Annotated in this window: 50 protein-coding genes and 1 pseudogene (2 of these 51 cut by a window edge); 24 read left to right on the plus strand and 27 right to left on the minus strand. The window is 74.1% G+C overall.

The window, feature by feature from the left end:
* Window positions 1-460, minus strand: the 5' end (the start) of a protein-coding gene (locus ACH4N1_RS22100) for an expansin EXLX1 family cellulose-binding protein (protein WP_398099354.1). 503 nt of this gene lie to the left of the window's left edge; 460 of the gene's 963 nt are visible here — the first part of the coding sequence; it begins with the start codon at window positions 458-460; its stop codon lies beyond the left edge, outside the window.
* 200 nt (window positions 461-660) lie between these two features.
* On the opposite strand from ACH4N1_RS22100, the gene ACH4N1_RS22105 reads away from it, so the two are divergent.
* Window positions 661-1,083 (plus strand): ATP-binding protein, encoded by a 423-nt coding sequence (locus ACH4N1_RS22105; RefSeq protein WP_398099355.1) that lies wholly within the window; start codon window positions 661-663, stop codon window positions 1,081-1,083.
* A gap of 22 nt (window positions 1,084-1,105) precedes the next feature.
* Here ACH4N1_RS22105 and ACH4N1_RS22110 read toward each other — a convergent pair whose 3' ends face one another.
* From ACH4N1_RS22110 to ACH4N1_RS22120, 3 genes are all read right to left on the minus strand, one after another.
* Window positions 1,106-1,453, minus strand: a complete 348-nt coding sequence (locus ACH4N1_RS22110; RefSeq protein WP_398099357.1) for a DUF1330 domain-containing protein — start codon at window positions 1,451-1,453, stop codon at window positions 1,106-1,108.
* A 508-nt stretch (window positions 1,454-1,961) separates the two neighbouring features.
* Complete coding sequence (locus ACH4N1_RS22115; protein ID WP_398099358.1) at window positions 1,962-3,239, minus strand: ricin-type beta-trefoil lectin domain protein; 1,278 nt, start codon at window positions 3,237-3,239, stop codon at window positions 1,962-1,964.
* Between the two features lie 339 nt (window positions 3,240-3,578).
* Window positions 3,579-4,814: an MFS transporter gene (locus ACH4N1_RS22120; RefSeq protein ID WP_398099360.1), complete on the minus strand. Its 1,236-nt coding sequence runs from the start codon at window positions 4,812-4,814 to the stop codon at window positions 3,579-3,581.
* A 563-nt stretch (window positions 4,815-5,377) separates the two neighbouring features.
* Between ACH4N1_RS22120 and ACH4N1_RS22125 the strand changes: the two genes are divergently transcribed.
* The 3 genes from ACH4N1_RS22125 (at window position 5,378) to ACH4N1_RS22135 (ending at window position 9,803) form a co-directional block, all read left to right on the plus strand.
* Window positions 5,378-6,265 (plus strand): hypothetical protein, encoded by an 888-nt coding sequence (locus ACH4N1_RS22125; protein ID WP_398099361.1) that lies wholly within the window; start codon window positions 5,378-5,380, stop codon window positions 6,263-6,265.
* Window positions 6,266-6,393: 128 nt separating this feature from the next.
* Window positions 6,394-8,520 carry a polysaccharide deacetylase family protein gene (locus tag ACH4N1_RS22130; RefSeq protein ID WP_398099569.1) on the plus strand — a complete coding sequence of 709 codons (2,127 nt, stop codon included), beginning with the start codon at window positions 6,394-6,396 and terminating at the stop codon, window positions 8,518-8,520.
* Window positions 8,517-9,803: an acyltransferase gene (locus ACH4N1_RS22135; protein ID WP_398099363.1), complete on the plus strand. Its 1,287-nt coding sequence runs from the start codon at window positions 8,517-8,519 to the stop codon at window positions 9,801-9,803. The genes ACH4N1_RS22130 and ACH4N1_RS22135 overlap by 4 nt, the downstream gene beginning before the upstream one ends.
* 235 nt (window positions 9,804-10,038) lie before the next feature.
* Here ACH4N1_RS22135 and ACH4N1_RS22140 read toward each other — a convergent pair whose 3' ends face one another.
* Window positions 10,039-10,911, minus strand: coding sequence for an SGNH/GDSL hydrolase family protein (locus ACH4N1_RS22140; protein WP_398099364.1), 873 nt, complete (start codon window positions 10,909-10,911; stop codon window positions 10,039-10,041).
* 554 nt (window positions 10,912-11,465) lie between these two features.
* Between ACH4N1_RS22140 and ACH4N1_RS22145 the strand changes: the two genes are divergently transcribed.
* On the plus strand, window positions 11,466-12,467 hold the full coding sequence (locus ACH4N1_RS22145; protein ID WP_398099366.1) for an NAD-dependent epimerase/dehydratase family protein: 1,002 nt from the start codon (window positions 11,466-11,468) through the stop codon (window positions 12,465-12,467).
* Between the two features lie 37 nt (window positions 12,468-12,504).
* Here the strand turns inward: ACH4N1_RS22145 and ACH4N1_RS22150 are convergent, their stop codons facing one another.
* Both ACH4N1_RS22150 and ACH4N1_RS22155 read right to left on the minus strand, forming a co-directional pair.
* Window positions 12,505-13,614 carry a sensor histidine kinase gene (locus ACH4N1_RS22150; RefSeq protein WP_398099368.1) on the minus strand — a complete coding sequence of 370 codons (1,110 nt, stop codon included), beginning with the start codon at window positions 13,612-13,614 and terminating at the stop codon, window positions 12,505-12,507.
* Window positions 13,615-13,616: 2 nt separating this feature from the next.
* Window positions 13,617-14,366, minus strand: a complete 750-nt coding sequence (locus ACH4N1_RS22155) for a response regulator transcription factor (RefSeq protein WP_398099370.1) — start codon at window positions 14,364-14,366, stop codon at window positions 13,617-13,619.
* 115 nt (window positions 14,367-14,481) lie between these two features.
* Between ACH4N1_RS22155 and ACH4N1_RS22160 the strand changes: the two genes are divergently transcribed.
* Genes ACH4N1_RS22160 through ACH4N1_RS22170 form a run of 3 tightly spaced genes read left to right on the plus strand, consistent with a single transcriptional unit; the run spans window position 14,482 to window position 16,600 of the window.
* The gene (locus ACH4N1_RS22160; protein WP_398099372.1) at window positions 14,482-15,192 is read left to right on the plus strand and encodes a glycosyltransferase family 2 protein; all 711 of its coding nucleotides are present in this window, start codon (window positions 14,482-14,484) and stop codon (window positions 15,190-15,192) included.
* Window positions 15,193-15,224: 32 nt separating this feature from the next.
* Window positions 15,225-15,839 (plus strand): DUF2064 domain-containing protein, encoded by a 615-nt coding sequence (locus ACH4N1_RS22165; protein ID WP_398099373.1) that lies wholly within the window; start codon window positions 15,225-15,227, stop codon window positions 15,837-15,839.
* The gene (locus tag ACH4N1_RS22170) at window positions 15,836-16,600 is read left to right on the plus strand and encodes a class I SAM-dependent methyltransferase (RefSeq protein WP_398099375.1); all 765 of its coding nucleotides are present in this window, start codon (window positions 15,836-15,838) and stop codon (window positions 16,598-16,600) included. Before ACH4N1_RS22165 ends, ACH4N1_RS22170 begins: the two co-directional genes overlap by 4 nt.
* A 340-nt stretch (window positions 16,601-16,940) precedes the next feature.
* On the opposite strand, the gene ACH4N1_RS22175 is transcribed toward ACH4N1_RS22170, so the two are convergent.
* Window positions 16,941-18,209, minus strand: a complete 1,269-nt coding sequence (locus tag ACH4N1_RS22175; RefSeq protein ID WP_398099376.1) for a molybdopterin-dependent oxidoreductase — start codon at window positions 18,207-18,209, stop codon at window positions 16,941-16,943.
* 194 nt (window positions 18,210-18,403) lie between these two features.
* Here ACH4N1_RS22175 and ACH4N1_RS22180 point away from each other — a divergent pair, with 194 nt between their 5' ends.
* The gene (locus tag ACH4N1_RS22180; protein WP_398099571.1) at window positions 18,404-19,768 is read left to right on the plus strand and encodes a hypothetical protein; all 1,365 of its coding nucleotides are present in this window, start codon (window positions 18,404-18,406) and stop codon (window positions 19,766-19,768) included.
* Window positions 19,769-19,814: 46 nt separating this feature from the next.
* On the opposite strand, the gene gap is transcribed toward ACH4N1_RS22180, so the two are convergent.
* The 4 genes from gap to ACH4N1_RS22200 all read right to left on the minus strand — a co-directional run bounded on the left by gap (window position 19,815) and on the right by ACH4N1_RS22200 (window position 24,956).
* Window positions 19,815-20,816, minus strand: coding sequence for a type I glyceraldehyde-3-phosphate dehydrogenase (gene gap, locus ACH4N1_RS22185; protein WP_398099377.1), 1,002 nt, complete (start codon window positions 20,814-20,816; stop codon window positions 19,815-19,817).
* A gap of 118 nt (window positions 20,817-20,934) precedes the next feature.
* A complete protein-coding gene (locus ACH4N1_RS22190; protein WP_398099379.1) occupies window positions 20,935-21,891 on the minus strand; it encodes a GlxA family transcriptional regulator in 957 nt (318 codons plus the stop codon).
* 96 nt (window positions 21,892-21,987) lie between these two features.
* Window positions 21,988-22,479 carry a hypothetical protein gene (locus tag ACH4N1_RS22195; protein WP_398099381.1) on the minus strand — a complete coding sequence of 164 codons (492 nt, stop codon included), beginning with the start codon at window positions 22,477-22,479 and terminating at the stop codon, window positions 21,988-21,990.
* Window positions 22,476-24,956, minus strand: coding sequence for a molybdopterin oxidoreductase family protein (locus ACH4N1_RS22200; RefSeq protein ID WP_398099382.1), 2,481 nt, complete (start codon window positions 24,954-24,956; stop codon window positions 22,476-22,478). Before ACH4N1_RS22200 ends, ACH4N1_RS22195 begins: the two co-directional genes overlap by 4 nt.
* 311 nt (window positions 24,957-25,267) lie before the next feature.
* Between ACH4N1_RS22200 and ACH4N1_RS22205 the strand changes: the two genes are divergently transcribed.
* A complete protein-coding gene (locus tag ACH4N1_RS22205) occupies window positions 25,268-25,441 on the plus strand; it encodes a hypothetical protein (RefSeq protein ID WP_398099383.1) in 174 nt (57 codons plus the stop codon).
* A 93-nt stretch (window positions 25,442-25,534) separates the two neighbouring features.
* A complete protein-coding gene (argG, locus tag ACH4N1_RS22210; protein ID WP_398099384.1) occupies window positions 25,535-26,989 on the plus strand; it encodes an argininosuccinate synthase in 1,455 nt (484 codons plus the stop codon).
* 127 nt (window positions 26,990-27,116) lie between these two features.
* On the opposite strand, the gene ACH4N1_RS22215 is transcribed toward argG, so the two are convergent.
* The gene (locus tag ACH4N1_RS22215) at window positions 27,117-27,896 is read right to left on the minus strand and encodes an SDR family NAD(P)-dependent oxidoreductase (protein ID WP_398099385.1); all 780 of its coding nucleotides are present in this window, start codon (window positions 27,894-27,896) and stop codon (window positions 27,117-27,119) included.
* 105 nt (window positions 27,897-28,001) lie between these two features.
* Window positions 28,002-28,886, minus strand: coding sequence for an alpha/beta fold hydrolase (locus ACH4N1_RS22220; RefSeq protein ID WP_398099386.1), 885 nt, complete (start codon window positions 28,884-28,886; stop codon window positions 28,002-28,004).
* A gap of 244 nt (window positions 28,887-29,130) precedes the next feature.
* Between ACH4N1_RS22220 and ACH4N1_RS22225 the strand changes: the two genes are divergently transcribed.
* Window positions 29,131-29,538, plus strand: coding sequence for an ArsR/SmtB family transcription factor (locus tag ACH4N1_RS22225; protein WP_398099387.1), 408 nt, complete (start codon window positions 29,131-29,133; stop codon window positions 29,536-29,538).
* A complete protein-coding gene (locus ACH4N1_RS22230) occupies window positions 29,535-30,020 on the plus strand; it encodes an SRPBCC domain-containing protein (RefSeq protein WP_398099389.1) in 486 nt (161 codons plus the stop codon). The genes ACH4N1_RS22225 and ACH4N1_RS22230 overlap by 4 nt, the downstream gene beginning before the upstream one ends.
* Before the next feature lie 238 nt (window positions 30,021-30,258).
* On the opposite strand, the pseudogene ACH4N1_RS22235 reads toward ACH4N1_RS22230, so the two are convergent.
* Window positions 30,259-30,705: pseudogene (locus ACH4N1_RS22235) on the minus strand (3-hydroxybutyrate oligomer hydrolase family protein); the annotation flags it as partial.
* A gap of 173 nt (window positions 30,706-30,878) precedes the next feature.
* On the opposite strand from ACH4N1_RS22235, the gene ACH4N1_RS22240 reads away from it, so the two are divergent.
* On the plus strand, window positions 30,879-31,376 hold the full coding sequence (locus tag ACH4N1_RS22240) for a peptidylprolyl isomerase (RefSeq protein ID WP_363089603.1): 498 nt from the start codon (window positions 30,879-30,881) through the stop codon (window positions 31,374-31,376).
* A 161-nt stretch (window positions 31,377-31,537) separates the two neighbouring features.
* On the opposite strand, the gene ACH4N1_RS22245 is transcribed toward ACH4N1_RS22240, so the two are convergent.
* Together ACH4N1_RS22245 and ACH4N1_RS22250 are read right to left on the minus strand one after the other, a co-directional pair.
* On the minus strand, window positions 31,538-31,954 hold the full coding sequence (locus ACH4N1_RS22245) for a hypothetical protein (RefSeq protein WP_398099391.1): 417 nt from the start codon (window positions 31,952-31,954) through the stop codon (window positions 31,538-31,540).
* Complete coding sequence (locus tag ACH4N1_RS22250; protein ID WP_398099393.1) at window positions 31,914-33,665, minus strand: sigma-70 family RNA polymerase sigma factor; 1,752 nt, start codon at window positions 33,663-33,665, stop codon at window positions 31,914-31,916. The genes ACH4N1_RS22245 and ACH4N1_RS22250 overlap by 41 nt, the downstream gene beginning before the upstream one ends.
* A gap of 815 nt (window positions 33,666-34,480) precedes the next feature.
* Between ACH4N1_RS22250 and ACH4N1_RS22255 the strand changes: the two genes are divergently transcribed.
* Window positions 34,481-35,647 (plus strand): alpha-lytic protease prodomain-containing protein, encoded by a 1,167-nt coding sequence (locus tag ACH4N1_RS22255; protein WP_398099395.1) that lies wholly within the window; start codon window positions 34,481-34,483, stop codon window positions 35,645-35,647.
* Between the two features lie 115 nt (window positions 35,648-35,762).
* Here ACH4N1_RS22255 and ACH4N1_RS22260 read toward each other — a convergent pair whose 3' ends face one another.
* Window positions 35,763-36,284 carry a GNAT family N-acetyltransferase gene (locus ACH4N1_RS22260; RefSeq protein ID WP_398099397.1) on the minus strand — a complete coding sequence of 174 codons (522 nt, stop codon included), beginning with the start codon at window positions 36,282-36,284 and terminating at the stop codon, window positions 35,763-35,765.
* Here ACH4N1_RS22260 and ACH4N1_RS22265 point away from each other — a divergent pair.
* The 6 genes from ACH4N1_RS22265 to ACH4N1_RS22290 all read left to right on the plus strand — a co-directional run bounded on the left by ACH4N1_RS22265 (window position 36,283) and on the right by ACH4N1_RS22290 (window position 42,018).
* Window positions 36,283-36,873, plus strand: coding sequence for a helix-turn-helix domain-containing protein (locus ACH4N1_RS22265; protein ID WP_398099399.1), 591 nt, complete (start codon window positions 36,283-36,285; stop codon window positions 36,871-36,873). The two genes, ACH4N1_RS22260 and ACH4N1_RS22265, sit on opposite strands and share 2 nt — an antisense overlap.
* Entirely contained in the window at window positions 36,870-38,093 is a 1,224-nt protein-coding gene (locus ACH4N1_RS22270) for an MFS transporter (RefSeq protein WP_398099400.1), read from the plus strand. Before ACH4N1_RS22265 ends, ACH4N1_RS22270 begins: the two co-directional genes overlap by 4 nt.
* Window positions 38,094-38,252: 159 nt before the next feature.
* The gene (locus ACH4N1_RS22275; protein ID WP_398099402.1) at window positions 38,253-38,435 is read left to right on the plus strand and encodes a hypothetical protein; all 183 of its coding nucleotides are present in this window, start codon (window positions 38,253-38,255) and stop codon (window positions 38,433-38,435) included.
* A 231-nt stretch (window positions 38,436-38,666) separates the two neighbouring features.
* Window positions 38,667-40,310 (plus strand): protein kinase, encoded by a 1,644-nt coding sequence (locus tag ACH4N1_RS22280; RefSeq protein ID WP_398099404.1) that lies wholly within the window; start codon window positions 38,667-38,669, stop codon window positions 40,308-40,310.
* Window positions 40,307-40,996: a hypothetical protein gene (locus ACH4N1_RS22285; RefSeq protein ID WP_398099405.1), complete on the plus strand. Its 690-nt coding sequence runs from the start codon at window positions 40,307-40,309 to the stop codon at window positions 40,994-40,996. The genes ACH4N1_RS22280 and ACH4N1_RS22285 overlap by 4 nt, the downstream gene beginning before the upstream one ends.
* A gap of 134 nt (window positions 40,997-41,130) precedes the next feature.
* On the plus strand, window positions 41,131-42,018 hold the full coding sequence (locus ACH4N1_RS22290; RefSeq protein ID WP_398099406.1) for an oxygenase MpaB family protein: 888 nt from the start codon (window positions 41,131-41,133) through the stop codon (window positions 42,016-42,018).
* Between the two features lie 24 nt (window positions 42,019-42,042).
* Here the strand turns inward: ACH4N1_RS22290 and ACH4N1_RS22295 are convergent, their stop codons facing one another.
* The 3 genes from ACH4N1_RS22295 to ACH4N1_RS22305 form a co-directional block, all read right to left on the minus strand.
* Window positions 42,043-42,444 (minus strand): hypothetical protein, encoded by a 402-nt coding sequence (locus tag ACH4N1_RS22295; protein ID WP_398099408.1) that lies wholly within the window; start codon window positions 42,442-42,444, stop codon window positions 42,043-42,045.
* Window positions 42,445-42,596: 152 nt separating this feature from the next.
* Window positions 42,597-44,522, minus strand: coding sequence for a molecular chaperone HtpG (gene htpG / locus ACH4N1_RS22300; RefSeq protein WP_398099410.1), 1,926 nt, complete (start codon window positions 44,520-44,522; stop codon window positions 42,597-42,599).
* 89 nt (window positions 44,523-44,611) lie between these two features.
* The gene (locus tag ACH4N1_RS22305) at window positions 44,612-44,758 is read right to left on the minus strand and encodes a hypothetical protein (protein ID WP_366060574.1); all 147 of its coding nucleotides are present in this window, start codon (window positions 44,756-44,758) and stop codon (window positions 44,612-44,614) included.
* A gap of 246 nt (window positions 44,759-45,004) precedes the next feature.
* Between ACH4N1_RS22305 and ACH4N1_RS22310 the strand changes: the two genes are divergently transcribed.
* Window positions 45,005-45,409, plus strand: a complete 405-nt coding sequence (locus ACH4N1_RS22310; protein WP_398099412.1) for a DUF4190 domain-containing protein — start codon at window positions 45,005-45,007, stop codon at window positions 45,407-45,409.
* Between the two features lie 73 nt (window positions 45,410-45,482).
* Here ACH4N1_RS22310 and ACH4N1_RS22315 read toward each other — a convergent pair whose 3' ends face one another.
* The 5 genes from ACH4N1_RS22315 to ACH4N1_RS22335 form a co-directional block, all read right to left on the minus strand.
* Complete coding sequence (locus ACH4N1_RS22315; RefSeq protein ID WP_398099413.1) at window positions 45,483-45,950, minus strand: MSMEG_6728 family protein; 468 nt, start codon at window positions 45,948-45,950, stop codon at window positions 45,483-45,485.
* Window positions 45,951-46,147: 197 nt separating this feature from the next.
* Entirely contained in the window at window positions 46,148-48,412 is a 2,265-nt protein-coding gene (locus tag ACH4N1_RS22320; RefSeq protein ID WP_398099415.1) for a catalase, read from the minus strand.
* A gap of 305 nt (window positions 48,413-48,717) precedes the next feature.
* A complete protein-coding gene (locus ACH4N1_RS22325) occupies window positions 48,718-48,903 on the minus strand; it encodes a hypothetical protein (protein ID WP_398099416.1) in 186 nt (61 codons plus the stop codon).
* Between the two features lie 288 nt (window positions 48,904-49,191).
* Entirely contained in the window at window positions 49,192-49,518 is a 327-nt protein-coding gene (locus ACH4N1_RS22330; RefSeq protein WP_398099417.1) for an alpha-amylase, read from the minus strand.
* A gap of 205 nt (window positions 49,519-49,723) precedes the next feature.
* The gene (locus tag ACH4N1_RS22335; protein WP_363089620.1) at window positions 49,724-49,903 is read right to left on the minus strand and encodes a hypothetical protein; all 180 of its coding nucleotides are present in this window, start codon (window positions 49,901-49,903) and stop codon (window positions 49,724-49,726) included.
* A 479-nt stretch (window positions 49,904-50,382) separates the two neighbouring features.
* On the opposite strand from ACH4N1_RS22335, the gene ACH4N1_RS22340 reads away from it, so the two are divergent.
* Complete coding sequence (locus tag ACH4N1_RS22340) at window positions 50,383-50,646, plus strand: transglycosylase family protein (protein ID WP_366060637.1); 264 nt, start codon at window positions 50,383-50,385, stop codon at window positions 50,644-50,646.
* 32 nt (window positions 50,647-50,678) lie between these two features.
* On the opposite strand, the gene ACH4N1_RS22345 is transcribed toward ACH4N1_RS22340, so the two are convergent.
* Complete coding sequence (locus ACH4N1_RS22345; protein ID WP_398099419.1) at window positions 50,679-53,336, minus strand: SpoIIE family protein phosphatase; 2,658 nt, start codon at window positions 53,334-53,336, stop codon at window positions 50,679-50,681.
* A gap of 582 nt (window positions 53,337-53,918) precedes the next feature.
* On the opposite strand from ACH4N1_RS22345, the gene ACH4N1_RS22350 reads away from it, so the two are divergent.
* Window positions 53,919-55,527, plus strand: partial view of a SpoIIE family protein phosphatase gene (locus tag ACH4N1_RS22350; protein WP_398099420.1) — the 5' portion only. It continues 458 nt past the right edge of the window; only the first 1,609 of its 2,067 coding nucleotides appear in the window; the start codon lies at window positions 53,919-53,921; the stop codon falls past the right edge of the window.

Consider the following 55,527-nt stretch of genomic DNA (forward strand, 5'->3'; position numbering starts at 1 on the left):
CCGCGATCATGAGGTCGTCGCTCGGGCCGAGGAGGCAGGCGCCGTCGCCGTCCCCGGCGTCGTAGTGGGTGGCGAGTCCGCGGTAGGTGACGCCGGGGCGGATCCGGCCCGCCGGCGGCGGCTCGGCGGCGACCGCCCGCGCGGGGCTCGACGCCGACGCGCGCGCCCCCGGTGTCACCGCCGGGGTCTTCGACGGGCTCGCACCGGGGCTCACCGTGGGCGACGCGGAGGACGGGCGGGACGGGGAGGGGGACGGCGGGGCGGACGGCGGGCGCGTCACGGTGCCCGACGGGGCGGCGGCGGGTACCGCGACGGTGCGTCCGGGATCGACGTCGCCGTCGGGGCGCAGCGCCACCACCAGGCAGACGAGGACGCCCGTGGCGACCAGCGCCGCGGCCGTCGTCGTCCACCGTGCGCGCGTGCTCGGGCGGCGCCGCGCGGCGTGCCTCTTGGTCTTCATGTCCGTCCGTTCGGAAGAGCGGGTCGACTTCACGTCACCCGGTCGCCGCCCGGCGCGAAAAGGTTGCCGCCTCTTCCTCCCGCCCTTGCGCGCCCGGAGCGGGAACCGGCCCCGACCCGGCGTACGGTCGGGGCACGCCTCACCCCGTCGAACCGGGGTACACGCCCCTGCGTCAGGGCGTATCCAGGGAAGAGGTCACGATGGACAAGTCGGCGCTGCGGGCGGTCGGGTGGGCACGCACTCTGCCGATGGACAGTTCGGTGAAGGCCGCCCGCGACTGGGCGAGGGAACACCTCGACTCGCTGGGCTGGAGCACCGGGGCCCCGGAGACCGCGGACGCCGTTCTGCTGACGGTCTCCGAGCTGGTCACGAACGCCCATCGGCACGCCCACAGCAACGCCCAGCTCGTCATGGCGTGGGACAGCCGCTGTCTGCACATCGCGGTCCACGACCACTCGGGCGAGCTGCCCACTCCCCGGGAGCCCAGCACCGACCAGGTCGGAGGGCGGGGCATGTTCCTGGTCGACGCCCTGGCCGACAGCTGGGAGGCGCATCCCTGCCCGCACGGGAAGACGATCACGGCCTGTTTCAGTCCGCCCGCGGCCGAGGAACGGCGGAGCTGAACGCACGGGTGCCCGAGGTCCGTCAGCGAGCGGGCAGCGCCTCGCGCATCCTCTCCGCCGTACGGCCCGCGTCGTAGTCCGCGGGGACGCCCGCGACGAGAATGACGTCGCCCTCGATGTGCCGGGTGCGCAGGGGCGCGATCTCCCGGTAGGCGGCGGAGGACCACCAGGCCCGCGCCTCGGTGATCGAGGGGAAACCGATCATCACGACATGACCGGGCCAGGCGCCCTCCATCACCTCGTGCGGTGTGCCGTGCACCAGGAAGCGGCCGCCGTACGGCTCGAAGGTCGCGGTGACCCGCTCCATGTACTCGGCGATCTCCTCGTGCGGTGCCGCCTCCCGCAGGTGGGCGATCGCGTAGGCAGACATCATGGTGTCCTTCCGTCCGGTGGGGCGCTCTCGACGGCCACGATCCTGCCCCGCGGGAGGGCGGCGGTCGATTACCCGGGAGGTAAGGCACGGCGGCGGACCGCGCGCCGACCACGGGCTCGGGCGCGCAGCCGGGCCGCGGTGTCGGTGGGGGCTCTCCCGTCCGGGTCCATCGGGCCGCTGGTGAGGAGGACGGCCCGGCGGTCCGGCAGGACGGCCGGGGCGGCGGCGACGCCGGGGCCCATCGCACCCACGCGGAAGGCGTACGGGACTTCGCCGCCCGGCTCGCCGCCGACGACCGGGACGGCCTCGCCCGGCTGAGCACCATGGCCGGCGCCGTCGCCCCGGCCCGCGCGGTCGAGGACTCCCGGCCGTCCGACGAGATCCTCGCCGCGGCACGGGCGGCGCTGCCGCCGGCCCGTGCGGGGTGACGCGAGGAGAGCGGGTCAGGCACCGGCCGCGGTGAGGCCCGGCGCGGTCGCCGCGGGGCGGTGCGGCAGACGCGTGGTCAACGGGTCACCGTCCACTTCTGGTTGACCGCTCCGGTGCAGGTCCAGATCTGCAGCCGGGTCCCGTTGGCCGAGCTGCCGCCGGTCGCGTCCAGGCACTTGTCGGCCTGCGGGTTGACGACGTCCCGCGCGGCGGGGACGGCCCACTGCTGGGCGGCGGACCCGTTGCAGTCCCAGAGCTGCACGAGGGTGCCGTCGGCCGTGCCGCCGGAGGCCACGTCCAGGCACTTGCCGAGCGCGCGGATCGTGCCGTCGCCGCCGACCGTCCACCGCTGCGCGGCGGTGCCGTTGCAGTCGTAGAGCTGTACGGCCGTGCCGTTCGCGGCGTTGGCCCCGGCCACGTCGACGCACTTGCCGCCGACGCCGGTGATGGGGCCGCTGCCACCCGGCTGGGCGGTGTCGGTGCTGACGCGGACGTAGTCGACGAGGAGCTGCTGCGGGAAGACCGTGCTGCCGTCGGGGTCACCGGGCCAGTAACCGCCGACCGCGAGGTTGAGGATGAGGAAGAAGGGCTTGTCGAAGACCCACTGCCGGCCGCCGAGGTCGGCGGGGGTGCGCCGCTGGTAGACCGTGCCGTCGACGGACCAGGTGATCGCGTTCGGGCTCCAGTCGACGGCGAAGGTGTGGAAGGCGTCGGCGAAGACCTGCCCGCCGGGCAGGGTGTACCCGGCGCCGATGCCCCCGGACCCCGAGTAGCCGGGCCCGTGCAGGGTGCCGTGCACGGCGGACGGCTCGAAGCCCACGTTCTCCATGACGTCGATCTCGCCCGAGTTCGGCCAGCCGACCTGGCCGATGTCGTTGCCCAGCATCCAGAAGGCGGGCCACATGCCCTGGCCGCGCGGAATCTTCATCCGGGCCTCGACGTGGCCGTACGTGGTGGTGAACCGGCCTGCCGTGTTCAGCCGGGCGGAGGTGTACTCGCACCGCCCGTACCAGCACGGGTAGTCGCCGGGGTTCTCGCGGCGGGCGGTGATGACCAGATGGCCCTGGCCGTCCAGGGCGGCGTTGCGGTTGCCCGCCGTGTAGTACTGCCGCTCGTGGTTGTCGACGTTGTCGCCGGTCTCGGTCTGCCACTTGGCGCCGTCCACGGCGGCGCCCGCGGGCCCGTCGAACTCGTCGGAGAAGGTGACGGCGGCCGCCCGGGCCTCGGCGACGGCGGGCGTGGCGGCCTCCGGCGCGGGCGACGCGCCCTGCGCGAGCCCGGTGGACAGCGACGCGAAGGCGAGGAGCGGGGCGAGGGACCACAGGAGGCGGCGGGGAAAACGCGGGGAGTCCATGACTCTCCCTTCGTCGAGCATGACGCGGAGACCAGCGACTGCATGCACATGACATATATGCGTGCACGCGGACGGGATCGACTGGTCGGCGCAGCATGGGGCGGTGGGGGGGAAACACTTAGTTCACTATGTGATTTAAGGAGTGAGCAATAAGCCTGTCAAGAGTTTCGGTGTGGACCACCAGGCGGAGCTCATCCCGGCCGACCGACGGCCGACGCGTACGACGACCGACAGTCCGGGCCGGACCGTTCACCGGCGCCAGGTCCCGTCGCCGCCTTCCCGCCGTCCGGGAAGGCGGGAAGGCGAGAAGGCGGGAAGGCGGGAAGGCGGCGACGGAGTCTAGGCGCGACCCGTCTCGCCGGCCGTCGTCACCTCTCCGGCCGCCTCCGCCGGCACCCCCGCGCCCGAGGACGTGATCACCTCGGAGGTGCCGCTGCCGCGGTCCATGCGGCCGCCGGTGAAGGCGAGGCCGAGGCCCGCGGCGGCGAGGGCCGCGCCGACCAGGGCGGGCGAGGCCCAGCCCCAGCCGGCCGAGATGGCCAGGCCGCCGAGCCAGGCGCCGCCCGCGTTGGCCAGGTTGAAGGCGGAGTGGTTGGAGGCCGCCGCCATCGTCGGGGCGTCCTTCGCCTTGAGCATGAGCAGCATCTGCACCGGCGTGGTGACCAGGGCGCCCATCGCGCCCATGAAGACGAGCGTCACCAGGGCGAGTACGGTGCTGTGGACCGTGAAGTAGAACACCACGAGCGACGCGCCGAGCACGGCGAGCCCGCCGTACAGGGTGGGGCGCAGGGCGCGGTCGGTCAACGGGCCCGCGACCAGCGTGCCCAGGGTCATTCCGGCGCCGTAGAGGGCGAGGACCCAGGTGGTCGAGGACTCGGCGAGGCCCGTCAGGTGCGTCAGCATCGGGACGAGGTAGCTGTAGACGGCGAAGAAGCCGCCGAAGCCCACGACGGCGGTGGCCAGTCCGACGGCCACCTGCCGGTTCCCCATCGCCCGCAGTTCGCGGCGGATGCCCGCCTGATCGCTGCGCGGCTGGTGAGGGACGAAGGCGGCCAGCGCGGCGAGGGCGACGAGTCCGATGACGGCCACCGCGCAGTAGGCGTACCGCCAGCCCAACTGCTGCCCGAGGGCCGTGCCGGCCGGTACGCCGACGATGTTGGCGATGGTGAGTCCCAGGAACATCTTCGAGACGGCGCGCGCGGCACGGTCCGGGGCGACGAGCCGGGAGGCCACGACGGCTCCCACGCCGAAGAGCGCACCGTGCGGCAGGCCCGCCAGGAAGCGTGCGGCGAACAGCAGGCCGAAGTCGGGGGCGACGGCGGAGGCGAGGTTGCCGGCCACGAACAGCCCGGACAGCCAGAGCAGGAGCCGCTTGTGGGAGATGCGGGCGCCGATGCCGGTCAGTACGGGGGCACCGACGACGACGCCGAGCGCGTAGGCGGAGACGACGTTGCCGGCCTGGGGCACGGACACGCCGATCCCTTCGGCGATCTGGGGGAGCAGTCCCATGGTGGCGAACTCGGTCGTGCCGATGCCGAACGCGACGACAGCGAGGGACAGCAGAGCCAGGGGCATGGAGCGGGGACACCTTTCGCGGGCGATCCGGATGGGGCGGAGCGGACGGGGACCGTGGTCGTGCCGCTCCCGTGGCCAGTCGCGCCGGCCGCCGTCGCCCGGTGCGCCCCCGGAACGGAGAAGGCCCAAAGGGACTGAAGCGACGGCGGAGGCCCGCGCATTCCGAGATCGCACCTCGGATCTCCGTGTGCTGCGTCACACCCGGCAGGTCGAGCGGGTCGGCCGCGACCTGGGTGCGCACCGGTGGATCCATGTCCGACAAGCGTCTTATGAAAGGAACTACCGAGCAGTCACCTATGCACCACCCGTGAACATCGTCCCAGCCCGTGAGATCGACGTGCTTCCGCGGGGGGCCGACGTGCGAGGATCATTTTCAGTCACTCCCAGGAGAGCGTCACCTTCACATTTCCGACACGAACTTCACGTTTTCCTCACGTAAGTTATAGTCCCTGATCAAAGAATCAACTACCAAGGGGCGTGCTGACCAGGTGAGATCCCGGTTCGGTCGGCGTGTGCTGGGCCCGTCCACGCATCCCCGCAGCAGTCCCGTGGGGGGTGGGTAAGTGGAAAATTGGCTGGATGACACCCAACCGAAAGAAGCGGACGGCGCGTTCGCGACCGACGACTCCGTGTTCGGCGGGCGCGGCACCGGCACGCGGACGAGGAAGGCGCGAGCCCTGAGCTTCTGGGAGACCGGGGACGAACCCGAGTCCGCGCGCACCGAGGCGACGGCCACCCTGCCCGCCGGTGCCGCGCTCTTCCCGGACCTCACGGACGCCGGCACGGCCGGAGCCGTCGACGACCCGCACGAACCGACGGTTCAGCTCGCGGAGATATCCCCGGCGTCCCGCGACGGCGGGCCCGAGTCCCAGGACGGCGCCGGAAGGCCCGTCTTCGTCGACGAGTCGGGCCGCCGCAGCCGTCGGCTGCGCAGGCTGGGCGCGGCCGTCGGCATCACCTGCTCCGTGTACGCCCTCGTCATCGTGGCCACCCTCGTCTCCGGCAACTCCAGCGCACCGTGGCTGCCCCTGCCGGGGCAGGCCGACGACACGCCCGCCGAACAGGTCGAGACCTCCTCCGAGCCGTCGGCCACGGCGAGCCCCTCGGGCTCGGCCGGCGCCGCGCCGAGCGCGGGCCCGTCGGGCTCGGCCGCGTCGACCGCGGCCACGGCCGGCGCCACTGACACGTCCGGTGCGAGCACCGGCCCCGGTCGGCCGGCGGTGTCCGCGCCGCCCGAGGCGTCCACCGGGACGACGACCCGGAACCCCGCCGCCACGGCGACCGCCTCCAGCCCCACCACCCCGGCCTCGTCCGCGTCCGCCTCCCCGTCCGCGCCCGAGCCCGAGACGAGCCGGCCCGACAGCGGCGGCGCCCCCTCGCCGACCCCCGACGACGGCACCGGCACCGGCATCGACATCGGCGACATGGGCGTCCTGTCGTCCGCCCCCTGAACCCGCGCTCCGCGCAGTCCGCTCTCCCTCCCGTCCCTGGAGCACACCTTCCGATGGCATTTCCCGCTCGCCGTCGCCGGGCCGCCCCCGCGGCCCGTGACAGCGCCGTCCGACGCCGCCGCGTCCCGATGCGCCTGATGCTGCCCACCGCTGTCCTGGTGGCCGTGATGGCGATGCTGATGCTGCGCGGTTACGTGCACAGCGAGATCCTGGCCGACCACCGCATCCAGCCCGAGGCGTCCACCGACCGGGTGCCCGACGAGATCCTGGACGGCGGCCCGGTCATCGACACCCGCGGCGGCCGCACCGCCAGTCGGGAGGTGCCCGACCACCACCTGGTCCTCACCTTCGACGACGGCCCCGACCCGGAGTGGACGCCGAAGGTGCTGGACGTGCTCGCGAAGCACCACGCCCACGCGGTGTTCTTCGTCACCGGCACCATGGCCTCCCGCTACCCCGACCTGGTCCGGCGGATGGTCGACGAGGGCCACGAGATCGGCCTGCACACCTTCAACCACCCCGACCTGTCCTACCAGTCGAAGAAGCGCATCGACTGGGAGCTGTCGCAGAACCAGCTCGCCCTGACCGGCGCCGCGGGCATCCGCACCTCGCTGTTCCGGCCGCCGTACTCGTCCTTCGCCGACGCGATGGACGACAAGTCCTGGCCGGTCACCGAGTACATCGGCTCGCGCGGCTACCTCAGCGTCGTCAACGACACCGACAGCGAGGACTGGAAGAAGCCCGGCGTCGAGGAGATCATCCGGCGGGCCACGCCCGAGGGCGGCGAGGGCGCGATCGTCCTGATGCACGACTCCGGCGGCGACCGCCACCAGACCGTCGAGGCACTGGACCGGTTCCTGCCCGACCTCCAGTCCCGGGGTTACGCGTTCGACAACCTCACCGACGCCCTCGGCGCGCCCAGCGCGCACACCGAGGTCACCGGCCTCGACCTGTGGAAGGGAAAGGCCTGGATCTTCCTGGTCGGGGCCGCCGAGAACATCACCGGTGTACTGATGGTCGGCCTCGCGGCGATCGGTGTCCTGGTCATCAGCCGGTTCGTGCTGATGCTGTTGTTGTCCGCCCTGCACTCCCGCAGGGTGCGGGGGCCCGGGTTCAGCTGGGGCCCGCCGGTCACCGAACCGGTGTCGGTGCTGGTCCCGGCGTACAACGAGGCCAAGTGCATCGAGAACACGGTCCGCTCGCTGATGGCCGGTGAGCACCCCATCGAGGTCCTCGTCATCGACGACGGCTCCTCCGACGGCACCGCCCGCATCGTGGAGGACCTCGGCCTGCCCGGCGTACGCGTCGTCCGCCAGCTCAACGCGGGCAAGCCCGCCGCCCTCAACCGGGGCATCGCGGGCGCCCGGCACGACATCGTCGTGATGATGGACGGCGACACCGTCTTCGAGCCGTCCACCGTCCGCGAGCTGGTGCAGCCCTTCGGCGACCCGCGCGTCGGCGCCGTCGCCGGCAACGCCAAGGTCGGCAACAAGGACTCGCTGATCGGCGCCTGGCAGCACATCGAGTACGTGATGGGCTTCAACCTCGACCGCCGCATGTACGACGTCCTGGGCTGCATGCCCACCATCCCCGGCGCGGTGGGCGCGTTCCGCCGCACCGCCCTGGAGCGGGTCGGCGGCATGAGCGACGACACCCTCGCCGAGGACACCGACATCACCATGGCACTGCACCGCGACGGCTGGAAGGTGGTCTACGCGGAGAAGGCCCGCGCCTGGACCGAGGCCCCGGAGTCGGTGCAGCAGCTGTGGTCCCAGCGCTACCGCTGGTCGTACGGCACCATGCAGGCGATCTGGAAGCACCGCCGGGCGGTCGTCGAGCGCGGTGCGTCGGGCCGCTTCGGCCGGGTCGGGCTGCCGCTGGTCTCGCTCTTCATGGTGGTGGCCCCGCTGCTGGCGCCGCTCATCGACGTCTTCCTCCTCTACGGGGTGGTCTTCGGGCCCACGCAGAAGACGATCTTGGCCTGGCTGGGCGTGCTCGCCGTCCAGGCGGTGTGCGCGGCCTACGCCTTCCGGCTCGACCGCGAACGCATGACCCACCTGATCTCGCTGCCCCTCCAGCAGATCCTCTACCGCCAGCTGATGTACGTCGTCCTGCTCCAGTCCTGGATCACCGCCCTCACCGGCGGCCGGCTGCGCTGGCAGAAACTGCGCCGCACCGGTGTCGTCGAGGCGCCGGGCGGCCCGGTGCCGCGGCAGCACACCGGTGACACCACCGATCGGAGGCCCGTCGCATGAGCCGGGGTCACTCGACCGGGACGGACACGGGTGCCGAGCGGACGCCGGCGTTCGGCGTCCCCCGGCAGCGGATCGCGAGCGCCTTCCCGGAACCGTCCGCGGTGGCCGTGGCCGAGGCCACGGCCGCCGCGAAGAAGCCGGGCCGTGACCGCTACCTCGACCTGCTGCGGACGATCGCGCTGGTCCGTGTGGTCGTCTACCACCTGTTCGGCTGGGCCTGGCTGACCGTGCTGTTCCCGTCCATGGGCGTCATGTTCGCCCTGGCGGGTTCGTTGATGGCGCGTTCGCTGAAGCGTCCCGCGGCGGGCGTGATCCGGGGCCGGGTCCGGCGGCTCCTGCCCCCGCTGTGGGTGTTCGGCGCGGCCGTGCTGGCCCTGCTGTTCGCCGGGGGCTGGAACCCGCTGGAGGACCCGGACCACGGGGGCGCCCTGGGCGTCGTCGAACTGCTCAACTACGTCGTCCCGTTCGGTGCGCCGCCGTTCCCCTGGAGCATCGGTTCCAAGTCCGGCCTGCTGGAGAACACCTGGGCGGTGCAGGCGGCCGGTGTGCTGTGGTACCTGCGGGCCTACCTGTGGTTCGTGCTCGCCTCGCCGCTGCTGCTCCGGGCGTTCCGCAGGGCGCCCTGGGTCACGCTGTTCGCGCCGCTGGCGCTGACGGCGGTGGTGGGCACGGGGGTCGTGTCCATACCCGGCGAGACCGGCAACGCGGTCGGCGACTTCGCGGTCTACGGCGGCTGCTGGGTGCTGGGCTTCGCCCACCAGGACGGGCTGCTCGCACGGATCCCGCGCTATGTCGCGGTCTCCTGCTCCGCGCTCGTCATGGCCTTCGGCCTGTGGTGGGCCTCGGGGCACCTGGGGCCGGACGGCTGGGACCTCAACGACATCCCGCTGGCCCAGGCGACCTGGTCCTTCGGATTCGTGGTGATCCTGCTCCAGTACTCGCCCTCGTGGCAGGAACTCCCGCGCCGGCTGGCCCGCTGGGACCGGCTGATCACCCTGTCCAACAACCGCGCCGTCACGATCTACCTGTGGCACAACATGCTCATCATGGCCACCGTCCCGGTCATCGACACGCTGTACGGACTGCCCTTCATGGAGGGCGACGGCGCCACGGGCTTCCTCGACTCCACGTACATGCTGTGGATGTTCGTCCTGGTCTGGCCCCTCATCGGGGTGATGATCCTGGCGACCGGCTGGATCGAGGACATCGCGGCGAAGCGGAAGCCACGCCTGTGGCCCGACGGACGCAAGAGCCCGGCGCGCCGGGCACGCCAGGTGTCCTGACCCGCCGTGTCGCCGACCCGGCGGATCGGCCGCCGCGCGCCGGCCGCCGAGTGCGGTGTGCGGTGTGCGGTGTGGCAGCGACGGTGACTGCTCGGCCTCGCCACGGGTCTGCGGCGCGGACTGCCCGTGGTCACCAGGTGCCGTACGCCCCGGGACCGTTGCCCGGCGCGGGCGGAGGCCCGCGCCGGGGGCGGCGGTCCGGCGACGGGCCTCGCGGCCGCCGCCGGACGCTCCGTCAGCCGAGTCCCAGGACGTTCATGGTCTGTTCGGCCATGCGGCGCTCGCCGAGGGCGTTGGGGTGGACGGGAACGACGCTGTTGCCGAAGAGGAGGGGCTCGATCCACCGGGTGCCCACGGGCTTGCACGCGTCGTGGCCGTCGGACGCCTGGGCGAAGTCGACGTAGGTGGCCCCGTTCTCCTCGGCGGCGCGCCGGACGACGGCGTTGAGGTGGGCCTGGATGCCGCGCAGGTAGGGCACGTCGCCGGTGGCGATCGGCAGTTTCGCGAAGCAGGACGGGTCCGCGGTGGCGGGCGTGATCCAGGGGTAGCCCAGCACGGCCACCCGGGCGCCGGGGGCCTTGGCGCGGACGCTGCCGAGGGCTGCCCTGAGGGCGGGATAGGTGCTCGCGTCGATCTGGTCGTCGAAGCTCGTGCCGTTGGCGTCCTTGCAGGGACTGCCCTGGCCGCCGCTGAGGACGCCCGCGGCGGCGCACGCCGTCACGGCGTTGATGAAGGTCCCGTTGTCGTTGCCGCCGATGGTCAGCGTGACCAGGTCGGTCCCCGCGTCGAGGGCGTTCACCTGGGCGGCGACGCCCGGGTACTGGGCCTGGGTGAAGTCCTTGGTCTGGGCGGCGCCGCAGGTCACGTCCGTGAGGCGGGCGCCCGTCCGGGAGGCGATGACGTGGGGGTAGTTGGCCGTGGACCGCAGGCACAGCGGGCTGGAGAGGTCGACCGGGAGGACTCCCGAACCGGCGCTGTAACTGTCGCCGAGGGCGGCGTAGTCGAGGGGGGTGGCTGCCTGTGCGGGGGCCCCGGTGAGACTGAGGGCCAGCGCACCGACCGCCGCGAATGACGCGGTCATGACATTGCGGGAGGCGGGCTTCGGCATGTGCTCTCGATTCTCGGGAGTGCGGACGCGACGAAAGCGGGCACGGCGATGCCTACGGACGTACGGAACGCGAGGAATACAGCGGCTCGAGCGGGGCGGGAAGAGTGCCGACGGCTCCCCGTGCGCGAAGACGCACACCGACGATCGTCCGGTGCGGGTCGCATGGTTACCCGGTGGTTCTACCCGTAGGTAATGTGCAGGCGCCCGGCAGCCGAGTCAACACGGTCGACCGAACTTCTTGAATCCCTTACAACCCTCTGCCAGAGCCTTGCCGGGACCGCCTTCGGCCCCACTCGGCCGGCCGTCGGCGACGGCCCCGGTCGGTCCTCGGGGCGTCAGCGCCGCACCAGGCAGAAGGGATGGCCGGCCGGGTCCGTGAGGACCCGCCACCTTCCCCGCCCGGCTGGTGGTCCGGCCGCCGGCCTCGCCGCGGACACCGTGCCCCACGGCACCGACAACGGCGTGCGGGGGTCCGGTCCGACCCCGCCTTACGGAGTGGTGACGTGCCGGGCGGGTCGCGGTGCGGGGCGGGGCGGCGGTCCTAGCGTGGGCGCATGCGTGTACTGGTCACCGGCGGTGCCGGGTTCATCGGGTCCCATGTCGTCGACGCGCTGCGGGCGCGCGGGCACGAGCCGCTGGTGTTCGACGTGCGAGAGGATCCGGCCGCGGACGTCCGCGATCCGGCGGCCGTGGCCGCCGCGCTCGCCGGTGTCGACGCCGTCTGCCATCAGGCGGCGATGGTCGGGCTCGGCGACGGGGTCGCCGACGCGGCGGAGTACGTCTCCCGCAACGATCTGGGGACGGCGGTGCTGCTCGCCGCCATGGCCGAAGCGGGCGTACGGCACCTCGTGCTGGCCGGGTCGATGGTCGTGTACGGCGAGGGGCGCTACGCGTGCGCGCGGCACGGTGTCGTACGGCCGGGGCCGCGGGCCGTCGCCGACCTGGACGCGGGCCGGTTCGAGCCGCCGTGTCCGGCGTGCGGGGAGAGCCTGTCCCCCGGGCTGGTCGGCGAGGACGCTCCCCTCGACCCGCGCAACGTGTACGCGACGACCAAGCTCGCGCAGGAGCACCTGGCCGCCGCGTGGGCGCGCGCCACCGGCGGTTCGGCGGTCTCGCTGCGCTACCACAACGTGTACGGACCGCGGATGCCCCGCGACACGCCGTACGCCGGTGTGGCTTCCTTCTTCCGTTCCGCGCTCGCCCGGGGCGAGGCCCCGCGCGTCTTCGAGGACGGCCGGCAGCGGCGGGACTTCGTGCACGTGCGGGACGTGGCCGCGGCCAACCTGGCCGCCCTGGAGGCGCGGGGTCCGGCCGGCCTGCTCACGGCGTACAACACCGGCAGCGGCGAGCCGCGCACGGTGGGCGAGACGGCCCGTGCGCTGGCCGCCGCGTACGGCGGCCCCGAGCCCGTGGTCACCGGCGAGTACCGGCTGGGCGACGTACGGCACGTCACCGCGGACTCCGCCCGGCTGCGGGCCGACCTCGGCTGGCAGCCCGAGGTCGGATTCGCGGAGGGGATGCGGGAGTTCGCGCGGGCCGGGCTGCGCGAGGCCTGAGCCCGGCCGGCCGGGCGGGCGGGCCGGAACTGGCCGGCTACGGCGCCGTGGGCAGGGTCACCTCGAAGCGGCAGCCGCCCGGGATGTTGCGGACGGTGGCGCGCCCCCGGTGGGCCTCCACGATGCCCCGCACGATGGCGAGGCCCAGGCCCGCACCGGCCGGCGGGGTGCGGGCGTGGGTGCCGCGCCAGCCGGTGTCGAAGACGCGCGGCAGGTCCTCCTCGGGGATGCCGCCGCAGCCGTCGGTCACGGACACCACGACCCCGTCCGGGCAGCTCTCGGCGCTCACCGCGACCGTGCCGTCGGCGGGGGTCCGCCGGATCGCGTTGACCAGGAGGTTTCCCAGGACGCGGCTCATCTCCCTGCCGTCGACCTCCACCGGCACCGCCTCGACGGGGTGGCCGACGAGGCGGACGCCGTGCTCGCGGGCGAGGGGGTCGGCGCCGGCGAGGGCGTCGCCGACGAGGTCGTACAGGGACATGCGGGCGGGGGTGAGCGAGAGGGTTCCGGCGTGGATGCGGGAGAGTTCGAAGAGGTCGCCGACCATGTCGTTGAGGCGTTCGACCTCGGTGCGGATCTGCCGCAGATAGCGGCCCGGGTCGGCGGCCACCCCGTCCTCCAGCGCCTCCGACATGGCGCGCAGGCCGGCGAGCGGGGTGCGCAGGTCGTGGGAGATCCAGGCGACCAGTTCGCGCCGGGAGGTCTCCAGGGCGCGCTCGCGGTCGCGGGACTCGGCGAGCCGGGCGCTGGTCGACGCCAGCTCCCGGCTCAGCGAGTCCAGTTCGGCGGTCGTCGGGCCCGCGGGGACGGCGAAGGAACCGCCGTCGCCGAAGGAGCGGGCGGCGGCGGTGAGCGCGCGGCTGCGGGCGACGACCCAGCGGCCCAGGAGCATCGCGGTCGCGAGGGAGACCACGGCGGCCATCGCCACGACGGTGGTCACCACGGTGAGGTCGTGCGGGGACAGGAACATCGCCCGGGCGACGGCGAGGGTGCCCGCGAGCATCGCGACCACCCCGACGGCGGCGACCACGGCGAGCGAGGCGGTGAGCGAGCGACGCCGGATCAGGCGCAGCGCGGCCGCTCCGGCGATGCCGGTGGCGGCGGCTCCGGCGAAGGCGTACAGGGCGATGAGGAGGGTGTCGCGCATGGTCAGCCGGCCTCCTGGCCGCGGGGGTCGAAGCGGTAGCCCACGCCCCACACGGTCTGGATCAGGCGCGGGCGGGCCGGGTCGTCCTCGACCTTGCCGCGCAGCCTGCGGACGTGGACGGTGACGGTGGACAGGTCGCCGAAGTCCCAGCCCCACACCTCACGCATCAGGTCCTCGCGGCCGAACGCCCTTCCCGGGTGCCGCAGGAGGAAGGCGAGGAGGTCGAACTCGCGCAGGGTGAGGGCGAGTTCGGTGCCGTTCTTGGTGGCGCGGCGGGCGGTGGGGTCGATCGTCAGGCCGGCCGCGCTCAGCGGGGGCGCCGCGGTGGCGGGCCGGGCGCGGCGCAGCACGGACTCCACCCGCAGGACGAGTTCGCGCGGGCTGAAGGGTTTGGTGACGTAGTCGTCGGCGCCCACTTCCAGGCCGAGGATGCGGTCGTCCTCGTCGCCCCGGGCGGTGAGCATGATGACGGGGACGGGCCCGTGGCCGCGCAGCCTGCGGCAGACCTCCAGGCCGTCCATGCCGGGCAGCATGAGGTCGAGCACCACCAGGTCGGGCCGGTGGGCGGCGGCGCGGGCCAGGGCGGCGGGGCCGTCGTCGGCCCGGTCGACGGTGTGGCCGGCGCGGGCGAGGTAGCCGGTGACGACCTCCGCGACCGTGGGGTCGTCGTCGACGACCAGGACGCGGGCGCCGGCGCCCGGCGCGGGCCCGGCGGTGGTTCCTGCCTGCGGGGAATCGAACGGCGGCTGCATGCCCCCAGCCTCGCACCACCACGTCGCCGGCGGGGGCCGCGGGGCGTGCGCACGACGTCGACGTCCGCGTTTCGTAAGGAGCCGAAGTCCGGTTCGTCCGGTTCGCGTTCGTAGGGTGAACGGCGTGACCCTTTCCCCCTCGCCCCCTGACGGCGTCGATGTCGTCCTGCCCTGTCTCGACGAGGCCGGGGCCCTGCCCTGGGTGCTGGCCAGGATCCCGGCCGGCTGGCGCGCGCTCGTGGTGGACAACGGCTCCACCGACGGTTCGGCGGAGATCGCCCTCGGGCTCGGCGCGACCGTCGTCCAGGAGCCGCGCCGGGGCTTCGGCGCGGCCTGCCACGCCGGGCTGACCGCCGCCACCGCCGAGGTGGTGTGCTTCTGCGACTGCGACGCCTCGCTCGACCCGTCCCTGCTGGAGCCGTTCGTGCGGGAGGTGCGCGCGGGCGGGGCCGACCTGGTGCTCGGCCGGAGGCGGCCGCACGGCCGGGGCAGCTGGCCCGCGCACGCCCGGGCCGGCAATCTCGCCCTGGCCCGGCTGCTGCGGCGCCGCACCGGTCTGCGCCTGCACGACCTGGGCCCGCTGCGGGCCGGCCGCCGCGAGGCGCTGCTCGGCCTCGGCCTCACCGACCGGCGCAGCGGCTACCCGCTGGAGATGGTGGTGCGGGCGGCCGACGCGGGCTGGCGGATCACCGAGCACGACGTCCCCTACCTGCCCCGCACCGGCGCCTCGAAGGTCACCGGAACCTGGCGCGGCACCTGGCAGGCGGTCCGGGACATGAGCCGCGTCCTGAACGACGTCCCCGCCCGCGAAGGGATCCCGCGGTGATCCGGCCGGCCCCGGGGAGCGCACCGACCCCGGTGAGCACGCTCCTCGTCATCGCGAAGGAGCCGCTGCCCGGCCGGGTGAAGACCCGGCTCACCCCGCCGTTCGCGCCGTGGGAGGCGGCGGCTCTCGCGGAGGCCGCCCTCGTGGACACCCTGGCGGCCGTCGCCGCCGCTCCGGCCGTCCGGCGGCTCCTCGTGCTGGACGGCGCGCCCGGACCGTGGCTGCCGCCCGGCTTCGACGTCGTGCCGCAGTGCGCGGGAGGTCTGGACGAGCGGCTCGCCGGGGCCTTCGCCCGCTGCGAGGGGCCCGCGCTGCTGATCGGCATGGACACCCCGCAGGTGACGCCGGACCTGCTGACGGTGGACTTCGCGGGCTGCGACGCGTACTTCGGGCCCGCCGAGGACGGCGGTTTCTGGGCGCTGGGACTCGCCGTGCCGGACCCCGCGCTGCTGCGGGGCGTGCCCATGTCGACGTCGTTCACCGGCGCCGTCCAGCGCGAGCGGCTCGTCGCCGCCGGGCTGCGGGTGTGCGATCTGCCGCGCCTGCGGGACGTGGACGACGCCCGGGACGCCCGCGCGGTCGCCGCGCTGGCCCCGCACGGCCGGTTCGCCGCCCGGCTGGCCCGCTGCGCGGCGGCGCACCGATGAGAACCCGGCGGGCCGGCGCCGTCCCCTGGGCCGCGGCCGACCCCTACTCCACCGCTCTGCGGGCCGGTCGCGGCCCGCTGTTCCTGCGCCGCGCCGACGGCCGGCTGCTGCCGCTGGAGGTGGAGCGCTGGTGCGCGCGGGCCGACCGGGTCGATATGGAGGTGCTGGACCGGTGCGAGGGCGCCGTGCTCGACGTCGGCTGCGGGCCGGGGCGGCTGGTGGCGGAACTCGCCGCCCGTGGCCGTACGGCCCTCGGTGTCGACGTGAGCGAGGCGGCCGTCGAGCACACCGTCCGGCTCGGCGGGCAGGCGCTGCGGCGCTCGGTCTTCGAGCCGCTGCCCGGCGAGGGCCGCTGGGGCACCGTCCTGCTGATGGACGGCAACGTCGGCATCGGTGGTGATCCGCGCGCCCTGCTGGACCGGGCGGCCCGGCTCCTCTCCCCCGGCGGACTGCTCATCGCCGAGACCCTGCCGGTGGACGTCGACGAACGCGCCGAGGTGCAGGTCGTCGACGTCGCCGAGGCCCCTGCGGGGAGCAGCGGTCCGTTCCCGTGGGCGCGGCTCGGCACCCCGGCCCTGTCCCGGTACGCGGACCGGGCGGGCTGGAGTGCCGTCGATCAGTGGGCGGCGGGCGGGCGTTGCTTCGCCGCCCTGCGCAGCCGCAGCGCCAGCAGCAGCGCCGAGGTGCCGAAGAGTACGGCGGTGATCAGCAGCCAGCGGGCCGCGAACCCGTCCGCGGGGAGCCCGGTGGCCGACCGGTAGCGCCCGGCCGCCGTCCCGCCGATCAGCGGGAACCACACCAGCAGGAGCAGTGCGGACAGGGCGGCCGGGACGCGGACGTACCCGGTCCACTCGGCGCGGCCGGCCGTGCGCAGCCCCCGGACCAGGGCCCGGTCGGCCGTCGCGTACAGGGGCAGCAGCACCAGGTCGTGCAGGACCGCGGCCCCCGCGAACCACAGGACCACGCCGAACAGGTCGCCGGCGAGCAGGCGTACGCCCGCGTAGCCGGCCAGCGCGAACGAGCAGGCGAGCATCAGGAGTTGCAGAGGGCTGCCGAGGGGGATCCGTCGTCGCGCCGGCCTCGTCACGGGTGTCCGGCTCATCACAGGTCTCCGAACGTCAGGCGGGCCACCCACTTGGTGTTGAGCACACCGGGCGCGGCGGGCACGATGATCCGCGCCGGGTGGCCGTGGTCGGGGGAGAGTTCCTCGCCGTTGACGTACAGGGCGAGCAGGGAGCGCGGGTCGGCCACCTGGTCGGCGCGCAGGGCGGCGTGCCGGAAGGCGCCGCGCCGCTGGAGGGACTCGACGAACACGTCCGGCGGATCGTCCTCGTGTCCGACGAGCGCCGCGAGGTCCCGCAGCCGCACGCCGCGCCACCACTGGTCGGACGTCGACCAGCCCTCGACGCAGGCGATGGGCAGGGCCGCGCTGTGCGGCGGGAGGCGCAGGAGGTCGTCGCGGGTGAGGCGGACGGTGCCCGTGCGTCCGGTGACCACGAGCCGCCACGCGTCCGGACCCGTCTCCGACGGGCGGATGCCCGCGTACCGGGCCGTCTTGTTGATCTGGAAGCCGTTCGGTCCGGTGCCGGGGTCCGGTCCGCCGTGCGGCGCGAGGAGGGCGGTGCGCCGCACCGGGCCGTCGGTGGTCTGACCGGCGGTCGTCGCGAACAGCAGCAGTGCGCCGCCGCCCACGAACCCCAGGGCGCCGCGCCGGGAGACGGTCGGGAGGTCGGGCCGCGGGGAGACCAGCGGGTCCGCCCCGGGGGCCGGGTCCGTCCCGGGCCGCGGTTCCCGCCCGCCGCGCGGTCCGCGCAGGTTCCGTACGGCAGCCGGGGTCTTCAGGGCGGCGTGGGCGGCGAACGCGGCGAAGAACACCCACGCGCCGTAGAAGTGCAGCGGGTAGAAGGAGCCCGGGAAGACGTAGTCCAGCTGGACGTTGAGCACGCCGGTCACGAACTCGAAGAGCGCTCCGCCGACCAGGAGCAGCAGGGAGATCCGCTCCAGGGCGTGCGCGAGCGAGCGGGCCGGCGGCAGGGCGAACAGCTTCGGCACCACGGACCACAGTTTGGCCAGCAGCACCGGGATCAGGGTGATGCCGAGGGTGACGTGGACGCCCTGGTTCAGCCGGTACAGCCAGTGCGGGTCCGTCGGCCAGGCGAAGAGGTAGAAGCCGAGGATCCCCTTGTCCGGCGTCTTGTCGTTGACCGACGCCAGGTCCGGGTTGTAGGCGGCGTACGACAGCAGGCCCGTCACGAACAGCACGGTGATGCCGGCCAGGAGGACGAGGCCCAGCACCGAGGTGAACCAGGGGCCGCGCAGGGGGCTGCGCCAGAAGCCGGGGGCGGAGGGAAGCCGTGGATCGTCTCGCATGTCCCGACCGTAGGCCCGCGCACCCCGGCGGACGGGCGCGCGACCCATGACGAAACGCTGACGTCCGGCGCCGTGGGCGGCCCGGCGCGGGCCGCGCGGCCTAGCGTTCCGGTGTGACCCGCACCCCGCGCCCCGTCCGCTCCCGCACCCCGCGTCCCGGCTCCGGCCCTGACCCCGGCCCCGGCCCCGGCAGTGTGCGCCTCGACCTGTACGCCGTCGGGGCGGGCGTCCTGCTGGTGACGGCGGCCGTGCTGATCGGCCGTCACATCCAGCGCGGCCGTCACACCCTGTTCGTCGACTGGCCCCCGCTGCTGGCGAGTTGGGGGCCTCACATGGGCCCGGGCACTTCTGCGGCGATCGTCCTGGCGGTGGCCTGCACGGCGTACGGCCCCACCGTGGCGGCCCGCCTGCCCTGGCGGGGGCTGCTCGCGGCGGTCTGGGGCACGGCGACGGCGTGGATCCTCTCGCTCGCCCTGGTCGACGGCTGGGGGCGGGGCGTGGCCGGCCGGCTCACCACGCGCCACGAGTACCTGCGGGTCGTCGACCGCTTCCACGACATCCCGGCCGCGCTGCGCGGCTTCGACGGGCACATCCTCCTCGACGCGCCCGACAACTGGCCCGCCCACGTCGCCGGTCACCCCCCGGCCGCCACGCTCACCTTCGTGCTGCTCGACCGGATCGGTCTGGGCGGCGGGGGCTGGGCCGGCCTCTGGTGCGTCACGGTCGGCGCGACGGCCTGCGTGGCCGTGCTGGTGGCGGTGCGGGCCCTGGCCGGCGAGGAACTCGCGCGGCGGGCCGCCCCGTTCCTCGTGGTGGCCCCGGCGGCGGTGTGGATGGGCACGTCGGCCGACGCGTACTTCGCGGCCGTCGCCGCCTGGTCCGTGACCCTGCTGGTCCTCGCCGTCACCACCCGGTCGGCCCGGCGTTCGGCCGGATGGGCGGCGGGTTCCGGCCTGCTGTTCGGCCTGACCTGCTACCTCTCCTACGGGCTCACCCTGTTCGCCGTCGTCGGCGCGGCGGTGCTGCTGCCGGTCCGGCGGCGCGTCCGGAAGCGACCGGCGCCGCTGCTCCTGCCGCTGCTCGCCGGGCTCGCGGTGGTGCCGGCGCTGTTCACGCTCGCCGGGTTCGACTGGTGGGAGGCGTACCGCCTGCTCGTGACGCGTTACCGCCAGGGCGCGGGCGGGGTACGGCCCTACGGCTACTGGGTGTGGGCCAACCTCGCCTGCACCGTCCTCGTCGTCGGGCCGGCCTCGACGGCGGGCCTGGGACGGGCCGGTGCGGTGCTGCTGCGGCACCCGCGCGCGGCTCTCACCGCCCCCGGCGGTCCGGACCGCCCCGGCGCCGGGGCACGCTTGGCGCTGTTGGCCGCGTCCGCGTTCCTGGCGCTGCTGGTCGCCGACCTGTCCGGCATGAGCAAGGCGGAGACGGAACGCATCTGGCTGCCGTTCGCGGTGTGGCTGCTCCCGGCCTGCGCGTTCCTGCCCCGTCCGCGCGCCTGGCTGGCCGCCCAGGCGGTCCTGGCCCTGCTGCTCAACCACCTGCTGAGGACAGGCTGGTGACGCGGGCCAGGACGCGCCGGCGAAGGGACGGGACGCGCGTGGCCGGTCAGCCGGCGGTGGCGAGCAGTCCGAGCGTGTCGATGACGCGGTTCGAGAAGCCCCACTCGTTGTCGTACCAGGCGACGACCTTGATGTGCCGGCCGTCGACGCGGGTGAGGGCCGAGTCGAAGATCGACGAGGCCGGGTTGCCGACGATGTCGGCCGACACGAGCGCGTCCTCGGAGTACTCCAGGACCCCGGCGAGGGGGCCTTCGGCGGCGGCGCGGTAGGCCGCCAGCACCTCGTCGCGGGTCACGTCGCGGGCCACGGTCGTGTTGAGCTCGACGATCGAGCCCACCGGGACGGGCACGCGGATCGAGTCGCCCGACAGCTTGCCCTCCAGGTTCGGCAGGACCAGGCCGATCGCCTTGGCGGCGCCCGTCGTGGTCGGCACGATGTTGACTCCGGCGGCACGGGCGCGGCGCGGGTCGCGGTGCGGGCCGTCCTGGAGGTTCTGCTCCTGGGTGTAGGCGTGCACCGTGGTCATGAAGCCGTGCTCGATGCCCGCGAGGTCGTCGAGGACCGCGGCCAGCGGCGCGAGCGCGTTGGTCGTGCAGGAGGCGTTCGAGACGATCGTGTGCAGCTCCGCGTCGTACGTGTCGGTGTTGACGCCGAACGCGAGGGTGACGTCGGCGCCGTCGGAGGGCGCGCTGACGAGCACCTTCTTCGCGCCCGCGTCGAGGTGGGCGCGCGCGGCCTTCGCCGACGTGAAGCGGCCGGTCGCCTCCAGCACGATGTCGACGCCCAGTTCGGCCCAGGGCAGCTGGGCCGGCTCGCGCTCGGCGAGCACCTTGATGCGGCGGCCGTCGACGACGAGGGTGTCCCCCTCGGCGCTCACCGGGCGGCCGAGGCGGCCGGACGTCGAGTCGAAGGCGAGCAGCCGGGCGAGGGCGGCGGGCTCGGTGAGGTCGTTGACGGCGACGACCTCGAGGTCGGTGTCGCGTTCCAGCAGCGCACGCAGCACGTTGCGTCCGATACGGCCGAATCCGTTGATGGCGATGCGAGTCATGTGTGGTGTCCCTTCCGTTCGCCTCCCCAGGTTCGCGCGCCGCCCGCGGCCCGGACAGCGGCGAGATCGCCACGGTTCGAAAGGATCGCGCCAGCCGTGCGGGGGCCCGGCCGGGTCCCTACTCGCCCCGGGTGAAGGTGCGCCGGTACTCGCTGGGGGTGGTGCCGAGGATGCGCTGGAAGTGCGTCCGCAGATTGGCGCCGGTGCCGAGGCCGACGTCGGCGGCGATCTGCTCGACGCTCCGCTCGGACCGTTCGAGCAGTTCCCGGGCCGCGTCGATACGGGCGCGCATCACCCACTGCATGGGCGTGTATCCGGTGTCCTCGACGAATCGCCGCGAGAAGGTGCGGGGCGAGACCGCCGCGTGCCGGGCGAGCACCGTGAGGGTGAGGTCGGCGTCGAGGCGGCGCAGTGCCCATTCGCGGGTGGCCGCGAACCGCTCGCCGAGCGGTTCGGGCACGCTGCGCGGCACGTACTGCGCCTGGCCGCCGCTGCGGTAGGGGGCCGCGACGAGGCGCCGGGCGGTGTGGTTGGACGCGGCCACCCCGAGGTCGCCGCGCAGGATGTGCAGGCACAGGTCGATGCCGGAGGCGGCGCCGGCCGAGGTCAGCACGCTGCCCTCGTCGACGAAGAGGACGTTCTCGTCGACCCGCACCAGCGGGTACCGGGCCGCGAGGGCCCGGGCGTAGTGCCAGTGCGTGGTGGCGCGCCTGCCGTCGAGGAGGCCGGTGGCGGCGAGCGCGAAGGCGCCCGTGGAGATGGCGGCGAGGCGGGCGCCGAGGCCGTGGGCGGCGATCAGCGCGTCCACGACGGCCGGCGGGGGGTCGTCGCGGTCGGGGAAGCGGTAGCCGGGGATGAAGACGATGTCGGCCCGGGTGAGGGCCTCGAGCCCGTCCGCGACGTGGTAGGAGAGGCCGTCGCCGCCGGTCACCAGTCCCGGCGCCGCTCCGCAGACCCGCACCTCGTACGGCATGCTCGCCCGCGTCGTGAACACCTGCGCGGGAATGCCCACGTCCAGCGGTTTCGCCCCTTCGAGAACGAGGACGGCGACACGACGGAGACGGGGGGCCTGCACGGGGCCAGGTTACCGGGCGGGGACCGGCGGCCCCGCCGTCCGCCCACTGACAGCCTCCCCGGGGAGGAGGGGACGCCCGGCCGCCCGGCCGCCGCCTCACGGACTCGTCAGGATCTGGGGCGACAGGATCTTGATCATGGTGTTGGTCCAGCGCATCTGCCGCAGGGTCTGCGGGTGGCACGCGGCTGTCAGGGCGAGGAGACCGTCGTCGCGGGTGGCCTGTGCGGCCTGGGCGAGCATCTCCCAGTGGAGGGAGTTCCCGGTGGCGTCCAGGTGCAGCTGCCGCAGGTCGCGCAGGAGCAGCAGACCGGGCTCGGGGCGGTGGCCCACCGCTTCGGCGGCCTTCTCCCGGAGCGTCGGCAGGACGCCCGGCGCGGACGTCCCGGCGAAGTCGCCGAGGTCGAGCCCGTGGGCCGGGCCCGCGTCGGCCAGGCGCCGGACGTGTTCGCGGGACCAGGCGGCGAGGTCGGTGGCCACGTGATGGATCTCGTGGTCGGCGCGGTGCCGTTCGGCGACCGTCGTCAGCTGCCCGGCGAGGTGCTTCTCGCCGTGGTGCAGGGCGCGCAGGGTGAGAGCGATGCCGTTCATCCGGCGTCCTCCTCACGGCCGTGGCCGCCCGCTTCGGTGGCGAGGGCCGACGCCCCGCCCGTGGTGGCCGGTACGGAGCCGGCGCGTGCGGGGGCGGACGCGGTGGTGGTCGGCGCGGGGGCGGGCCCGCCGTCGCCGCGTGCCACGAGCCGGAGCCCGGCGGCCGCGGTCTTGAACAGCGGCTGCTTGGAGGCGGGGTCCCAGTCGGTGACGGTCGTCTCGTTCGCGGCACGCGGGGGTGTGTCGCCGTCCGGGCCGTGTCCGCCCTCGGTGTCCCAGTATCCGTAGTGGAAGGGGACGAACAGCAGGCCGGGCCGGATGCCGGTCACCCGGAGCCGGCCCCGCAGGGCGCCGCGCGGGGTGCTGACCTCCACCAGGTCGCCCTCGGCGAGCCCGAGCAGGGCCGCGTCGGACTCGGACGCCTCCACCCACACGTCGGGGGCGGCCGCGTCGAGCTGGGGGGCGCGTGCCGTCTTGGTGCGGGTGTGGAAGTGGTAGAGGGTGCGGCCCGTGGCCAGCTGGAACGGGTACCTGTCGTCGGGGATCTCGTGGGGCGGCAGGTAGCCGGCGGCCTTGATGACGGCCTTCCCGTCCGGGTTGAGGGAGCGGTACTCGACCGCGTCGGCGCTCGCGCCGGTGACCAGGTCCTTGCCGTAGCTCTCGCACAGGTCGGGGTGGGCCCAGCTGATCCCGTCGGTGTAGAGGCGTTCGGTGCCGTCGGGGGCCTGTTCGTTGCAGGGCCACTGGATGCCGCTGCCGCCGCGCAGCCTGTCGTAGGTGATGCCGGTGTAGTCGCACGGCCGGCCGGCGCTGCACCGCTTCCACGCCTCGAACGCGGACTCCGGGTCGTGCCAGGTGACGAGCGGTGCGCCGTCCTTGTCGCGGAAGTCCATGCGGGCGGCGTAGGCGAGGAAGATGTCCAGGTCGGGCCTGGCCAGGCCGGGCGGTTCGACGGCCTTGTCGGACAGGTGGACCGTGCGGTCGGCGTTGGTGAGGGTGCCGGTCTTCTCGCCCCAGGTCGCCGCGGGCAGGACGACATCGGCCAACTGCGCCGTCTCGGTCGGGAAGAGGTCCTGTACGACCACGAAAAGGCGTTCCTGCTCCAGGATCGAGCGGATCCGGGCCAGTTCGGGCAGTGACACCGCCGGGTTGGTGCCGCTGATCCACAGCATGCGGATCGAGCCCTGTTCGGCGTAGCGGAACATCTGCATCGCGTGGGTGGGCGGGGCGTAGTGCGCGATGGTGCCCGGTTCGACGTTCCACACGCGCGCGAGGTCGGCGACGTGGCTGTCGTTCTGCCAGTTGCGGAATCCGGGCAGGTCCCCGTTCGCGCCGCATTCGCGGGTGTTCTGGGCGGTGGGTTGCCCGTTCATCTGCAGGACGCCGGCGCCGGGCCTGCCGAGCATGCCGCGGACGAGGTGCAGGTTGTTGACCTGGACGGCCGCGGCGGTCGCCTGGTGGGACTGGTAGACGCCCTGGAGCACCGTGGACAGCAGCCGGTCGGCCGTTCCGAGGACCTCCGCGGCCTCCTCGATCCGCGCGGCCGGCACGTCGCAGATCCGGGCCGCCCACGCGGGGGTGCACTCCTGCACCCGGGCGGCCAGTTCCTCGAACCCGACCGTGTGCGCGTCGAGGAAGCCGTGGTCGACGCGGTCCGTGCGGATGATCTCGTGCAGGAGCGCGTCGAGCAGGGCGACGTTCGTGCCGACGCGCGGGGCCAGGTGGACGGCCGCCCTGCGGGCCACCTGCGTGGGGCGCGGGTCGACGCACACCAGGCGGGGCGGGCCGGTGCCCTCCAGCCGGTCGAGGATCCGCATCCACTGCACGGGCTGGGTCTCGGCGATGTTGTGCCCGAACAGCGCGATGACGTCGGCGTGGTCGATGTCGTCGTAGCTGCCCGGCTGCCCGTCGCAGCCGAAGGACTCCTTCAGCGCCTCGGCCGCGGTCGCCGTGCACAGGCGGGTGTTGCCGTCGAGGTGGTTGGTGCCGATCCCCGCCCTGGCCAGCACCGCGAGCGTGTAGTACTCCTCCAGGAACAGCTGCCCGGTGGTGTAGAAGCCGATCGACCCCGGGCCGCGTTCGTCCAGCAGTTCCCGCGAGCGGGTGACGATCCGGTCCAGCGCGGTGTCCCAGTCGCACTCGACCAGGCGTCCGCCGCGGCGGATCAGCGGGGTGGTCAGCCGGTCCGGGGAGGCGTTGGCCTGCCAGCCGAAGAGGTCCTTCGGCCCCAGCCGTCCGTGGTTGACCCGGTCGTCCGCCCTGCCGCGCACGCCGACCATGCGGCCGTCCAGCACGGCGATGTCCATGGCGTCGCCGTCGGAGTGGAGGATCGACGCCGCCCGCACCCATCGCTGGACCCGCGCCGGATCGACGCCCGCCGCCAGGTGGGTGTCCACGCGCACGGGCCACGGCTCGTGCGGCCCGTAGGGGGTACGGCCGCCCCACGGCCGTGCGATCCGGTCCACTGAAACGTCCATGTCCGCCTCCCTGCGGTCCCTGCGCCGTCGACCGGTGCGGGCGTGCCGCCCGGGCGGCCCCGGCGGCGGTCGGCGCGGTACCGGCCGCCCCCGCGACACCGTGTGCCGCACCCGTCCGTCCCCGGTACCCCCGGCGGGCCGCGCCGTAACGGAGACCGGCGTGCCTCCCCCGGGCGCCCGGGTGCGGTCACGCCGATTGGCGGGGAGGCCGCCGGGGCACCCGGGCGGCACGCCGGCGACCCCGGCCACGACCGGTCCGTGGCGCTCCGGCGCACACGCCCGGACGACGACACGATCCAGGAGTGCCCCTCATGAACGACCACACCCCCAGCCAGGCCGAGGGCGAGCCCGAGGAGCCCGACACCGAGAACAGGACCGACACGCCTTCTCCCGACCACCCGACGCCGTCCCAGGCCGAGGGCGAGAGGGACGACGAGCCCGACACCGGGACGGGAGCAGGGGCCGGCGGCGGAACGGGGAGCTGATCCGGCGCCGTACCGACGGGTCCGGCGCGGCGCCGCGCACCGGTGCGGACGACCGTCTTTGCATGATCATGCGAGATGCTGCATACTCTTCCTATGTCCAAGGTCCTCACCTCCCTTCCCGCCGGCGAGCGCGTCGGCATCGCCTTCTCGGGCGGCCTCGACACGTCCGTCGCGGTCGCGTGGATGCGCGACAAGGGCGCCGTCCCCTGCACCTACACCGCCGACATCGGCCAGTACGACGAGCCCGACATCGCGTCGGTGCCCGGCCGCGCCAAGACGTACGGCGCCGAGGTCGCGCGTCTCGTCGACTGCCGCGCGGCGCTGGTCGAGGAGGGCCTGGCCGCACTCACCTGCGGGGCGTTCCACATCCGCTCCGGCGGGCGCGCCTACTTCAACACGACGCCCCTCGGCCGCGCGGTCACGGGCACCCTGCTGGTCCGGGCGATGCTCGAGGACGACGTCCAGATCTGGGGCGACGGCTCGACGTTCAAGGGCAACGACATCGAGCGGTTCTACCGGTACGGGCTCCTCGCCAACCCGCACCTGCGGATCTACAAGCCCTGGCTGGACGCGGACTTCGTGACCGAACTGGGCGGCCGCAAGGAGATGTCGGAGTGGCTGGTCGCCCACGACCTGCCCTACCGCGACAGCACGGAGAAGGCGTACTCCACCGACGCCAACATCTGGGGCGCCACCCACGAGGCCAAGACCCTGGAGCACCTCGACACGGGCGTGGAGACCGTGGAGCCGATCATGGGCGTGCGGTTCTGGGACCCGTCGGTCGAGATCCCCACCGAGGACGTGACCATCGGGTTCGACCAGGGCCGCCCGGTGACGATCAACGGCAAGGAGTTCGCCTCCGCCGTGGACCTGGTGATCGAGGCGAACGCCATCGGCGGCCGGCACGGCCTCGGCATGTCGGACCAGATCGAGAACCGGATCATCGAGGCCAAGAGCCGCGGCATCTACGAGGCGCCCGGCATGGCCCTGCTGCACGCGGCGTACGAGCGCCTCGTCAACGCCATCCACAACGAGGACACCCTCGCCCAGTACCACACCGAGGGCCGCCGGCTGGGCCGCCTGATGTACGAGGGCCGCTGGCTGGACCCGCAGGCGCTGATGATCCGGGAGTCGCTGCAGCGGTGGGTCGGCTCGGCGGTCACCGGCCAGGTCACCCTGCGGCTGCGCCGCGGTGAGGACTACTCGATCCTCGACACCACGGGCCCGGCGTTCAGCTACCACCCGGACAAGCTGTCGATGGAGCGCACCGAGGACTCCGCGTTCGGTCCGGTGGACCGGATCGGTCAGCTCACCATGCGCAACCTGGACATCGCCGACTCGCGCGCCAAGCTGGAGCAGTACGTCGGCCTCGGTCTGATCGGCACCGGCAGCCCGGCCATGGGTGCCGCGCAGGCGGCGGCGACCGGCCTCATCGGCACCATGCCGGAGATGCCGCGGGGCGGCGCCGAGGCCATCGCCTCGCGCGGCGAGGTCACCGGGGACGACGAGCTGCTGGACCGCGCCGCCATGGAGTTCGGCACGGACTGACGTCCCGGCACGGGAAGGGCGGTCCGGCACCCGCGGGTGCCGGACCGCCCTTCGCGTGCGTCGCGTGCCGCCGCGGCGCCGGCGGCCCCGGGGCCGCCGGGAACGAGCCGGTCGCGTCGCCGGACGCTCAGTGGACGGAGAAGCCGCCGTCCACGAAGACCGACCGGCCGGTGACGTAGCCGGAGGAGCGGCCGGCGAGGAAGACCGCGGCCCCGGCGAAGTCCTCGGCCAGCCCGTTGCGGCCGACCATCGTGCGCGCGGCCAGCGCCGCCACCTTCTCCGGGTCGGAGGACAGCCGTGCGTTCAGCGGCGTCATGACGAACCCGGGCACCAGCGTGTTGCAGGTGACGCCGTAAGGCGACCATGCCTCGGCCTGGGAGCGGGCCAGCGACTCCAGCGCGCCCTTGGAGACGCCGTAGGCGCCGCTGTCGGCGAACGCCCGGTGTGCCTGCTGGGAGGTGACGTGGATGATCCGCCCGTAGCCCCGCTCGGCCATGCCGGGCCCGAACCGCCGGCTCAGCAGGTGGGGCGCCTCCAGGTTCACCGCCATCGTGGTGTCCCACACGTCGTCGTCCAGCTCGCCCAGGGGCGGTCGCAGGTTGACTCCGGCGCTGTTGACGAGGATGTCGGGCTCGCCGAACACCGCGACCGCCAGCTCCGCCGCCGTACGCACCCCGTCGCGGGTGCTCAGGTCGCCGGCCACCCATCCCGCGCGGCAGCCGTCCGCCGTCAACTCGTCGACGGTGGAGGCGAGTTCCCGCTCCTTGCGGGCCACGACGACCACGCTCGCCCCCGCTCGCGCGAGCGCCCCGGCGATGCCCCTGCCGATGCCGGAGCTGCCGCCCGTGACCAGGGCGGTCAGGCCGTCCAGCGAGAACAGGTCGGAGAGGTAGTCGCGCGAGGTCATGACCGCACCCTAGACGCCCGGTGCACGGCGGCGGACGCCAGGGCGAGGGGGCGGCGCGCGTCCGCCGCCTCCCGGCACGGGCGCGGGCCGGGAGGCGGCGGCGCGTCAGACGGCGGCCGCGTCGGCGGGGTGCTCCAGGAAGCTGAGGTAGGGCAGGTCCGTCAGGGGCTCGCCGGTGCAGAACCGGACGATGAGGTCGGCGTGGGCGACGTCCTGCTCCAGGGTGAACATGTGGTCGGCGTCGCGGAACGTCGCGAACGGGGCACGCAGTTCGCGGGCCAGCCGCCGTCCCTGGGCCGGGGTGGTGAGGTGGTCCTGCTCGCCCGTGTAGACCACCGCGGGCACGTCGAGGGCGATCGGCTCGTACCACTCGTGCAGCAGCATGCGGGCGTTGTGGTCGCAGGCCTTGGCGAGGTCCTGGCCGCTCTGGGTGCGGAACTGGTGGCTGAGCATCCGCCAGACGGCCGAGTGCCGCGGGATGCGGCGGTCGGGCGGCTTCACGAACGTCGCCATCAGGCTGTCGGCGAGTTCGTCGCGCCGGCCCTCCGCGACCATCGCCCGCCACCGCGGGATCATGCCGAGATACGGCTGCGGCAGCCGTCCGGTCATCGCGCCGAGCAGCAGCCGGGACACCTGCCGGGGGTACCGCTGGGCGCAGCGCAGGGCGATCGCGCCGCCGTAGCAGGTGCCGAGCAGGTTCGCGTCGCGGAGGTCGAGTTCGACGAGCAGGTGGCGCAGGGCGGCGGCGAGGAAGTCGTAGCCGTGGGCGGCCGGGAGCGGGTCGGCCGCGCCGAAGCCGGGGAGTTCGACGGTCACCAGTGAGGCGTGCCCGAGCAGCAGCTTCTCGTAGTTGGCCCAGGAACCGCGGTCCTGCATCATGCCGCCGATCACGACGAGCGGCCCGGTGACCGGATCGGGCGCCTCGGCCACCCGGCAGAGATAGCTGAACCCCTCGAACTGCAAGCGGTGTTCACGCCTGCGCCCGGTCATCGGCGACTCCGTCCGGCCGCCGGGCCGCGGTCGTGACGAGCACGCGACCACGAGCTCGCACGGTCGCTCGGCGTCGACGGGACGGCTGTGGGGAGGGCATGTTCCATGGGAGGTTCAACGCCCGCCCGGCCCTGTTCGTCACGCTCGCCGGTGGGGCGACTTCCGCCGCGGGACCCGGCGGGACGGGCGGCGGCGCCGGGCGGAGGCTTCACACGGGACCCCCGGGGAGTTAACCTACAACCAAATGGTTGTAGATGAAGCCGCCGACGGTGACCTGAACCGCCTCTTCCACGCCCTGGCGGACCCGACCCGCCGGGACATCATGCGCCGCTGCGTGTCCGGCGGCCTGTCGGTGTCACGACTGGCCGACGAGTACACGATGAGTTTCGCCGCGGTGCAGAAGCACGTCACGGTGCTGGAGCGGGCCGGACTGGTCTCCAAACGGCGCCGCGGACGCGAGCAGCTCGTCCACGCCGAGCCCGCCGCCCTGGCACGGGCGCGGCAGGCCCTCGACGAGCTGGAGGACCTCTGGCGGGGCAGGGTGGACCGCATGTCCTCCCTGCTCGCGCCGGAACCCCGCGCCCAAGGAGAAGGACAGCGACAACAGGAACCCGGCAGGGCGCACGCCCCGAGGAAAGGACCGCAGAGATGACCGTGACCAGCGTGGACAAGGACTTCGACCGCCTCACCCTCACCCTGACCGCCGACTTCGCGGCCCCGGTGGAGAAGGTGTGGCAGCTGTGGGCCGACCCCCGCCGACTGGAGCGCTGGTGGGGACCGCCGGCCTACCCGGCGACCTTCGAGGACCACGACCTGACCCCCGGCGGCGAGGTCACCTACTTCATGCCCGGCCCCGAAGGGGACAAGCACCGCGGCTGGTGGCGCGTCACCTCGGTCACGCCGCCGACCTCGCTGGAGTTCACCGACGGCTTCGCCGATCCGGACGGCACCCCCAGCCCCACGATGCCGACCACCACCGTGCGCGTGCGCCTGACCGGGCACGACGGCGGCACCCGCATGGAGATCAGGTCCGCCTTCGAGACCGGTGCGCAGATGGAGCAGCTGATGACCATGGGCATGGCGGAGGGCCTCGGGCAGGCGGTCGGCCAGATGGACGCCCTCCTCTCCGACTGAACCGGGGCCTCCGACTGAACCGGGGCCGGACCGCACGCCCCGCGCGACCGTCGCGGGACGCACCGCCCGCGACGCCCGCACCGTTCACGCTGAGGCTGCTCCTCGCCCCGCCCCACGGCTGCTCCGGCCCCGCCCACCACGTGGTGGAGGAGACCCGGGTCCTCCCGGGCCGAAGGCCGGTTCCGCCCGTCCGCTCCCCCGCCGGTGACACCGTGCCGAGCGGTCGGCCGACGACCGGTCAGCCGGCGAGCGGGCAGGTCCTGAGCAGGGTGGCCGGGTCGGCGCCCGCGGGGCGGGCGACGGTGCGGCTCGCGGGCGGGCGGTGGCCGGTGGCGAGCCAGGTCTCCAGTGCGGTGAAGGCCGAGCGGTGGCAGGGCAGCAGGGGGCGCAGCCGGTCGGGGAAGGCGTCGACCAGGGCGTCGGTGTGCGTGCCGTCCTCGACGCGGCAGTAGCGCGGCAGGCCTCCGCGGCCCGCCTCCCGGACCGTCCCGGCGTACACGTCGGAGTCCCGGGTGATGGGCAGCAGGACGTCCAGGGTGCCGTGGACCGTGATCAGCGGCTTGCCGATGCGGCCGGTCAGCGCGACGCGGTCCACCGCCGCGTGCACGTCGGCGGGGCGGGCCGGACAGTCGTAGTCGGCGTCGCAGCCCGGAACCGCACCCGGGGCGCACCACGGCCTGCCGGACACCGGGCGCGTCCGGACGGGTCGCGCCGCCCTGCGACGGCTGCCGCACCCCGTCGACCGGGGTGGTCCCGTGGCGTCCGGCGGGGCCCCGCGTACGCCCCGCGCGGGCCCTTGCTCCCCGACACGTGGGGGCTGGATTCGGCAGCGGTCGCCGGAACGTGCAGGATGGGGGCATGACGACCAAGGTCTATTTCGACATCACCATCAATGACGAGCCCGCCGGGCGCATCACCTTCAACCTGTTCGACGACGTCGTGCCGAAGACCGCGGAGAACTTCCGCGCGCTGGCCACCGGCGAGAAGGGCTTCGGCTACGCCGGCTCCTCCTTCCACCGTGTGATTCCCTCCTTCATGCTCCAGGGCGGCGACTTCACGCGCGGCAACGGCACGGGCGGCAAGAGCATCTACGGCGAGAAGTTCGCCGACGAGAACTTCACCCTCAAGCACGACCGGCCCGGCCTGCTGTCCATGGCCAACGCCGGTCCGAACACCAACGGCTCGCAGTTCTTCATCACCACGGTCGTGACCGGCTGGCTGGACGGCAAGCACGTGGTGTTCGGCGAGGTCGCCGACGACGCGAGCATGGAACTCGTGCGGAAGATCGAGAGCCTCGGCTCGCAGAGCGGCAGCACCTCCGCGAAGATCACCATCGCGGCCTCCGGCCAGCTCTGATCCGGTGCCCCTGGGCCGTCCCACGGCCGGCCCAGGGGGCCCGTCACGTTCCCCGGACACCCGCGCGCGGGCACGTCCCGCCCGGGTGTCCGGGCGGGACGTGCCCGCGTGAGCGGTGGCGGGGTGTGCCGCTGCGCGGTCGCGCGGGCGGCCGGGCCCGCCTACTTGACCGTGAGGGTCTTCGGCCAGCCGTAGCGGCCCGCCTTGGCGAAGAGGTTCTTGATGTCGGCCGGCTTCAGCTTGATGCAGCCCTGGGAGTAGTAGTCGCCCGGGCCGTCCCAGCGCTCCGACTCGATCCGGCCCTGCCCGCCGTTCGGCTTCATCTCGCTGTGCACGAAGAGTGCCGTGCGCTTGGTGCCGCTCGCGCCGTTGTTCCTGCACCGCTTGTCGGACAGCTTGATGACGTAGCCGTTGATGTCGCCGTCGAAGTTCGTGCGGTGGAACTCCACCTTGTACGTGCCGTCGGGCAGCCAGCCCCGGAGGCTGGCGCACGCGTTCTTGCTGCCGTTGCCGGAGCCGGCGCGGTACGGCGTCCGCTCACAGCTTGGCGCCGAAGTTCTGCGTCCACCAGGGGCCACCGCCTCCGTCGTGGATGCCCACGCCGATGTTCTTGAAGGCGCAGTTGAGGATGTTGGCGCGGTGTCCGGGGCTGTTCATCCAGGACGTCATCACCGACTCGGCGGTCTGCTGGCCCTTGGCTATGTTCTCCCCGTAGGTGGACCAGCGGTAGCCCGCGGCGGTGATGCGCTTGCCGGGGTCGGCACCGTCCGGATTGGTGTGGTCGAAGAAGTCGCGGGCGGCCATGTCCTCGGAGTGCCCCTGCGCGGCGTCCCGCAGTTTCGCGTCATCGGTCAGCGGGCCGCAACCGGCCGCCGCCCGCTCCTCGTTGACCAGGGCGATCACCTGTGCGGCCATGCCGGACGGGGCCGACCGCGCGACCGGTGTGCGCGAGGCCTCAGGCCGCGGTGCGGGGGCCTTCACCGTGGCCGGCGGCGTGTTCCTGCTCGCCCGGGGACTCGGGGAGACGCTGGGGCCGACCGAGGCCGAGGCCGAGGCGGACGCCGACGCCGACGCCGACGGGGAGGGGGACGGAGAGTTCCCGGGGGTGGTGCCGGGCGTGCCGGGCGTGCCGGGATCCGTCAGGAGCACCTCGTCGGCGGTCCGTGCCGCGGTCCCCCCGCCGGGTTCGTCGCCCGGCCGGGTGCCGAACCAGTAGAGGCCGCCACCCGCCACACAGGCGGCCACGACCGCCGCGCCGGCCGCCCGCCGCCGGACGCGGCGCCTGCGCCGCGCAGCGCCGCGGGCGGTGGTCCGCCCTCCCGGTGAGCGGTGGCCGCCGGACGGAACGGTCCCCGCGACGCCGCCGCCCGCTCCGGGGCCGCCGCCGAGGCCGTCGCCGACGCTCTCGCCGGGGCCGTCGACAGCGCCTCCGCCGCCGAGGCCGTGGCCGGCGCCGAGCGGGGAGGCCGCTCCCGTCACGGCCACGGCCGACGGGTCACAGGCCGAGCGGATCCTGGCCGCGAGCGCGGGCGACACCGCCACCAGTGCCAGGCCCGCGAGCAGTCCCTCCGCGGGCAACAGCCCGCTCCACAGGCCCGAACAGCGCGTGCAGCCGCGCGCGTGCCGGGCTGTTCGCTTGCGCCACAGCGCCGACGGCCGTCCGTCCCAGCTCGCCAGTACGCCCCGCAGTTCCTCGCAGGGCGGCTGGGCGTCGAGCGCCCGCACGACCACGCGCGCGGCTTCCAGCTGCGCCTTCATGCGCTGCACGCGCACGGCGGTGTGCTGCGGGGACAGCTCCAGGGCCTCGGCCACCTCGGCGCGGGTCAGCGCGCCGGCGCACTCGAGCCACCAGAGGGACAGCAGGCTCCGGTCGTCGGGCTCGAGCCAGCGCGTGGCGCGCGCGGTCTCCTGGCGCTGCCCCGACAACTGAAGCCGCACCATGGTGAGATCGACGAAGTCGGCGCCCGGGTCGGCCAGGTCGCCGGCCTCCTCCACGGGGCCCTGGGCGAACTGCCGTTGCTGCCAGTGCGCGCGGATCTGGTTCATGGTGATGGCCACCAGCCACGACCGGAAGCTCCCGGGGTCGCGCAGCGCGGCCAGCGAGTCCAGGGCGCGGAGCATCGTCTCCTGGACCACGTCGTCCACGTCCACGGAGCCGTTGAGAGCCCGGCCCACGATGTTGTAGACCAGCGGAAGGTACGCGCTGACCAGAGCGTCCTGTGCCGCCGGGTCGCCCTTTCGGGCAGCGGTCACCAGTGCCGCCGGCTCCCTCGTGTGCTGAGTACTCATTGCAGCTTCCCTGTCGTCGATGCCGAACGTTGCTGTCCGTGACAAGGGAGATCTCTGAGGCAGCCTCGGATAACAGTTATTCGGAAATTCGTGTGATGCGATGTTCATCGCACTGCCCTGGCGCCGCAAGGAGGAGGATCACACCGGACCCGCCGCCCGCCTCGACGGCCCGCCGCCGTACGGCCGTTGACGAGCCGTCCACCACGTCGGCGACGCCCTGCCCGAAGGCGGTGGGCGTGACGGAGGAGGGCGAGGACCGGCGGTGCCGCACGACGGCTCCCGGGGCGGCACGCGCTCCGCACGCCCCTCCGGGCGCGTCCGTACGGGTGGCATCGGCCGGGTGGCGAAGCGCCGTGGGGCCGGGCGGCGTTGTGCAGGGCCCCACCACCGTCACCAGGAAAGGCACTTCGATGCGACGTACGGTCCTCCTCGCCGTCTGCGCCCTGATCACCGCGGCCGCCACCGGCTTCTTCGCCACCAGCGCCCTGCGCAACCGCTGAGGCGCCCCCACCGGGCCGGCCACCGCAAGGACACCGGCCCCCCGACCGCGCACACCCCAGCCCAGCGCCTCGGCGCGCGCCGACCCGGCGTGCGCCGAGGTGTGCGTGCCTCCAGACGTGCAGGCGCCCAGACGTACGCCACGGAGACGCGGAGACACGGAGACGCGGAGACGCGGAGCCACCGGGAAACCCAACTCCGCCATTGGCATGGACCTGCCCACAATGGATGGCTACCCTCTATCCATCCGTACGAGAGCGCTCTCAGACGCGGTTGTTCCACCCCCACCTTGCTGGAACGACGAAGGGGCAACTCCCTTGAGAAACCGCAGACTCAAGTACACCGGACTCGCCGTCCTGCTCCTGGCCGGCAGCTGGACCACCGGCTCCGCCCTGCCCGCGGCGGCGCACGACTCCCCCGCACCGGCCGCCGCGGACTCCCGGCCGGTCTCCACCGGGCTGCTGGCCGCGATGCAGCGCGACCTCGGTCTGTCGAAGCGTCAGGCCGAGGAGCGGCTCTCGGCCGAGCGCACCGCCACCGCTGTGGAGCCGCGGGCCCGCGGCGCCGCCGGACCGTCCTACGGCGGTGCGTGGTTCGACGCGACGGAAGGGCGGCTGACCGTGGCCGTCACCTCCGACGCCTCCCCCGCGACGCTGCGCGCGGTCCGCTCCACCGGCGCCGCCGTGCGCACCGTCGAGCACAGCGCGCGCGAACTCGACGCGGCCAAGGAGCGGGTGGACCGGCTGCCCGCCCCGCGGGGGGTGAGCAGCTGGCACGTCGACCCCGAGGCCAACACGCTGGTGGTCGAGGTGGTCCGGGACAGGGCCGCCGACAACGATGTCCGCCGGTTCGTCTCCCGGGCCCGCGAGGCCGGTCCCGTCAGCGTCGAGACGGTCGCCGCCGCGCCGCGGACCTTCGCGGCGGGCACGGTCGGCGGCGACCCGTACTACACGGGCAACGTCCGCTGCTCCATAGGCTTCTCGGTGCACGGCGGGTTCGTCACCGCGGGGCACTGCGGCCGGGCGGGCGCCGGGGTCAGCGGCTGGGACGGCTCCTACGTCGGCGCCTTCCAGGGCTCGTCGTTCCCGGACAACGACTACGCCTGGGTGAACGTCGGCAGCGGCTGGTGGACCGTACCGGTCGTGCTCGGCTGGGGGACCATCCCCGACCAGCTGGTGCGCGGTTCGGCGGAGGCGCCGGTCGGCAGCTCGATCTGCCGGTCGGGCTCCACGACGCACTGGCACTGCGGCAGCGTGCTGGCCAAGAACGAGACGGTGAACTACAGCCAGGGCGCGGTGCACCAGATGACGAAGACCAGCGTGTGCGCGGAACCCGGCGACTCGGGCGGCTCGTTCCTCAGCGGTGACCAGGCGCAGGGCGTCACCTCGGGCGGCTGGGGCAACTGCGGCAGCGGCGGGGAGACCTGGTTCCAGCCGGTCAACGAGATCCTCAACCGCTACGGGCTGACCCTGCACACGGCCTGATCCGCGGCGGACCCGGGAGCCCCGGCCGGCAGGCCGGTCACGCTCCCGGGTCCGTGCGCCGGCGCCTCCGGGTCCGGGCGCCGGCGCCTCCGGGCCCGTCCCGGTCGCCGCGGGATCAGTCCTCCAGCGCCAGCCGCATGAGCGTGAGGTCGAACCACCGGCCGAACTTCAGTCCCGCCTCGCGCACGGTGCCCACCTCCGTGAACCCGAACCGCCGGTGCAGCCGGACCGACGTGGCGTTGCCCGACTCGATCCCGGCGATCATGCTGTGGTGCCCGGCCCCGCGCGCCGCCTCGACGAGGGCGCCCAGCAGCGCGCCGCCGACACCCAGACCCTGGCTGTCCTCACGGACGTAGACGGAGTTCTCCACGGTGTGGCGGTAGCCGTCGAGGTCGCGCCAGGGGCCGTAGACCGCGAACCCGACGACCTCGCCGCCGGACTCCGCGACGAGCGCCGAGCCTCGCGCGAGGTGCACGGCGAGCCAGACCGCGGCGTCGGCCGGCGACTGCCGGGTGTCGGTCCACAGGGCCGTCGAGGTGGCGACGGCGTGGTTGCGGATGACGCGGATGGCCTCGCCGTCGGCCGCGGTCGCCGGACGGACCCGCACCACCTCACGCTTCTCATATATTGTCACCATGTCCAACATAGTAGATCCCCTGGTGGAGCGGATCGCCGTCCGCGTCCGCGCCGAGCGCGAACGATGCGGCTGGACCCTCAACGAGCTGGCCGAGGCCTCCGGGGTCTCCCGCGCGATGATCCACCGGATCGAACGGGGCGAGAGCAGCCCCACGGCCGTCGTGCTCGGCAAGCTGTCCGCCGCCTTCCGGCTCAGCGTCTCCTCGCTCCTGGCGCTCGCCGAGGGCGAGGCGCACGGGGCCGACGGCACGGCCGGGGTGCGGCGGTACGGCGACGCGACCGAGTGGCGCGATCCGGACACCGGTTACCGGCGCCGTCAGATCACCGGACCGCGCTTCCCCGCGGAGACGGCGGAGATCCGGCTGCCCGCCGGGGCGGCGGTGTCGTACCCGGCGGCGTCCTTCGCGTTCGCCCGGCAGGTGGTGTGGGTGCTGGACGGACGGCTGACCTTCCACGAGGGGAGCGCCGTCCACGACCTCGGCCCCGGCGACACCGTGGAACTCGGCGAGCCCGCGCCCTGCACCTTCGCCAACGAGGGCGACGCCGAGTGCCGGTACGTCGTCATCCGCGCCCAGGCCGACCGGCCGTGAGCGGCCCGGCCCTCCCCCGGTACGGCACCCTGCTGCTCGCGGGCACCGCGGCGACGGCGATCGCCAACAACTACGTCCTCCAGCCCTCCCTCACCGACGTGGCCGCCGACCTCGGCCTGTCCCCCGCCACGGCGGGGCTGGTCCCGACGGCCACCCTCGTCGGCTGCACGACGGGGTTCGCGCTGCTGCTGCCCCTCACCGACCGGGTCGCCCCGCACCGGCTGGTCGGCGTCCAGCTGTGCGCTCTGGCCGCGGGGCTCGTGCTGGCCGCCGCCGCGCCGAACGCGCCGGTCCTGCTGACCGCCTGTCTGCTCATCGGCGCGATGGCCGGGGTCGCGGCGCAGGCCGGTGCCATCGCGGGCCGGTACGCCGCGCCCGGCCGCCGCGGCAGGGCCATGGCCACGGTCGCCACCGGCCTGTCCGCCGGCATCCTGCTGAGCCGCTGGGCCGGCGGAAGCCTGGCCGACCTGCTCGGCTGGCGCCGCATGCTGCTCGTCTTCGCCGGCCTCGCCCTCCTCGCCGCGCTCACCACCTCGCGGCTCCTGCCCCGCGAACGCCCCCGCCCCGAGGAGGGGTATCCCGCGGCGCTCGCGGCCATGGCACCCCTGCTGCTCCGGCACCGCCCGCTGCGCCGCGCCGTGGCCCTGGGCGGCCTGTGGTACTTCGCCTTCAACGTCGTCTGGGTGGCCCTCTCCCTGACGCTGGCGCGTCCGCCCCACTCGCTCGACGCCACCGCCATCGGCCTGTACAGCCTGGCCGGACTCCTCGGGTTCGTGGCACTGCCGTTCACCGGCCGCCTGGTCGACCGGTACACGCCGGGCCGGGTCACCGTCGGGGCCGTGACGGTCGCCGCGCTCGGCACGGCGGTCCTGGCCGCCGGTTTCCCGCACCCGGCGGCGACCGTGGTGGGGCTGGCCCTGTTCGACGCGGGCTGTTTCGCCGCGCAGGCCGCCAACCAGAGCGTCGTCGTCGCCGTCGACCCCCACCGCGCCGGCAGTCTCACCGGCGTCTACCTCGTGCTCTACTTCGCCGTCGGCGCGCTGGGCGCGGCCGTCACCGGTCCCCTCCTCGACGCGGTCGGCTGGCGGGGCACGGTCCTCACCGCCCTGGGCGCCCTCCTCGCCGCCGGCGGGCTCGCCGCCGCGCGCCGCGCGGGACCCCGTCAGGAGGGGGACGCCGGAGCGGACCGGCGCCGGCCGGCCGCCCTCCGGCACCGCTGACCCCGGGGCGGCACGGCGCGGCGCACCACCGGCGTACGCCCGACCGGTCCCCGCCGTGCGTTCCGGCGGGGACCGGCGAGTTCCGGCGGGCGGCCCGGCCTCCTCTGTGCACGGCCGTCCCGCGCACCGGCGGGCCGGCGGGGGGGAAGGCGGAACACCGTGAGCGGGCCGTACGGGCTCCTGCGGCGGTACGTCGACGACGGTACGGTCCCCGGGGCGGTCGCCCTCGTGGCCCGGGGCGGGCGGACCGGGACGGTGGCCGCCGGGACGTTCGGGTTCGGCGGCGGCTCCCTGATGCGGCAGGACGCCTGTTCCGGCTCGCCTCGATCACCGAACCGGTGACGGCCGCGGCGCTGCCGACGCCGGTCGACGAGGGCCGGCCGGCTCCGGACCGACCCCGCCCGCCCTGATGCGTGACTTCCGGCAGGCCGGCCGCCGCGGCCTGACGTCCGCGGCCCGGCGTGACGTCCGCGGCCCGACTGCAACCGCTCTGGCCGAAAACGTGTCTTCGTCCGCGTGGCCCGATGTGCCGGGGCGCGGTGACACGGGCGTGGTGCGGGCTGGGGGACGGCGATGAACACATGGGCTGTACCGGGGTACTCCGAGTCGCTCGAACTCGGGTCCGGGGCGAGCGGGCGGGTGGTGCTGGCCGTCCACGAGCCGACGGGTGTGCCGGTCGCGGTGAAGTACCTCAGCGAGTCGCTGCGGAGGCGGCCGGGCTTCGTGCACGGGTTCCGCGCGGAGGCGCAGCTGCTCGCCGGGCTGAGCAGCCCGCACGTGGCCGGTCTCTACGAGTACGTCGAGGCCACGAACGGCGCCGCCATCGTGATGGAACTGGTGGACGGTGTCTCCCTGCGGACCGCGCTGGCCCGGCAGGGCCCGCTGTCGCCCGAGGCCGCGCTGGTCGTCCTCAAGGGCTCGCTGCTCGGTCTCGCCGACGCGCACCGGGTCGGCGTGGTCCACCGGGACTACAAACCGGAGAACGTCCTGGTCTCGCCCGAGGGCGTGTCCAAGCTGGTCGACTTCGGCATCGCCGTGGACGCCGGTGTGCGGGCCGGTGCCGCGGGGACGCCCGCCTACATGGCCCCGGAGCAGTGGACCGGCGCCCCGGCCTCGCCCGCCGGTGACGTGTACGCCGCCACGGCCACCTTCTTCGAGTGCCTCACCGGGCACCGGCCCTACACGGGCGACAACCTGGCCGAACTGGCGCTGCAGCACGTCGAGGGCGCGATCCCGGTCGCGGAGGTGCCCGAGGCGGTGCGGTCGCTGGTCGGACGGGGTCTGGCCAAGTCGCCGGAGCAGCGGCCCCCGGACGCGGCGGCGTTCGTCACGGAGCTGGAAGGGGCCGCCGCGGCGGCGTACGGGAGCGACTGGGAGGAGCGGGGACGGGGCCGGCTGGCCGCTCTGGTCGCGCTGTTCCTGTTCCCCCGTCCGACCGGCCAGGAGATGCCGACGGCCGCCACCGACACGGCCCGTACGGTGTTCGGCCGGGGCGCGGGCAGCCGGCTGCGCCCGTGGCGGCCCACCTGGCCGGGGCTCGCGGTGTCCGTGGCCGTCGTGCTCGTGGCGATCCTGGCGGCGCGCGGCGTCGGCGCGGACACCGTCGCCGACTCCCGCCAGGCCGCGCAGGCCCTGGCCACCACGAGTGCCGGGCCCGCCGCACCCACGGGCACGGTCCCGCCGAGCGCCGCGTCGCCGACGCCGACGGCGACGCCCTCGGACGCGCCGTCCGCCACCGCCTCGTCCGGCAGCCCGGCTCCCCCGTCCGTGTCCCCGGTTCCCCCGCCCTCCGCGTCGCAGGCCACCCCGAGCGCGGGGCCGACCACCGCGGAGCCCCCGGCCTCGGTCTCCCCCGGTGTGACGGCCGGCACCTCCGCTCCCCCGGGCCCGCCCGCGGTCGAGGACGTCACGGTGACCGGCTTCCGGCAGACCGGGCCCGGCACGGCCACGGCGACGGTCACCGTCACGACGGACGGCACCGGCCCGTTCTCCGTCACCGTCGGCTGGTCCACCGGGAACGTCAGCGGCCGGCCGGGGACCGGCGACGGGACGCCGACGACGCAGCAGCGCAGTGGTGCCACGCAGTACTCCCTCACCGTCGACCACGCCTTCCAGGGCGCCGGCTGCTACTGGACGGTCCAGGTCGGCACCGGCCCCGCCGCCGCCGGCGGCAGCGCCTCCCAGCAGCTCCTGACCAGGCAGTGTGAACTCCGATGACCACCCCCGACGGCGCGACGCCCGCACCCGGTTCCCTCCCCCCGGCGACCCCCGGGACCGGGGACGACGACTACAGCGCGACCGTGCTGGCCAGCCACTGGGTCCAGCTCCCCGAACCCGAATCCGACCCCGGAACCGGTTCCGCACCGGAACCCGCCCCGCCCCTCGTGGCCGGCACGGTGGCCGTTCCCGACGACGGGACCGTCCTGCGCTTCGGTCCCGGTGTGACGGCGGCCCCGACCCGGCACCCGCGTCCGACACCGCCCACACCCGTGCCTCCCCCGCCGCCGCGCCGTCGGCTGCGGCGCCACGCACTGCCCGCGCTGGTGCTGGTCGCCGCCGTCCTGTTCCTGTTCTGGCGTGAGCACACGACGTCCACGGTGGGCGTGCGCGAGGTGTCGGTGGCGGTCGCGCGGAAGCTCCAGGGCTGTGACACGACCGCCGCCGTGGTCGGGGTCGTCCGCACCGACGGCAGGCCGGGCACGCTCTCCTACCGGTGGGTGCGCAGCGACGGGACCTCCTCCGCCGTGGGGCACGCCGCGGTGGCGCGGGGACAGCGGCGGGTGCGGCTCCAGTTGCTGTGGACCTTCCGGGGGCCCGGCCGGCACGAGGCGGTGGCGGAGCTGCGGGTGCTGTCGCCCGAGCGGCGGTCTGCCGAGGTCCGGTTCGTGTACGACTGCTCCTGAGAGCCTGCTCCTGATCGCCGGCCGCCACCCCTGCCGCCGCCGACGCGTCGCCTCGCCCGCCCCGGTGAGGGTACAAAGGAACGGACGCCACGGGCCCGCTCTTCCCGGTGGGCCGAGAGGAGGCCACGGCAGCCATGAGGACGATCAAAACGGGTGGCCCGAGTCCGCGCGAGCGGCTGGGGCAGGGTCTCTTCGCGCGCGTCGCCGGGCCCGACGGGGTGCGCAACCGCGCCCGCATCCACGGCACGCCGGGCCCGCGCTGGTTCGGACCGGAGCGTCCCGTCCGCCAGGTGCACGGCGACGCCTCGATGTTCGTCGGCGGGCTGTCCGCCCTGCTGCTCCAGTCGCTGCATCCGCTCGCCATGGCCGCCGTGGCCGCGCACTCGGGTTTCCGGGGCGACCCGTGGGGCCGGCTCCAGCGCACCAGCACCTTCCTCGCCACGACGACGTACGGCACCGCCGAGCACGCCCAGCAGGCCTGCGCCCAGATCCGCGCCGTCCACGAACGCGTCCGCGGGGTCACCGCGAGCGGGGAGCCGTACCGCGCCTCGGACCCGCACCTGCTGGCCTGGGTGCACGTCGCCGAGGTCGACAGCTTCCTCCGCGCGCACCAGCGCTACGGCCTGTCCCCCCTGTCGGACGAGGAGTGCGACGGGTACGTCGAGGACACGGCACGGATCGCCGTCGCCCTCGGCATCCCCGATCCGCCGCGCAGCAGGGCGTCGCTCGCGGCGCGGCTGTCGGCGTACCGCCCGGAACTGCGCGCCACTCCCGAGGCCCGGGACACCGCCCGCTTCCTCCTGCTGAACCCGCCGGTTCCCCTCGTCGCCCGCCTGCCCTACGGCGTGCTGGCCGCCAACGCCGTGTCGCTGCTGCCCGACTGGGCCGCCGCCGAGCTGCGCCTCCCCCGGTTCGCCGTGGTCGACAGCCTGTGCGTACGGCCGCTGGGCGCCGCGATGACGGCGGCGATCCGCTGGGCGATGACGCCGGCCCGGCGTGCGGTGGTCGCGCCGCCGGTCTGACGGGGCGGTACCGCGCGTACCGGCTCACGCCGCCCGTATGCGGCCCCGGTCCCGGGTCCGGGCCGGAGCGGGGACCGGGGCCGCATACGGGCGGCGGGGGGCCGGGGGTATGCGGGCGGGGGTCTGGGCGGTGCGCAGCGGCCGGACCCGGTAGGTGGTCTTCGTGGGGTCGGTGAGGGGGTCGCCGAGGGTGATGCGGCCGGCGGCCTGCAGTTCGTCGCACTCGGCGGTGGGGAGGGCGACGTAGCAGCCGCCTCTGCCGGTGGTGGAGTCCAGCGGGCGCCAATAGCTGTACCTGCGGCGGCCGTTGGCGTGCACGGTGACGAAGACCGGGGTGCGGGCGTCCGAGACGATGCGCAGGATGTCGGCCGTGGCCGGGGTGCGAGGCGTGTCGGCGGACTGCGGCCGGATCGCGGTGAGCGGCATCAGCGGGACCTCTTTCAGGACAGGGACTCGAGACCGCCTACCCCGTCTTGCCCGGAGTTGATCTCGCTTTCGCGCATTCTTCAACATACCGCTGACAATTCGTCGGGGGCGACGCCTCCGGCGTGGCGCCGCCCCCTTCCCAAGTCCGGCTGCTACAGGGCGCGTTCCAGGCGTTCCGCGAGGAGTTGCGTGAAGCGGGCGGGCTCCTTCGGCCGGCCGCCCTCCGCGAGTACCGCGAGGCCGTGGAGGAGTTGCGCGTCCTCGGCGAGCCCGGCCCGGTCCGCCCGGTCGCGCAGGGCCCGGTTGAGGCCCTTCACGAGCGTGTGCTCGGGGTTGAGTTCGAGGATGCGCCGGGCGTGGGGGACGTCCTGGCCCATCGCGCGGTAGAGGTTCTCCAGCGCCGGGGTCAGGTCGTCGGTGTCGGAGACCAGGCAGGCCGGGGAGACCGTGAGCCGGGAGGACAGCCGGACCTCCTTGATGTCCTCCCCGAGCTGCTCCTTCATCCAGGTGAGCAGGTCGGCGTACTCCTCGTTCTGCTTCTCCCGGCTCTCCGCGGGCTTGTCCTCGTCGCCGTCGCCGTCGCCGTCGAGGGTGAAGTCGCCCTTGGCCACGGACCGCAGCGGCTTGCCGTCGAACTCGGCGACCGCGTCGGTCCACACCTCGTCGACCGGGTCGGTCAGCAGCAGCACCTCGATGCCGCGGTCCCGGAAGGCCTCCATGTGGGGCGAGTTCTCGATGGCGTCGCGGGAGTCGCCGGTCATGTAGTAGACGGCGTCCTGCCCGTCCTTCATCCGCTCCACGTACTGCTTGAGCGTCGTCGGATCGGAGGCGTCGTGCGTGGTGGCGAACGACGAGACGGCGAGGAGGGCGTCACGGTTGTCCGCGTCGGTCACCAGCCCCTCCTTCAGGACGGGTCCGAACTCCCGCCAGAACGTGGCGTACCGGTCGGGGGCGGTGTTCGCCATGTCCTTCACGCAGGACAGGACCTTCTTCGCCAGCCGCCGGTGCATCAGCTGGATGTGGCGGTCCTGCTGGAGGATCTCGCGGGACACGTTGAGCGAGAGGTCCTGGGCGTCGACGACGCCCTTCACGAACCGCAGGTACGGCGGGAGGAGGGCCTCGCAGTCGTCCATGATGAAGACGCGCTTGACGTAGAGCTGGACGCCGCGCTTGTGGCCCTGGGTGAACAGGTCGTGCGGGGCGTGCGAGGGGATGAACAGCAGCGCCTGGTACTCGAAGGTGCCTTCCGCCTGGAGCCGGATGGTCTCCAGGGGGTCGTTCCAGTCGTGGCTGATGTGCTTGTAGAGCTCGTGGTACTCCGCGTCCTCGACCTCGTCGCGCGACCGCGCCCAGAGCGCCTTCATCGAGTTCAGCGTCTCGGGTTCGCGCGCGGCACCGTCGCTCTTCTCGCCGTCGCCGGCCGGGGCCCGCGGGGCCATCCGGATCGGCCAGGTGATGAAGTCCGAGTACCGCTTGACGATCTCCCGGAGCTTCCACGGCGAGGTGTAGTCGTGGAGCTGGTTCTCCGGGTCGGCCGGCTTGAGGTGGAGGGTGATCGTGGTGCCCTGCGGCGCCCCGTCGACGGTCTCCAGCGTGTAGGTGCCCTCGCCGCGCGACGACCAGCGCGTGCCCCGCGCCTCGCCGGCCCGCCGGGTCACCAGGGTGACCTCGTCGGCCACCATGAAGCTGGAGTAGAAGCCGACGCCGAACTGCCCGATGAGGTTCTCGGCGCCGGCCTCGTCGTCGGCCTGCCGCAGCTGTTCGAGGAACTTGGCCGTGCCGGAGTTGGCGATGGTGCCGATCAGCTCCGCCACCTCGTCGTACGACATGCCGATGCCGTTGTCCCGCACGGTCAGGGTGCGGGCCTCGCCGTCGGCCTCGAGGTCGATGTGCAGGTCGGACACGTCGGCGTCCAGCGTGTCGTCGCGCAGCGCCGCCAGGCGCAGCTTGTCCAACGCGTCCGAGGCGTTGGAGACGAGTTCACGCAGGAAGACATCCTTGTTCGAGTAGATCGAGTGGATCATCAGCTGCAGGAGCTGACGGGCCTCTACGCGGAACTCAAACGTTTCGGTCGGCATGATGGGCGACTACCTCTCCGTCCCAGGTCATCCGGAACTGACTGACGGCAGTCACTTTAGAACAGTCGGTCACCGGCCCGCCCGGCCGGCTACCGCCGGGTGCGCAGCCGGTCCAGCAGCCGGCGCGCCTGGGCCCGCCGGCGCGGATCGGACGCCGTGCGGCGCACCTGCTCCATGGTGCGGCGGCCCTGGGGGCTCCGGCTGAACTCCTTGATGCGCTGGATGACGGTGGCCATCGTCGTCCTCCTCGGGTCGGATCGGTCGCTGTCCTCGTCCGCCTACCCGGCCGGGCGCCGATCAGGCCCAAGGGCGGTGACCGTCCCGCGGGTTCGGCCGTCGCGGGGTGGCGCGCCGACCGCGGGCATGGGCCGGGACGCAGGGGGCAACCGAGCTGCACCGCGGCCCGCGACGTCACGGAGGCCGCCGGCACCGCACCCGCGATCCGCCTACCCATGATCCACGTACCGGAGGGAGTCACCACCATGACCTCGGCCCACGGCCCGTACGGACAGCCCCAACCCGCGTACGGCACGACGCCCGGGCACCGCAACGGATTCGGGATCGCGGCGCTCGTGCTGGGCATCCTGGCCGTCGTGCTCTTCTGGACCGTCTTCGGCGGCATCGTCCTCGGGCTGCTCGCCGTGGTCTTCGGCGTCCTGGGACACCGCCGCGCGAGGCGTGGCGTCGCCACCAACGGCGTCATGGCCATCGCCGGGGCGGTGACGGGAGCCCTCGGCCTGATCGGTTCGTCGGTCATCCTCGCCGCGGGCGTGTCGCTGCTCGACTCGGACGAGTTCAAGAACTACTCCGACTGTGTCGAGCACGCCGACACGCAGGCCGAACGCCGGCAGTGCGCCGAGGACTTCGACCGGGACGTGAACAACTGACGTACCGCGTCGGGCACGTCCGCCGTGCGACCGATGCCCTGAGGCCGCGCCCGGCGACACGTCGGGCGCGGCCTCAGGGCATCCGGTCCGAGGCGGGCCACACGTAGGGCAGGTCGTCGGGCACGTCCGGGAAGAGAGGGCCGTAGAAGTCCGGGGCCTTGCGCACGAGCGCGGACCGGTGGCTGCGGTGGAACTCCGGGCCGCCCAGCCACGGCGGCAGTTCGCCGGCGTCGGCCAGCTCCCGTTGGCCGCGGACGCCGGTTTCGCCGCGGCTGCCGGTGAAGCCGGTCATCAGGGAGACGGCGCAGGTGTCGGCGCGCCCGGCCGCGGTCCACGTCCCGCAGATCTCCAGGCCGTAACGGACCAGCGCCTCCTCGTAGCCTGTCCACATGCGGACCGCCGGATGGTGCCGCCAGCCGTAGCCGGGGACGGTCAGACCGCGCAGCACCTGGAGGGTCTCGACGCGCTGCTTTCCCAGCCGGCGCGGGTCGAGGACGGCGGCGGACGCGGTGAAGTCGGCGTGGGGGAGGAAGGTCTGCACGGGCCGCCCCTGACGGGAGAACGGGAAGCCGTCGGCCGCACACCGCGGGAGCGTGCGGCCGACGGCCGGGCGGGTGGACGGACCGCCGTGGGCCGGCCGGTCGGCCGGTCAGCCGGTCAGCCGGTCAGCCGGTCAGCCGGTCAGCCGGTCAGCCGGTCAGGCCGAACGGCCGGCCGGTCGGAACGCGGTTCGGCAGGTCAGGCCGCGGCGAACCTGTCCCACGCGCGGTGCTCGCCCAGGAGGCGGGTGAGCCGCTCCAGGACGGCCGTGCCGGAGGCGCCGGTGACGACTCCCGGTGCGCCGGCGGGCACCCCGCACGCGTCGAGGACGGCCTCGCCGCCCGCCCAGGCACCGAGGGCCTTGCCGTGCCGGAAGGCCTCCGACACCAGCAGGCCGACGCGCGGGTCCACGGGTGCCGGGCCCGCGGCGGCGGGGAGCCCCTTGGCGTCACGGGCGCCGTAGGCGTCGCCGCCCACGGCGGGGGTCCCCGCCAGCAGCAGGGCGTCGAACTCGACGGACCGCGCGGTCGCGTAGGTGCGCTGCACGGTCAGGGGGCCCAGGGTGCCGCCGACCGGACCGATCACCAGGGGGACCATGCCGCCCTCGAGGACGGCGTCGCGTACGGCGCGCACCCCGTCGAGGTCGCCGTCCGGGCCCGCGACGATGCCGATGATCCGGCCGTCCGTGGGCCAGGTGCGTCCCACCTGCGACAGGGCCGGACTGGGCTCGACGTCCGCGAGCGGCACGGTCGGCTGCGGCGCCGGCAGGCCGAGGCCGGTCGCCACCTCGCCGCACAGCTCCGGGTCGATGTTGGCCAGGACCTGCAACGCCCGCTCCCTGATGGCCTGTTCGTAGCACTTGGAGAGTTCGAAGGTGTAGGCGCCGATGATGTGCTCGCGCTCCACCGGGCTCATGCTCAGCCAGAACCGGCGCGGCTGGCTGAAGTGGTCCGCGAACGACTCGGGTGCCTCACGCACCTTTTTGGCCTCGGGCACCGGCACCGGCGACTCGATGTAGGCACCGGTGTCCGCGCCGGCGGCGAACGGGCAGCCGCCGTCGAGGGAGTTGGGCCGGTAGGGGGCGACGCCCCGGTGCACGGCCGTCTGGTGCATGCCGTCGCGCAGCATGTCGTTGACCGGCGCGTGCGGCCGGTTGATGGGCAGCTGGGGGAAGTTGGGGCCGCCGAGCCGGGTGATCTGGGTGTCGAGGTAGGAGAACAGGCGCCCGGCCAGCAGCGGGTCGTCGGTGATGTCGATGCCCGGCACGAGGTGGCCGACGTGGAAGGCGACCTGCTCGGTCTCGGCGAAGAAGTTCGACGGGTTGCGGTCGAGGGTCAGCAGCCCGACCGGCCGTACGGGGGCCAGTTCCTCGGGGACGAGGTTGGTCGGGTCCAGCAGGTCGATGCCCTCGAAGGTCTGGTCCGGGGTGTCCGGGAAGGTCTGGATGCCCAGCTCCCACTGGGGGTACGCGCCCGCCTCGATGGCGTCGGCGAGGTCCCGGCGGTGGAAGTCCGGGTCGACGCCGTTGATGATCTGCGCCTCCTCCCAGACCAGGGAGTGCACACCCAGCTTGGGCTTCCAGTGGAACTTCACCAGCGTCGTGCCGCCGTCGGCGGCGACGAGGCGGAAGGTGTGGACGCCGAAGCCCTCCATCGTGCGGTACGAGCGCGGGATGCCCCGGTCGGACATGTTCCACAGGGTGTGGTGGGTGGCCTCGGTGTGCAGGGTGACGAAGTCCCAGAAGGTGTCGTGCGCGCTCTGGGCCTGCGGGATCTCGCGGTCCGGGTGCGGTTTGCCCGCGTGGATGACGTCCGGGAACTTGATGGCGTCCTGGATGAAGAAGACGGGCATGTTGTTCCCGACCAGGTCGAAGACGCCCTCGCTGGTGTAGAACTTCGTCGCGAAACCGCGGGTGTCCCGCACGGTGTCGGACGAGCCGCGCGAGCCCAGCACCGTGGAGAACCGCACGAAGACGGGCGTCTCCTCGTCCTCCGCGAGGAAGGCGGCCTTGGTCACGGCGGCCGCCGTGCCGTAGCTCTGGAACACCCCGTGGGCCGCCGCGCCCCGGGCGTGCACCACCCGCTCCGGGATGCGCTCGTGGTCGAAGTGCATGACCTTCTCGCGCAGGTGGTGGTCCTGGAGCAGTACGGGGCCGCGGGGTCCGGCCTTGAGCGAGTGATCGGTGTCGTGGAGGCGGGTCCCCTGGGCGTTCGTCAGGTAGCTGCCGGACTGCGCGACGCGGGCCTGGTCGGCTCCCGTGGGCTGTCCCGTCGGGGACACGGTGTCGGGTCCGCTCTGGTCGGGCTTGGGCGGCAGGGGGTCCGTCGGCCGGGTCGGCTCGGCGACCGGAGGGGACTGGGGGCCCGGCTTCCCGGGGATCCCGTCCTCCGGTCCCGCTCCGTCGGCGCGCAGGGTGTCGACGACCTTCTCCGCCGCCCGCTTGATGGGATTGCTCTCGCTCATCGCTTCCTTCGCTTCTCACTCGTGGCGCGGATGTGTGCCGGGGCCGCGTGGCGGTCCGGCTGCCGACGGCAGCGGAGGGCGTACGACGACCGCCGCCCCCTGCTCGCGGGTGACGACGGCCACGGGGACCACGGCGTCAAAGGCACACAAAGGCCTACGAAAAGGTGGTTCCGTGCATCAATCTGGCACGGTCGGGAGTCCGCCGCAGCGGCTCGTCCACCAGCCGGGTGACCGACGGCAGCGGGCTCCGGGCGGAACCGGAACGGGTCGCGCGCCTCGGCCGGACGCACCGGGCGGGCGCGGCGCTACGACCCCTTGGACCCCTCGGCCGCCCGGTGGTCCTCGGAGCGGACTCCGGTCTCCCCCATCGCCTCGCGCATCGTGCGGCCCGTCGCCGCGCCCGGACGGGAGGAACCTCCGGAGCCGGTGCCCCCGCCGGTCACCTCGTCGGTCGTGTCGGTCCTCTTCCGGTTCTCTTCCGGCACCGTCATCACGGCCGCCCCTTCCGCGAACGTCGAACAGGTCGCGGGCCGAGTACCCGATGCCCGCGAGACACACACGGCGGCTTCCGGCCGCCGTCGAACGTCCACCGGGAGCCGCCCGTCGTGGGCGGTGCCGCCGGTCCGCCCGGTCGCTCGGCCGCCCATCCGCTCGCGGTGGGTGCGCCGCCGCGGCTGCCCGCATCGGCCGAAGCCGGTCACGGCCCCCGGGCGAAGCGGATGCTCGCCCGGGGGCCGTGACCGGCACGGGTGCGGGTGCGAATGCGGGTGCGGGTGCGGTCAGACGGCGGTCTCCGGCAGGCAGGTGCTGAGACCGATGACACGGTTCTCGCCGAAGCCGTATCCGGCGAAGGTGGCGATGTCGCGCGGGGCGAGGGTGCGGCACGGGGCCCACCGGCCGTCGGCGTGGTCGACGGTCACGCTCACGGTGGTGTCGCAGTCGTTGACGACGGTGGTGTAGCGCCGGTCGGCGTAGTGGTGCGCGCAGTCGGGGGCAGGTGTCCCGGGCGGGCCGGCGATCGCGGCGTGGGAAGCCGCCGGGCCCGTCAGCAGGACGGTGAGTGCGGCGGCGGCCGTGGCCGCGGCCTGTGCGAGGAGATGCGGCATGACTCTTCCCCAAGAGGTGAGGACGGACGGATGGAGGACGGTGGGGCGTCCTGACGCGCCATCCTCACGACTCCTCACCTCTTGCGCAAAGAGATGAAGGTGTTTTCAGACGTCGTCCAACCGTGAAGCAAAGAGGCTGCTCAGTACGGGTACGAGGTCTGCAAGTTCTGTCAACCGGTCCGGTGTCGCGGCCGGCGGGAGCGGTTCACTCCGGGCGGCCCCGGACGGCGAGGAAGTGCTGCGCGGGCAGGTTGCCGGCGGCGGACGGGGACGGGATGACCGAGGCGAGATCGCGCTGGATCCGCTCGGCCTCACCCCGCACCTGGGTCGGGATGTCGCCCCGCTCGGCGACGAGACGATGGAAGATCGGCGTTTCCTGGAACACGTAGGGACGTCACTTTCGGCAGACGGCGGCCCCGACAGGGCCAGTTGGGCCGGCGGACAGGCACGGTCGACGAGGCGGTTCGACGCCGGTGTCGACCCCTGTCCACCGAGTCGGACCGGGTCACCGGGCGCCGACTCGCTCCCACGCCGGTCGGGCAGGGGCCAGGACATCGTAGACGGGTGCGAGGGGGGAGCTTCCGTCACCCTCCCCCGATCGGCGGGAATCGTTTCGGGGGACCTCCCGCGGGCGGCGAGGGCTGGTCGCCGGCGGCGGGGTGGGCTGACGGGCCGTCACCCGGAAGGCCGTACACGGGGCCGCGCGCGGGCGTGACGACAGGCGGCGGCGAATTCACCCGCTTAATGTCACTTGTCATGTTTTCACTTCAGAAACACCTGACGCGCTGTCATGCGCGCGGACCGCTCCGGTCGGCCCGCCCCGCCCTGTGGCTCGGCCTGCCCGTCGCCACCCTCCTGACCGTCATGGCCCCCGCCGCCGGGGCCGCCCCGGGCGTCCCCACGAGGGCCGACTGGGACGCCATCGCCCGCTGCGAGTCCGGCGGCAACTGGCGGGCCAACACCGGGAACGGCTACTACGGCGGCCTGCAGTTCTCGCAGCGCAGCTGGGTCGCCGCGGGCGGACTCAGACACGCGCCGCGAGCCGACCTGGCGAGCAGGAGGTCGCAGATCGCCGTCGCCCGCCGGCTCGCGGCGATGCAGGGCATGAACGCCTGGGGCTGTGCGTGAGCGCCGACGCGTGAACCTCCCGGTGCCCCTGGCTACGGGGGCACCGGGATCTCCTGCTCGGCCCAGATGATCTTGCCGCCGGGTGTGTAGCGCGCCCCCCAGCGATGCGCGAGCTGGGCGACGAGGAACAGGCCCCGGCCCCCCTCGTCCGTGCTGCGGGCGTGCCGGAGCCGGGGGGCCGTACTGCTGGCGTCGCAGACCTCGCAGGTCAGCCGGGCGTCGCGGAGCAGGCGGAGCCGGATGGGGGGAACGGCGTGCCGGATCGCGTTGGTGACCAGCTCGCTCACGACGAGTTCGGTCGTCATCGCGAGGTCCCCCAGCCCCCACGCCTCCACCTGGCGGATCGCGCGGGCCCGTGCGTCGGCGACGGCGGCCGGGTCCACGGGGACCTCCCAGGACACGACGTCGTCGGCGTCCAGGGCGCGGGTGCGGACCAGGAGCAGGGCGACGTCGTCGGGCCGGGGCGCGGGCACGAGGTGCCGTACCGCCGTCGAGCACAGCGTGTCGAGGTCGCCGTCCGGGTGGGCCAGCAGTTCGCCGAGCCGGGTCATGCCCCGTTCCATGTCGCGGTCGGCCCCCTCGATGAGGCCGTCGGTGTAGAGGCCCAGGAGGCTGTTCTCGGCGAGTTCGATCTCGGTGGTCTCGAAGCCCATGCCGCCGAGCCCGAGCGGGGGGCCGGCGGGAACCTCCGGGAAGGTGACCCGCCCGTCGGGCGCGACCACGACGGGGGGCGGATGCCCGGCCCGGGCGATGGAGCACCGCCGGGTGACGGGATCGTAGACGGCGTAGAGGCACGTCGCGCCGAGGAAGGTGGCCGCCGTAGTGCGGGCCGCCTCGTCGTCGCTGCCCTCCGCGCTCAGCCGGAGCACGAGGTCGTCCAGGTGGGCCAGCAGTTCGTCCGGGGGCATCTCCATGTCGGCGAGGGTCTGCACCGCGGTGCGCAGCCGGCCCATCGTCGCCGCGGCGGTGATGCCGTGCCCCACCACGTCCCCGACCACCAGGCCCACGCGGGCCCCGGAGAGCGGGATGACGTCGAACCAGTCGCCGCCCACGCCGTCCGTCGGGTCGGCCGGCAGGTAGCTGGAGGCGACCTCCAGCGCCGAACCGCCGGTCAGGACGTCCGGCAGCAGGCTGCGCTGCAGGGTGACGGCGGCCGTGTGTTCCCGCGTGTAGCGCCGCGCGTTGTCGACGCACAGGGCCGCCCGCGCGACCAGTTCCCGGGCCAGCAGCACGTCGTCGGACTGGAAGGAGACCGGGTTGAGCGAGCGGACGAAGGTGGTGACCCCCAGGACGGTGTTCCGCGCCCGCATCGGCACGGAGATCAGCGAGTGCAGTCCGAACTCCCGGATCCGCTCCGCGCGCGCGGGCTCCTCCGCCACCCACAGGCCCTCGGAGGAATCGAGGACCGGAATGAGGACCGCGTCCCCCGCCATGAGCAGGCGCATCCCGTGCGGGGGCGGGAGGAAGCCCACACGGTCACCGATCTGCGCCACCGCCTCCGGGCAGCCCTCGCGCACCGACCTCAGCGCGGCGCGGCGCATCACCGGTCTGGCGGGCGCCGGGCCCGCGTCGGTCAGCCACGCGCCGTGCCCCTCGGTGCTGAGGACCGGCTCCAGAAGATCGACGATGACGAAGTCGGCGAAGCCCGGAACGGCGAAGTCGGCGAGTTCCTGGGCCGTCCGCATCACGTTCAGGGTGGTGCCGACGCGGGTTCCGGCCTCGTTGACCATCGACAGCAGGCGGCGCGCGTTCCACCGCTCGGTGACGTCCAGGACCATGTAGCAGACCCCGGTGACCGCGTCGCGGGCGTCCACCAGCGGGAAGAACGAGGTCGAGTAGGCGTGCTGCCGGTGCGGGTCGGCCCAGCTCCATCCCACGTACTCGTAGTCGGTGACCGGGGCGCCCGTCTCCAGGACCTTGCGCATCAGGCCTTCGAGCGTCTCCGCCTGGAGGCCGGGGAGCAACTCGCTCAGCCGGCGTCCCAGCCGCTGCTCGCGGGGGACGCCGCCGAAACGCTCCAGGGTGTCGTTCAGCCACACGTACCGCAGGTCCAGGTCCACCACCGCCATGCCGATCGGTGAGCGGGTCAGGAACCCGTCGAGGACCGACTGGCCGACCGTCCACCGCGTCCGCCGCTCACGGGCCGAGAGCAGGAAGCACTCGTCGTCGCCCAGGCGGAAGGACGCGGAGACGCGCAGGTCGACGTCCAGGGGACGGCCGTCGCGGTGGCGTACGGAGATGTGTCCGTTCCACCCCATTCCGGCGCGGCAGCGCTCGACGACGCCGGCCACCCGGGCCGGGTCCGCGGGCATCGCCACCAGACGCGCGGCGGAGCCGCCGACCACCTCGTCCGCCGGGCGGCCGAGCAGCGCTTCGGCCGCCCGGGTCCAGCCCATGACGACGCCGCCGGCGGTGACGACGGCCGCCGCGTCGGTGGACGCGTCGAGAACCGCGCCGGCGCCGCCGGCCGCCGACTCGCCGGACGCCCCGGCCGACGACCCGCCCGGACCTCCGGCGGGCTCACCGGCCGCCGATCCACCGGGAGCACGATCGGGCTCCCCGGGCGCCGGCCCACCGGGACCGCCGTCGGCGCGGCCGGGCGCCGGCCCACCGGCGCTCCGGCCCGGCCCCGCGGGCAGCGGGCCGCCGGACACCTCCCCCGCCTCGCCGCGCGGCAGACCGCCGGGCACGCCATCGGGCTCACCGGGCACCGACCCGCCCTGAACCGCACGCGGCTCGCCGGACGCCGACCCGGCGGGGACCTCCGCCGGCCCACCGGCGCTCCGGCCCGGCCCCGCGGGCAGCGGGCCGCCGGACACCTCCCCCGCCTCGCCGCGCGGCAGGCCACCGGGCACGCCATCGGGCTCACCGGGCACCGACCCGCCCTGAACCGCGCGCGGCTCGCCGGACGCCGCCCAGGCGGGGACCTCCGCCGACCCACCGGCGCTCCGGCCCGTCCCGCCGCGCGGCAGGCCACCGGGCACGTCTTCGGGGCCGTCGGGCGCCGGCCCGCCGGGAAAGCGTCCGGGTCCGTCGGGCGGCGGACCCTGGGGAGTACCTCGAGCAGATTCCATGGCTGCCATCCTCTTCACGACCATGGTCCTGCTAGTCCGGCCGATGCGCACGGCACCGGCCGGGCCGGCCGGTGCCGGCCCGGCTTCCGGGATCCGCCGCGCGGGGGGAGCATGGAGGGGCCGGTGCCCGCGCCCCGGGTGCGCGGCGGTACCGACCGCCGTCGCCCGGTTCCGCCGCCCGGTGGAGGAGGCTCAGGGATGACGTCCGATTCCTTCCGGTCCGACGACGACCCGTACGGTCTCGGGCCGCCCCGCACCACCGGCCTGCTGGACATGCTGAGCGTGGCGGCGGTGGTCCTCGACGCCGAGGGACGCATCGTCTTCTGGACGCCGCAGGCCGAGGACCTGTTCGGCTACACCGCGGCGGAGGCCCTGGGCGCGTACGCGGCGCGGCTGTTCATCGACCCCGAGCATCTGCAGGCCGTCGTACGGCTGTTCGCGGAGGTGCTGGAGACCGGCCGCGGCTGGGCGGGCGCGTTTCCCGTCCGGCACAAGGACGGCAGCAGCCGTCTGGTGGAGTTCCGCAACATCCGGCTGCAGGACGACCTGGGGGACGTCTACGCCCTGGGCATCGTGGCCGACCACCAGCTCCTCCAGCGCGTCGAGACGGACCTCGCGCTGTGCGAGCGGCTCATCGACCAGTCCCCGATCGGTCTGGCCCTGGTCGACACCGAGCTGCGGTACCTGCTCGTCAACCCGGCGCTGGAGCGCATCGACGGCATTCCCGCCGGGGACCACGTCGCGCGTCGGCTGCGGGAGGCGCTGCCCCTGCCCGACATCGACACCATCGAGTCGGCGCTGCGCCAGGTGATCGCCACCGGCACCCCGCTGCTCGACCAGTTCCACGTGGGCCGGCCGCCCACCGACCCGGACCACGAGCACGCGTGGTCGCTGTCCTTCTACCGGCTGGAGGATCCGGGCGGCAAGGTTCTCGGCGCGGCCCTCTCACTGATCGACGTCACCGAACGCCACCGTGCGGCCGCCGAGGCCGACCGGGCCCGCAGACGCCTGGCGCTCATCGCCGACGCGTCCACGCACGTGGGCACCACGCTGGAGGTGGAGCGGACCGCCCGGGAACTCGCCGAGGTCGCCACGCCGCAACTCGCCGACGTGGTCGCCGTCGACATCCTCGACTCGGCGCTGGCCTGCCGCCGCAGACGCCGGCCGGACGACGGGCCCGAACTCTTCCGCGCCCTCGCGCTCAAGGCCTCCCACCCCACCGTGGCGGAGCGCGCCGCCGACCCACCGGGCGACCTCACCACGTACGAGGGCGACCGCCTGGTCACCCTGTGCGTGCACAGCGGCCGGCCGGTCCTGGTACAGCACGTGGGCGAGCGCGATCTGCCGCGCATCGCCCGCAGCGCCGAGGCCTGCGCGCTCCTGGCCCGGGCCGGGGTGCACTCGTACCTGGCCGTTCCGCTGATCGCCCACGGCGAGGTGCTGGGCGCCCTGGACCTGAAGCGCACCCGCAACCCGCTCCCGTTCGACGAGGACGACGTCGTCCTCGCCGCCGAGCTGGCCGGCCGTGCCGCCGTGGCCATCGACAACGCGCGCTGGTTCCAGAGCGTGCGCAACACCGCCCTGACCCTCCAGCGCAGCCTGCTGCCCGACCATCCGCCCCGGCACCCCGGCCTGGAGCTGGCCTCGCGCTACCAGCCCGCGCAGGCCACCAGCGAGGTGGGCGGCGACTGGTACGACGTCATCCCCCTCACCGACGGCAAGACGGCGCTGGTCGTCGGAGACGTGATGGGCAACGGCATCGACGCGGCCGCCACCATGGGGCGGCTGCGCACCGCCACCTGCGCGT

Source organism: Streptomyces sp. NPDC017202, assembly GCF_044331705.1.
GTDB lineage: Bacteria > Actinomycetota > Actinomycetes > Streptomycetales > Streptomycetaceae > Streptomyces.

Bases quoted from the DNA above. Each gene is read 5' to 3' on its own strand.
- ACH4N1_RS22105 (WP_398099355.1), top strand. From the start codon at position 661: ATGGACAAGTCGGCGCTGCGGGCGGTCGGGTGGGCACGCACTCTGCCG.
- ACH4N1_RS22110 (WP_398099357.1), bottom strand. From the start codon at position 1,453: ATGTCTGCCTACGCGATCGCCCACCTGCGGGAGGCGGCACCGCACGAG.
- ACH4N1_RS22115 (WP_398099358.1), bottom strand. From the start codon at position 3,239: ATGGACTCCCCGCGTTTTCCCCGCCGCCTCCTGTGGTCCCTCGCCCCG.
- ACH4N1_RS22120 (WP_398099360.1), bottom strand. From the start codon at position 4,814: ATGCCCCTGGCTCTGCTGTCCCTCGCTGTCGTCGCGTTCGGCATCGGC.
- ACH4N1_RS22130 (WP_398099569.1), top strand. From the start codon at position 6,394: ATGCGCCTGATGCTGCCCACCGCTGTCCTGGTGGCCGTGATGGCGATG.
- ACH4N1_RS22135 (WP_398099363.1), top strand. From the start codon at position 8,517: ATGAGCCGGGGTCACTCGACCGGGACGGACACGGGTGCCGAGCGGACG.
- ACH4N1_RS22140 (WP_398099364.1), bottom strand. From the start codon at position 10,911: ATGCCGAAGCCCGCCTCCCGCAATGTCATGACCGCGTCATTCGCGGCG.
- ACH4N1_RS22145 (WP_398099366.1), top strand. From the start codon at position 11,466: ATGCGTGTACTGGTCACCGGCGGTGCCGGGTTCATCGGGTCCCATGTC.
- ACH4N1_RS22150 (WP_398099368.1), bottom strand. From the start codon at position 13,614: ATGCGCGACACCCTCCTCATCGCCCTGTACGCCTTCGCCGGAGCCGCC.
- ACH4N1_RS22155 (WP_398099370.1), bottom strand. From the start codon at position 14,366: ATGCAGCCGCCGTTCGATTCCCCGCAGGCAGGAACCACCGCCGGGCCC.
- ACH4N1_RS22170 (WP_398099375.1), top strand. From the start codon at position 15,836: ATGAGAACCCGGCGGGCCGGCGCCGTCCCCTGGGCCGCGGCCGACCCC.
- ACH4N1_RS22175 (WP_398099376.1), bottom strand. From the start codon at position 18,209: ATGCGAGACGATCCACGGCTTCCCTCCGCCCCCGGCTTCTGGCGCAGC.
- gap (WP_398099377.1), bottom strand. From the start codon at position 20,816: ATGACTCGCATCGCCATCAACGGATTCGGCCGTATCGGACGCAACGTG.
- ACH4N1_RS22195 (WP_398099381.1), bottom strand. From the start codon at position 22,479: ATGAACGGCATCGCTCTCACCCTGCGCGCCCTGCACCACGGCGAGAAG.
- ACH4N1_RS22200 (WP_398099382.1), bottom strand. From the start codon at position 24,956: ATGGACGTTTCAGTGGACCGGATCGCACGGCCGTGGGGCGGCCGTACC.
- ACH4N1_RS22205 (WP_398099383.1), top strand. From the start codon at position 25,268: ATGAACGACCACACCCCCAGCCAGGCCGAGGGCGAGCCCGAGGAGCCC.
- argG (WP_398099384.1), top strand. From the start codon at position 25,535: ATGTCCAAGGTCCTCACCTCCCTTCCCGCCGGCGAGCGCGTCGGCATC.
- ACH4N1_RS22215 (WP_398099385.1), bottom strand. From the start codon at position 27,896: ATGACCTCGCGCGACTACCTCTCCGACCTGTTCTCGCTGGACGGCCTG.
- ACH4N1_RS22220 (WP_398099386.1), bottom strand. From the start codon at position 28,886: ATGACCGGGCGCAGGCGTGAACACCGCTTGCAGTTCGAGGGGTTCAGC.
- ACH4N1_RS22225 (WP_398099387.1), top strand. From the start codon at position 29,131: ATGGTTGTAGATGAAGCCGCCGACGGTGACCTGAACCGCCTCTTCCAC.
- ACH4N1_RS22230 (WP_398099389.1), top strand. From the start codon at position 29,535: ATGACCGTGACCAGCGTGGACAAGGACTTCGACCGCCTCACCCTCACC.
- ACH4N1_RS22240 (WP_363089603.1), top strand. From the start codon at position 30,879: ATGACGACCAAGGTCTATTTCGACATCACCATCAATGACGAGCCCGCC.
- ACH4N1_RS22250 (WP_398099393.1), bottom strand. From the start codon at position 33,665: ATGAGTACTCAGCACACGAGGGAGCCGGCGGCACTGGTGACCGCTGCC.
- ACH4N1_RS22265 (WP_398099399.1), top strand. From the start codon at position 36,283: ATGTCCAACATAGTAGATCCCCTGGTGGAGCGGATCGCCGTCCGCGTC.
- ACH4N1_RS22260 (WP_398099397.1), bottom strand. From the start codon at position 36,284: ATGGTGACAATATATGAGAAGCGTGAGGTGGTGCGGGTCCGTCCGGCG.
- ACH4N1_RS22280 (WP_398099404.1), top strand. From the start codon at position 38,667: ATGAACACATGGGCTGTACCGGGGTACTCCGAGTCGCTCGAACTCGGG.
- ACH4N1_RS22285 (WP_398099405.1), top strand. From the start codon at position 40,307: ATGACCACCCCCGACGGCGCGACGCCCGCACCCGGTTCCCTCCCCCCG.
- ACH4N1_RS22290 (WP_398099406.1), top strand. From the start codon at position 41,131: ATGAGGACGATCAAAACGGGTGGCCCGAGTCCGCGCGAGCGGCTGGGG.
- ACH4N1_RS22295 (WP_398099408.1), bottom strand. From the start codon at position 42,444: ATGCCGCTCACCGCGATCCGGCCGCAGTCCGCCGACACGCCTCGCACC.
- htpG (WP_398099410.1), bottom strand. From the start codon at position 44,522: ATGCCGACCGAAACGTTTGAGTTCCGCGTAGAGGCCCGTCAGCTCCTG.
- ACH4N1_RS22305 (WP_366060574.1), bottom strand. From the start codon at position 44,758: ATGGCCACCGTCATCCAGCGCATCAAGGAGTTCAGCCGGAGCCCCCAG.
- ACH4N1_RS22310 (WP_398099412.1), top strand. From the start codon at position 45,005: ATGACCTCGGCCCACGGCCCGTACGGACAGCCCCAACCCGCGTACGGC.
- ACH4N1_RS22320 (WP_398099415.1), bottom strand. From the start codon at position 48,412: ATGAGCGAGAGCAATCCCATCAAGCGGGCGGCGGAGAAGGTCGTCGAC.
- ACH4N1_RS22325 (WP_398099416.1), bottom strand. From the start codon at position 48,903: ATGACGGTGCCGGAAGAGAACCGGAAGAGGACCGACACGACCGACGAG.
- ACH4N1_RS22330 (WP_398099417.1), bottom strand. From the start codon at position 49,518: ATGCCGCATCTCCTCGCACAGGCCGCGGCCACGGCCGCCGCCGCACTC.
- ACH4N1_RS22340 (WP_366060637.1), top strand. From the start codon at position 50,383: ATGGCCCCCGCCGCCGGGGCCGCCCCGGGCGTCCCCACGAGGGCCGAC.